This window comes from Pseudomonas sp. X10 (genome assembly GCF_054889225.1).
This window is the reverse complement of sequence record NZ_CM142677.1, coordinates 5,165,418-5,223,088: the sequence shown is the minus strand read 5'-3', so window position 1 is coordinate 5,223,088 and position 57,671 is coordinate 5,165,418. Positions and strand designations below refer to the sequence as shown.

At 63.6% G+C, this 57,671-nt stretch carries 45 protein-coding genes and 1 riboswitch (2 of these 46 cut by a window edge); of the genes, 27 read left to right on the top strand and 18 right to left on the bottom strand.

Annotation, left to right across the window (positions count from 1 at the left end; translation table 11 throughout):
* The 7 genes from ACYU03_RS23740 to putA form a co-directional block, all read right to left on the bottom strand.
* Positions 1-965, bottom strand: the 5' portion of a protein-coding gene (locus ACYU03_RS23740; protein WP_461887044.1) for a BaiN/RdsA family NAD(P)/FAD-dependent oxidoreductase. It extends 217 nt beyond the left edge of the window; the window shows 965 of its 1,182 coding nt (coding positions 1-965); the start codon lies at positions 963-965; the stop codon falls past the left edge of the window.
* A 108-nt stretch (positions 966-1,073) separates the two neighbouring features.
* Positions 1,074-2,411, bottom strand: coding sequence for an ATP-dependent RNA helicase DbpA (gene dbpA / locus ACYU03_RS23735; protein WP_461891537.1), 1,338 nt, complete (start codon positions 2,409-2,411; stop codon positions 1,074-1,076).
* A 105-nt stretch (positions 2,412-2,516) separates the two neighbouring features.
* Positions 2,517-3,944 carry a multidrug transporter subunit MdtD gene (mdtD, locus tag ACYU03_RS23730; protein ID WP_461887043.1) on the bottom strand — a complete coding sequence of 476 codons (1,428 nt, stop codon included), beginning with the start codon at positions 3,942-3,944 and terminating at the stop codon, positions 2,517-2,519.
* Positions 3,945-4,015: 71 nt separating this feature from the next.
* Positions 4,016-5,347, bottom strand: a complete 1,332-nt coding sequence (locus ACYU03_RS23725) for a TldD/PmbA family protein (protein WP_461887042.1) — start codon at positions 5,345-5,347, stop codon at positions 4,016-4,018.
* Positions 5,347-6,789, bottom strand: coding sequence for a TldD/PmbA family protein (locus ACYU03_RS23720; protein WP_461887041.1), 1,443 nt, complete (start codon positions 6,787-6,789; stop codon positions 5,347-5,349). Before ACYU03_RS23720 ends, ACYU03_RS23725 begins: the two co-directional genes overlap by 1 nt.
* Positions 6,790-6,821: 32 nt before the next feature.
* Positions 6,822-8,624: an acyl-CoA dehydrogenase gene (locus ACYU03_RS23715; RefSeq protein ID WP_461887040.1), complete on the bottom strand. Its 1,803-nt coding sequence runs from the start codon at positions 8,622-8,624 to the stop codon at positions 6,822-6,824.
* Between the two features lie 299 nt (positions 8,625-8,923).
* Positions 8,924-12,877 carry a trifunctional transcriptional regulator/proline dehydrogenase/L-glutamate gamma-semialdehyde dehydrogenase gene (gene putA / locus ACYU03_RS23710; protein WP_461887039.1) on the bottom strand — a complete coding sequence of 1,318 codons (3,954 nt, stop codon included), beginning with the start codon at positions 12,875-12,877 and terminating at the stop codon, positions 8,924-8,926.
* 351 nt (positions 12,878-13,228) lie between these two features.
* Between putA and putP the strand changes: the two genes are divergently transcribed.
* The 9 genes from putP to ACYU03_RS23665 all read left to right on the top strand — a co-directional run bounded on the left by putP (position 13,229) and on the right by ACYU03_RS23665 (position 23,999).
* On the top strand, positions 13,229-14,713 hold the full coding sequence (putP, locus tag ACYU03_RS23705; protein WP_461887038.1) for a sodium/proline symporter PutP: 1,485 nt from the start codon (positions 13,229-13,231) through the stop codon (positions 14,711-14,713).
* A 126-nt stretch (positions 14,714-14,839) separates the two neighbouring features.
* Positions 14,840-15,676 (top strand): 23S rRNA (adenine(2030)-N(6))-methyltransferase RlmJ, encoded by an 837-nt coding sequence (locus ACYU03_RS23700; protein WP_461887037.1) that lies wholly within the window; start codon positions 14,840-14,842, stop codon positions 15,674-15,676.
* Positions 15,677-15,839: 163 nt separating this feature from the next.
* Complete coding sequence (locus ACYU03_RS23695; protein WP_461887036.1) at positions 15,840-17,597, top strand: carbamoyltransferase family protein; 1,758 nt, start codon at positions 15,840-15,842, stop codon at positions 17,595-17,597.
* On the top strand, positions 17,581-18,711 hold the full coding sequence (locus tag ACYU03_RS23690; protein WP_461887035.1) for a glycosyltransferase: 1,131 nt from the start codon (positions 17,581-17,583) through the stop codon (positions 18,709-18,711). The genes ACYU03_RS23695 and ACYU03_RS23690 overlap by 17 nt, the downstream gene beginning before the upstream one ends.
* Positions 18,711-19,607 carry an antimicrobial resistance protein Mig-14 gene (locus tag ACYU03_RS23685; protein WP_461887034.1) on the top strand — a complete coding sequence of 299 codons (897 nt, stop codon included), beginning with the start codon at positions 18,711-18,713 and terminating at the stop codon, positions 19,605-19,607. The genes ACYU03_RS23690 and ACYU03_RS23685 overlap by 1 nt, the downstream gene beginning before the upstream one ends.
* Positions 19,604-21,013, top strand: coding sequence for a PIG-L deacetylase family protein (locus tag ACYU03_RS23680; RefSeq protein WP_461891536.1), 1,410 nt, complete (start codon positions 19,604-19,606; stop codon positions 21,011-21,013). Before ACYU03_RS23685 ends, ACYU03_RS23680 begins: the two co-directional genes overlap by 4 nt.
* Positions 21,014-21,061: 48 nt before the next feature.
* A complete protein-coding gene (locus ACYU03_RS23675; protein WP_461887033.1) occupies positions 21,062-22,018 on the top strand; it encodes a glycosyltransferase family protein in 957 nt (318 codons plus the stop codon).
* 66 nt (positions 22,019-22,084) lie between these two features.
* Complete coding sequence (locus tag ACYU03_RS23670; RefSeq protein WP_461887032.1) at positions 22,085-22,858, top strand: glycosyltransferase family 2 protein; 774 nt, start codon at positions 22,085-22,087, stop codon at positions 22,856-22,858.
* A 49-nt stretch (positions 22,859-22,907) separates the two neighbouring features.
* The gene (locus tag ACYU03_RS23665) at positions 22,908-23,999 is read left to right on the top strand and encodes a glycosyltransferase (RefSeq protein ID WP_461887031.1); all 1,092 of its coding nucleotides are present in this window, start codon (positions 22,908-22,910) and stop codon (positions 23,997-23,999) included.
* Between the two features lie 3 nt (positions 24,000-24,002).
* On the opposite strand, the gene ACYU03_RS23660 is transcribed toward ACYU03_RS23665, so the two are convergent.
* Positions 24,003-24,608 (bottom strand): BUD32 family EKC/KEOPS complex subunit, encoded by a 606-nt coding sequence (locus ACYU03_RS23660; protein WP_461887030.1) that lies wholly within the window; start codon positions 24,606-24,608, stop codon positions 24,003-24,005.
* A 102-nt stretch (positions 24,609-24,710) separates the two neighbouring features.
* On the opposite strand from ACYU03_RS23660, the gene ACYU03_RS23655 reads away from it, so the two are divergent.
* From ACYU03_RS23655 to hldE, 3 genes are all read left to right on the top strand, one after another.
* Positions 24,711-25,886 carry an O-antigen ligase family protein gene (locus ACYU03_RS23655; RefSeq protein WP_461887029.1) on the top strand — a complete coding sequence of 392 codons (1,176 nt, stop codon included), beginning with the start codon at positions 24,711-24,713 and terminating at the stop codon, positions 25,884-25,886.
* Positions 25,887-25,901: 15 nt separating this feature from the next.
* On the top strand, positions 25,902-27,710 hold the full coding sequence (gene msbA, locus ACYU03_RS23650) for a lipid A export permease/ATP-binding protein MsbA (protein ID WP_461891535.1): 1,809 nt from the start codon (positions 25,902-25,904) through the stop codon (positions 27,708-27,710).
* A 130-nt stretch (positions 27,711-27,840) separates the two neighbouring features.
* Positions 27,841-29,262, top strand: coding sequence for a bifunctional D-glycero-beta-D-manno-heptose-7-phosphate kinase/D-glycero-beta-D-manno-heptose 1-phosphate adenylyltransferase HldE (gene hldE, locus ACYU03_RS23645; RefSeq protein ID WP_461887028.1), 1,422 nt, complete (start codon positions 27,841-27,843; stop codon positions 29,260-29,262).
* Positions 29,263-29,452: 190 nt separating this feature from the next.
* On the opposite strand, the gene ACYU03_RS23640 is transcribed toward hldE, so the two are convergent.
* From ACYU03_RS23640 to ACYU03_RS23625, 4 genes are read right to left on the bottom strand one after another with little or no spacing between them, the layout of a single operon-like run.
* Positions 29,453-30,415, bottom strand: a complete 963-nt coding sequence (locus ACYU03_RS23640) for a metal ABC transporter ATPase (protein WP_461887027.1) — start codon at positions 30,413-30,415, stop codon at positions 29,453-29,455.
* A 38-nt stretch (positions 30,416-30,453) separates the two neighbouring features.
* Complete coding sequence (locus ACYU03_RS23635) at positions 30,454-31,266, bottom strand: aldo/keto reductase (RefSeq protein ID WP_461887026.1); 813 nt, start codon at positions 31,264-31,266, stop codon at positions 30,454-30,456.
* On the bottom strand, positions 31,263-32,438 hold the full coding sequence (locus tag ACYU03_RS23630) for an NAD(P)/FAD-dependent oxidoreductase (protein ID WP_461887025.1): 1,176 nt from the start codon (positions 32,436-32,438) through the stop codon (positions 31,263-31,265). The genes ACYU03_RS23635 and ACYU03_RS23630 overlap by 4 nt, the downstream gene beginning before the upstream one ends.
* Before the next feature lie 53 nt (positions 32,439-32,491).
* Complete coding sequence (locus ACYU03_RS23625) at positions 32,492-32,824, bottom strand: DMT family transporter (RefSeq protein WP_461887024.1); 333 nt, start codon at positions 32,822-32,824, stop codon at positions 32,492-32,494.
* A gap of 89 nt (positions 32,825-32,913) precedes the next feature.
* On the opposite strand from ACYU03_RS23625, the gene ACYU03_RS23620 reads away from it, so the two are divergent.
* Together ACYU03_RS23620 and waaA are read left to right on the top strand one after the other, a co-directional pair.
* The gene (locus ACYU03_RS23620; RefSeq protein ID WP_461887023.1) at positions 32,914-33,804 is read left to right on the top strand and encodes a LysR family transcriptional regulator; all 891 of its coding nucleotides are present in this window, start codon (positions 32,914-32,916) and stop codon (positions 33,802-33,804) included.
* A gap of 14 nt (positions 33,805-33,818) precedes the next feature.
* Positions 33,819-35,087 (top strand): lipid IV(A) 3-deoxy-D-manno-octulosonic acid transferase, encoded by a 1,269-nt coding sequence (gene waaA / locus ACYU03_RS23615; protein WP_461887022.1) that lies wholly within the window; start codon positions 33,819-33,821, stop codon positions 35,085-35,087.
* A 145-nt stretch (positions 35,088-35,232) separates the two neighbouring features.
* On the opposite strand, the gene ACYU03_RS23610 is transcribed toward waaA, so the two are convergent.
* Complete coding sequence (locus ACYU03_RS23610; protein WP_461887021.1) at positions 35,233-36,669, bottom strand: TolC family outer membrane protein; 1,437 nt, start codon at positions 36,667-36,669, stop codon at positions 35,233-35,235.
* Positions 36,670-36,829: 160 nt separating this feature from the next.
* Positions 36,830-36,936: riboswitch (TPP riboswitch) on the top strand.
* A gap of 155 nt (positions 36,937-37,091) precedes the next feature.
* Here ACYU03_RS23610 and thiC point away from each other — a divergent pair.
* Both thiC and cytX read left to right on the top strand, forming a co-directional pair.
* Complete coding sequence (gene thiC / locus ACYU03_RS23605; protein WP_461887020.1) at positions 37,092-38,978, top strand: phosphomethylpyrimidine synthase ThiC; 1,887 nt, start codon at positions 37,092-37,094, stop codon at positions 38,976-38,978.
* A 115-nt stretch (positions 38,979-39,093) separates the two neighbouring features.
* Positions 39,094-40,377 carry a putative hydroxymethylpyrimidine transporter CytX gene (gene cytX, locus ACYU03_RS23600; RefSeq protein ID WP_461887019.1) on the top strand — a complete coding sequence of 428 codons (1,284 nt, stop codon included), beginning with the start codon at positions 39,094-39,096 and terminating at the stop codon, positions 40,375-40,377.
* Here the strand turns inward: cytX and ACYU03_RS23595 are convergent.
* Positions 40,346-41,092: an RsiV family protein gene (locus tag ACYU03_RS23595; RefSeq protein WP_461887018.1), complete on the bottom strand. Its 747-nt coding sequence runs from the start codon at positions 41,090-41,092 to the stop codon at positions 40,346-40,348. The genes cytX and ACYU03_RS23595 overlap by 32 nt on opposite strands.
* Positions 41,093-41,277: 185 nt before the next feature.
* Here ACYU03_RS23595 and ACYU03_RS23590 point away from each other — a divergent pair, with 185 nt between their 5' ends.
* The 9 genes from ACYU03_RS23590 (at position 41,278) to ACYU03_RS23550 (ending at position 50,615) form a co-directional block, all read left to right on the top strand.
* Positions 41,278-41,895, top strand: coding sequence for an NUDIX domain-containing protein (locus ACYU03_RS23590; RefSeq protein WP_461887017.1), 618 nt, complete (start codon positions 41,278-41,280; stop codon positions 41,893-41,895).
* A complete protein-coding gene (locus tag ACYU03_RS23585; RefSeq protein WP_461887016.1) occupies positions 41,886-42,338 on the top strand; it encodes a DUF1249 domain-containing protein in 453 nt (150 codons plus the stop codon). Before ACYU03_RS23590 ends, ACYU03_RS23585 begins: the two co-directional genes overlap by 10 nt.
* 84 nt (positions 42,339-42,422) lie before the next feature.
* Positions 42,423-43,238, top strand: coding sequence for a 3',5'-cyclic-AMP phosphodiesterase (cpdA, locus tag ACYU03_RS23580; protein ID WP_461887015.1), 816 nt, complete (start codon positions 42,423-42,425; stop codon positions 43,236-43,238).
* Between the two features lie 178 nt (positions 43,239-43,416).
* Entirely contained in the window at positions 43,417-44,025 is a 609-nt protein-coding gene (locus tag ACYU03_RS23575) for a YqiA/YcfP family alpha/beta fold hydrolase (RefSeq protein WP_461887014.1), read from the top strand.
* 35 nt (positions 44,026-44,060) lie between these two features.
* Positions 44,061-45,965 (top strand): DNA topoisomerase IV subunit B, encoded by a 1,905-nt coding sequence (gene parE / locus ACYU03_RS23570; protein ID WP_461887013.1) that lies wholly within the window; start codon positions 44,061-44,063, stop codon positions 45,963-45,965.
* Positions 45,962-46,948, top strand: a complete 987-nt coding sequence (locus tag ACYU03_RS23565; RefSeq protein ID WP_461887011.1) for an esterase-like activity of phytase family protein — start codon at positions 45,962-45,964, stop codon at positions 46,946-46,948. The genes parE and ACYU03_RS23565 overlap by 4 nt, the downstream gene beginning before the upstream one ends.
* On the top strand, positions 46,945-47,463 hold the full coding sequence (locus ACYU03_RS23560) for a retropepsin-like aspartic protease family protein (RefSeq protein ID WP_461887010.1): 519 nt from the start codon (positions 46,945-46,947) through the stop codon (positions 47,461-47,463). The genes ACYU03_RS23565 and ACYU03_RS23560 overlap by 4 nt, the downstream gene beginning before the upstream one ends.
* A gap of 10 nt (positions 47,464-47,473) precedes the next feature.
* Positions 47,474-49,732 carry a DNA topoisomerase IV subunit A gene (gene parC, locus ACYU03_RS23555; protein ID WP_461887009.1) on the top strand — a complete coding sequence of 753 codons (2,259 nt, stop codon included), beginning with the start codon at positions 47,474-47,476 and terminating at the stop codon, positions 49,730-49,732.
* Between the two features lie 175 nt (positions 49,733-49,907).
* A complete protein-coding gene (locus tag ACYU03_RS23550; RefSeq protein ID WP_461887008.1) occupies positions 49,908-50,615 on the top strand; it encodes a PqiC family protein in 708 nt (235 codons plus the stop codon).
* A 347-nt stretch (positions 50,616-50,962) separates the two neighbouring features.
* Here the strand turns inward: ACYU03_RS23550 and ACYU03_RS23545 are convergent, their stop codons facing one another.
* Positions 50,963-52,453, bottom strand: coding sequence for a histidine kinase (locus ACYU03_RS23545; RefSeq protein ID WP_461887007.1), 1,491 nt, complete (start codon positions 52,451-52,453; stop codon positions 50,963-50,965).
* Between the two features lie 135 nt (positions 52,454-52,588).
* Between ACYU03_RS23545 and serB the strand changes: the two genes are divergently transcribed.
* Positions 52,589-53,803 carry a phosphoserine phosphatase SerB gene (gene serB, locus ACYU03_RS23540; RefSeq protein ID WP_461887006.1) on the top strand — a complete coding sequence of 405 codons (1,215 nt, stop codon included), beginning with the start codon at positions 52,589-52,591 and terminating at the stop codon, positions 53,801-53,803.
* 138 nt (positions 53,804-53,941) lie between these two features.
* Here serB and asd read toward each other — a convergent pair whose 3' ends face one another.
* From asd to ACYU03_RS23525, 3 genes are read right to left on the bottom strand one after another with little or no spacing between them, the layout of a single operon-like run.
* A complete protein-coding gene (asd, locus tag ACYU03_RS23535; RefSeq protein WP_461887005.1) occupies positions 53,942-54,805 on the bottom strand; it encodes an archaetidylserine decarboxylase in 864 nt (287 codons plus the stop codon).
* A complete protein-coding gene (locus tag ACYU03_RS23530; protein WP_461887004.1) occupies positions 54,802-55,626 on the bottom strand; it encodes a rhodanese-like domain-containing protein in 825 nt (274 codons plus the stop codon). Before ACYU03_RS23530 ends, asd begins: the two co-directional genes overlap by 4 nt.
* Before the next feature lie 45 nt (positions 55,627-55,671).
* Positions 55,672-57,207, bottom strand: coding sequence for an HDOD domain-containing protein (locus ACYU03_RS23525; RefSeq protein ID WP_461887003.1), 1,536 nt, complete (start codon positions 57,205-57,207; stop codon positions 55,672-55,674).
* A 130-nt stretch (positions 57,208-57,337) separates the two neighbouring features.
* Here ACYU03_RS23525 and motA point away from each other — a divergent pair, with 130 nt between their 5' ends.
* On the top strand, positions 57,338-57,671 hold the start of the coding sequence (gene motA, locus ACYU03_RS23520) for a flagellar motor stator protein MotA (RefSeq protein WP_461887002.1). Its footprint extends 518 nt past the window's final position; only the first 334 of its 852 coding nucleotides appear in the window; its start codon is at positions 57,338-57,340; its stop codon lies off the right edge, out of view.

The following is a 57,671-nucleotide window of genomic DNA, read 5'->3' as shown; positions in this document are numbered from 1 at the left end:
GCCGCCAGTTTTTCGGCGATCTGCACCAGCTCCGCCGGGGTGTATTGCTTCATCGGTTTTGATGCGAACCACTGTTCGGCCAGCAGGTTGGCCATCTTGCGGGTGAACAACTCTCCGAGCAGGGTCTTGAGTTCGCTGTTGGGACGCTCGGCCTGCTGCTGTTGCAGCCAGGCGAGGGCGTCGTGGTCGGGCAACAGGTTGATTACGACGCTGTCGCCGGCCTCCCAGAACGAGGAGATCTGCAGGATCGCCGGGCCGCTGAGGCCTCGGTGGGTGAACAGCAGGTTCTCGCGGAAGCTTGTGTCGTTGCAGCTGGCGATGCAGTCCAGCGACGTGCCGGACAGCTCGGTGCACAACGCCTTGAGCTGGGGGTCGGTGATAGTGAAGGGCACCAGGCCAGCACGGGTCGGCAGGACGTTATGGCCGAACTGGCGGGCGACCTGGTAGCCGAAACCGGTGGCGCCCAGGGTCGGGATCGACAGGCCGCCGGTGGCGATCACCAGCGACTGGCAGCGGAACTGTCCGGCGCTGGTTTCCAGCAGGTAGCCGTCCTCGGTCTTTTCGATCTGTTCGATGCGGGTGTTCATGCGCAGCTCGGCGCCGGCGCTGTCGCACTCGGCCAGGAGCATGTCGAGGATGTCGATGGACTTGTTGTCGCAGAACAGTTGGCCGAGTTTCTTCTCGTGGTAGGGCACGCCATGCTTGGCCACCAGCTCGATGAAGTCCCACTGGGTGTAGCGGGCCAGTGCCGACTTGCAGAAGTGCGGGTTCTGCGAGAGGAAGTTGGCCGGCTCGGTGTACATGTTGGTGAAGTTGCAGCGGCCTCCGCCGGACATGAGGATCTTCTTGCCCGGTTTGTTGGCGTGGTCGAGCAGCAGCACCCGACGGCCGCGGTAGGCGGCGGTCAGGGCGCACATCAGGCCGGCGGCACCAGCGCCGAGGATGATCACGTCGGTGGAGTGCACGTTAGTTTCCCAGTTGAATGAAAAGTCACCGTGCTCCCTGCGGGAGCGGCTTGCAGACCTCTGCTCCTGTGGGCGATGCAGGATCTCCCACAGGGATCTATGCGGCTCTTAAAGGATCCGGACTTTCAGTGAGCGGCCTTTGATCTTGCCGCTGTTCAGCCGCTGCATGGCCTGCTTGGCCAGTGCGCGTTCGACCGCTACGAAGGCCTGGAAGTCGAAGATGGAGATCTTGCCCACCTGCTTGCCAGGAATCCCCGCATCGCCGGTCAGAGCGCCGAGGATATCGCCCGGACGCAGTTTGTCCTTGCGCCCGGCCGCGATGCACAGGGTGCTCATCGGCGGCAGCAGCGGCTCGCCGCCCTTGCTCTTCAGGCTGTCCAACTGCTCCCAGCGCAGCGGGCGCTTCTGCAATTGCTCGATGGCCTGGGCGCGGTGGCCTTCGGCCGGCGCCACCAAGCTCACGGCCAAGCCTTTCTCTCCGGCGCGGCCGGTACGACCGACACGGTGCACGTGGATTTCGGCATCACGGGCCAGTTCGACGTTGATCACCATGTCCAGGGCATCGATGTCCAGGCCGCGGGCGGCCACGTCGGTGGCCACCAGCACCGAGCTGCTGCGGTTGGCGAACAGAGTCAGGACCTGGTCGCGGTCACGTTGCTCCAGGTCTCCATGCAGGGCCTGGGCAGCGATGCCCTTGGCTTGCAGGTGCTCGACCAGGTCCTGGCACTGTTGCTTGGTAAAGCAGAAGGCCACGCAGGATTGCGGGCGATAGTGGCCAAGCACGCGGGTCACGGCTTCCAGGCGCTGCTGCGGATCGATCTCGATAAAGAGCTGCTCGATCTGGCTGTCGGCGTGCAGGGCTTCGACCTTGACCTGCTGCGGCTGGCGCATGAAGGCCGCTGCCAGTTGCTCGATGCCGGCCGGGTAGGTGGCGGAAAACAGCAGGGTCTGGCGCCGTGCCGGGGTACGGCCGATGATGCTGGCGATGGCGTCGTAGAAGCCCATGTCGAGCATGCGGTCGGCTTCGTCCAGGACCAGGGTGTTGAGGCCGTCGAGGACCAGGGTGCCCTTGTCCAGGTGTTGCTGGATGCGCCCCGGGGTGCCGACGATGATGTGCGCACCATGTTCCAGCGAGGCTATCTGTGGGCCCAGGGACACACCGCCGCACAAGGTCAGGATCTTGATGTTGTCTTCAGCGCGGGCCAAGCGGCGTAGCTCCTTGGCGACCTGATCGGCCAGCTCGCGGGTCGGGCACAGCACCAGCGCCTGGCAACCGAAGTAGCGCGGGTTGATCGGGTTGAGCAGCCCGATGCCGAAGGCGGCGGTCTTACCGCTGCCGGTCTTGGCCTGGGCGATCAGGTCCTGGCCCTTGAGGATGACCGGCAGGCTCTGGGCTTGGATCGGGGTCATCTGGGCATAGCCGAGGGTGTCCAGGTTAGCCAGCATGGCGGCGGACAGCGGCAAGGTGGCGAAGGCGGTGGCGTTGGTGGTCACGAGGCGGGCCTGCAAAGCAAAAATGCTGTGCAGTGTACCAGCCTCGTGGCCATCCCCCTAAGGTTCCATCTCCGGTTCCAGACGACGGGCACGCCTCCCGTCTGTCGGTGCCAGTTGCAGGAAGATCGCGGCCGCCAGCATGGCCATCAGACCGATGGTCAGGAAGGTCAGCTGGAAGGCGCCAAGCGTAGTTTCCACGCCCTCGGCGCTGCCGGCGCCGGTGAAACCGCCCAGCAGGGCGCCAGCGCAGGCCACGCCCAGGCTCAGCGACAGCTGCGCGACCACCGACAGCAAGCTGTTGCCGCTGCTGGCGCTGGCATCGTCGAGGTCGATCAGGGTCACGGTGTTCATGGCGGTGAACTGCAGCGAGTTTACCGCGCCGAGCAAGGCCAACTGCACCAGCAGCACCGCGTAGGGCGTCTGCTCGTCGACCAGCCCCAGGCTGGCCAGGAGCACACCGAGCAGCAGGGTATTGCTGGTCAGGATGATGCGATAGCCGAAGCGCTCGATCAGTGGCCGGGCAATGGATTTGGCGACCATCGCCGCAGCGGCCAGGGGGATCATGCTCATGCCGGCTTGGGACGGCGAGTAACCCAGCGCCACCTGCAGCAGCAGGGGTACCAGGAAGGGCAGGGCGCCGCTGCCCAGGCGGGAAAACAGGTTGCCGAGGATGCCCACGGAGAAAGTACGGGTGCGGAACAACCCTGGCGAGAAGAGCGGATTCTCGACCCGGCCGGCACGCAGCCAATAGGCCGCCAGGCAAGCCATGCCGGCGAACAGCAAGAGCATCACCCGCAGGTGCGGCAGGTGCAGTTCACCCAGGCCTTCCATCGCAATGGTGATCAGCACCATCGCCGCGCCGAACAGCACGAAGCCAACGCCATCGAATTGCGTGCGCTCGGCGCCGCGCAGGTCGGGGATGAACTTCCATACCGCGTAGCAGCCCAGCGCGCCGACCGGCAGGTTGAGCAGGAAGATCCAGTGCCAGCTGAGGATTTCCACCAGCCAGCCACCCAGGGTCGGGCCCAGCAGTGGGCCGAGCAGGCCAGGGATGGTGATGAAGCTCATGATCCGCACCAGTTCCGAGCGCGGGTACGCGCGCAGCACCACCAGGCGCCCCACCGGCAACATCAACGCGCCGCCCAGCCCCTGAATGACCCGCGCGCCCACCAGCATCCCCAGGCTGTTGGCCAGCGCGCAGAGCAGCGAGCCGAGGCTGAACAGCAGGATGGCGCTGAAGAAGATGCGCTTGGTGCCGAAGCGGTCGGCGATCCAGCCGGAGGCGGGGATCAGCAGGGCTACGGTGAGCATGTAGGCGATGATCACGCCCTGCATGCGCAGCGGGTTCTCGGCCAGGTCAAGGGCCATGGCTGGCAAGGCGGTGTTGAGGATGGTGCCGTCCAGCGATTGCATGAAGAAAGCGATGGCCACCACCCAAGGGATCCAGCGAGCGGTGACGGGGTCCAACGGGGAGCGTTCGGGCATGTGAACCTCTATTTCCCGGATTGCGCATCCCTACGGCAGCGGGCTTGCCCGCTGCCGTAGGTTCAGTGGCGTTACAGCGTCAAGGTCAGGGCTTTGACCAACGCACCCGGCAAATGACTCGATCCAGTCTGGCGCTGGCCATAGGTGCTGGTCGAAAGGATCAACTCGCGCTCTCGGGTCAGGCCCTCCAGTTGGCTGCCGAGCAGGTTGTACAGGCTGTCGTCGAACCTCATGGTGCTGACCGGTGCCTGGAGCTTGCCGTCTTCGACCCAGAAGGTGGCGAAGCGGGTCAGGCCGGTCATGCGGGCCGCAGGCAGGTCCGAGTAGTTCAGGTACCAGAGATTGCTGATGTACAGGCCGGTGCCAAGATGGGCCAGGATCTGGTCGCTGGCCAAGTCGCCTGGGGCCAGGCTCAGGGCACAAGGTGATTCGTAGCTGTCGGCACCGTTGGCCTGCAAGGCGAACTCAGCGGCGCTGCGGGCGCTGATCAGGCGTTCAAGGGCCCGCCCTTCGCCGATCAGGCGCAGGTCGCTGCGTGGCGAGCCCTCATCGGAAAACGCCGGGCTCAGCGAGCCGCTGACCTGCTCGCTGAAGCTGACCAGTGGGCTGAGCTGGGCGTCGCTGCTGTACAGCCGTTGCAGGGGGCTGTTGCCGGTGGCCAGGGACTGGGCGGAGAAGCCGCCCCAGCACAGCAGGCCAGCAATTTCATCCAGCGCGGCGGGGGCCAGGTAGGCGCGGTAGCGGCCGGGGCTCAGGACCCGGAGCGGCCGCCCCAGGTACTCCAGCTGTTCTCGCGCCTGTTGTAGGCGGGCGGCGAAGGCCTCGCTACTCCAGGCCTGGCCGGCATAGTTGGCCTTGACCGCCTGGCCGTTGGCGTGGAACAGGCTCCAGTCGAAGTTAAAGCTGTTGGCCTGGTGCCAACCGAAGGCGCCAAAGGACGTGGCGAAGCCACGGCAGACCGGCCCGGCGGCGTAGATGCCGACCAAGTCCAGGGCACCTGCACCCTGCTCGACCTGGGCTAGCACCTCGCTGCATTCAGGCAGCGGCTGCTCCTGCAGGCTGTGGCTTTGCCACGGGCTTTCGTCCAGTTTCAGGTACGGGTCGGCGGCCAGCAGCGGTAAGGTCTGGCGCAGTTGCGCCAGGGCTTCGCGCAAGCGGTCCCGGTCGACTTGAGGGTCGTCGCCCAGGGTGAAGTGCAGCTCGGCTTGACGACCGTCGCGCACCAGCTTGAGGAGCGCGCTGGCCTGGCTGACGCTGCCGGCCTGGCGGACCCGGGCATGGTTGAAACGGATGAACTGCGAATGCTCGGCGCTGTAGCCGAGGGTGAATGCCTCCTCGGCCTGGAGCGCGCCGCTCAGGTCGCTGACCAGGTCCTGGAAACGTTGCAAGGGCGTGCTTGCCATCAGGCGTCTCCTCCGAATACATCGATCTGGCTGAACACGCAGGCGGGCGAGGCGTGACCGACGCTTACCACCTGGTTGGGCTCGCCCTTGCCGCAATTGGGCGTACCCAGTACCTGGAGCGTGCTGCGGTCGCCCACTGCGCTGAGGTTGCGCCAGAACTGCGCGGAGATGCCACGGTAGTTGGGGTTCTTGACCACGCCCTTGAGCTCGCCGTTCTCGATCAACTGGCCCCACTCGCAACCGAACTGGAACTTGTTGCGCGCGTCGTCGATGGACCAGGAGCGGTTGGTGCGCATCAGGATGCCATGCTCGATGCCGCCGATGAGTTGTTCCAGCGAGCGGTCGCCTGGCTCGATGTTGAGGTTGGCCATGCGGTCGATCGGTGCCCGGTTCCAACTGCAGGCACGGCTGTTGGCCACGCCATCCAGTCCCGAGCGGTACTGTGACAAGGCTCCCCCGAGCGGGCGCAGCAGCAGGCCGTCGCGGATCAGGAACTGCTTGTGCGCCGGGGTGCCGTCGTCATCGTGGCTGTAGCTGGCCAACTCTTCGTTGATGGTCGGGTCGAAGGTCACGTTGAGCAGTGGCGAGCCGTACTGCAACTGGCCGAAATCACTGGCTTTGACGAAGCTGGTGCCGGCGTAGTTGCGTTCGTCGCCAAGGATGCGGTCCATCTCCAGCGGGTGGCCGATGGACTCATGGATTTGCAGGATCATCTGGTCTGGCATCAGCAGCAGGTCACGCACGCCGTTGGGGGTGTTGGGCGCCAGCAGCAGTTGCAAGGCCTGGTCGGCCACATGGGCGCCTGCGCCGACCAGGCCGCAACGCTCGATGACTTCCAGGCCGCCTTGCTGGCCGAAGTTCTCCCGGCCCAGGCTGCGGGTCTGGCTGTCCTGGCCATCGCTGGCGGTGGCGCTGAAACCGGGGAAGAGAAAGCGCTGGGCATGACGCAGTTCGGCGCCGGCGGTGTTCAGGTAGGTCTGCTCGACTAGGCTGATGCCCAGGCTCGCTTGCCAGTTCACCAAGCGGCTGTCCCGGGGCACGCTGGCCGATTCGACGGCGAGCAGGGCCAGGCAGTCGGCCAGGGGCGGCAGGGGTTGGTCGAGGTTGGGCGAGCAGTAGTCGTGCCGATCGCTTGCCACGGGCTGTTCGCTGAGGTCGAGCAGGGCGTGGGTGGCGATCTGCCGGGCGAGAGTCTCGGCTTGCTCCAGCGCGCGCTGCAGGCCGGCCTGGGAGAGGTCGGCAGTGGCGGCGTAGGCCTCGATGCCCTGGATGCGCACGGTCAGCATCGCGCCCTGGTCATGGCTGAAGAACGGTGGCTCGGCGACGTTGCGACGAACCGACAAGGATTGGATGGACTGTTTGACGTGCCGTAGAGAGAAGAAATCGGCCGTGCTACGCAGCGCCGAGAAGCGCTGGCGCAGCAGGGCGCTGGAATCGAACATGCAGGAACCTCCGTGTGCGCGGTGGTTCCCCCTCAGAACCACTCGTCGTGCATGCCCAGGCAGGTGTCGTCGCGGGCCTCGAGCAATGCCAGCTCATTATGGCAGCCTGGCACTTCCCAGGTCAGGAAATAACGCGCGGCCTGGAGCTTGCCCCGGTAGAAATCGCTATCCGCCGGGTTGCCCGTTGCCAGGCCCTGCTCGGCGCGAACGGCCTGCTCCAGCCAGCGCCAGCCGATCACGCAATGACCGAAGGCCTTCAGGTACAGCGCCGAGTTGGCCAGGGCGCTGCTGACCTTGCCTTGGGCCAGGTCACCAAGCAGCCCGAGGGTGACGCTCTGCAGGCGGACGAGCAACTGTTCGAGCGGCTGGCGCAGGGCGTCGAGGCTGGGGTACTGGCTGGCGCGTTCGCCGGTTGCGGCCATCAAGCGCACCAACTGTTTGAGCCCGGCGCCGCCGTTCTGCGCCAGCTTGCGCCCGAGCAGGTCCAGCGACTGGATGCCATGGGTGCCTTCGTGGATCGGGTTCAGGCGGTTGTCGCGGTAGTACTGCTCCACCGGATACTCGCGGGTGTAGCCGTGGCCGCCGAGGACCTGGACTGCCAGTTCGTTGGCCTTGAGGCAGAACTCGGAGGGCCACGATTTGACGACCGGCGTCAGCAGGTCCAGCAGTTCCTGGGCCTGGCGGCGCTGTTCCTCGCTGCTAGCAGTCTGGGTATCGTCGAACAGCCGCGCCGCGTACAGGCCTAGGTCGAACGCGCCTTCGACATAGGCCTTCTGCGCCAGCAGCATGCGCTTCACATCGCTGTGGGCAATGATCGGCACGGCGGCACTGGCCGGGTCCTTGTTGTCTGGCAGGCGGCCTTGGGGGCGCTGGCGCGCGTAGTCGAGTGAGTAGAGGTAGCCGGCGTAGCCGAGCATCACCGCGCCCATGCCAACGCCGATACGCGCTTCGTTCATCATCTGGAACATGCAGGCCAGGCCCTGGTGCGGCTGGCCGACCAGATAGCCGACGCACTGGCCGTCGTCGCCGAAGTTCAGCGCCGTGGAAGTGGTACCGCGCCAGCCCATCTTGTGGAACAGCCCGGCCAGCAGCACGTCGTTGCGCTCGCCACGGCTGCCATCCGGCTTGACCAGGTATTTGGGCACGATGAACAGCGAGATGCCCTTCACCCCAGGTGGGGCGTCCGGCAGTTTGGCCAGGACCATGTGCACGATGTTCTCTGACAGCTCGTGGTCGCCGCCGGAGATGAAGATCTTGTTGCCCTTGATGCGGTAGGTGCCGTCGCCGGCGGGCTCGGCACGGGTGCGGATATCCACCAGCGACGAACCGGCGTGCGGTTCGGTCAGGGCCATGGTGCCGAAATAGCGGCCTTCGATCATCGGCTGCAGGAACAGGCGTTTCTGCTCATCGCTGCCGAAACTCTCGATCAGGTTCGCCGCGCCCATGGTCAGGAACGGGTAGGCCGTAGTGCCGGCATTGGCTGCTTGGAAGTGGGCGAAGCAGGCCTGGGACACCAGGCTCGGCAACTGCATGCCACCGACCTCGAAGTCGCGGTTGGCGTTTAGGAAACCGGCCTCCAAAAAGGCGTCGACCGCCGGCTTGACCTCCGGGATCAGCACAGCACGGCCGTCCTCGAAGCGCGGCTCCTGCTCATCACCCTTGCGGTTGTGCGGGGCGAAGTACTTCTCGGCGATGGTGCGGGCGGTGGCCAGGGCGGCGTCGAAGGTTTCGCGGCTGTGCTCGGCGAAACGTTCGCGCTGGGTCAGGGCTTCGGCGTCGAGCACTTCGTAGAGCTCGAAGGCGAGATTGCGGCTGCTGAGCAGGGTCTCGGACATGGCTGTGCTCCAGTTCGGGGTTGGGCCGAGTCTAGAGAGGCGGGTAGGTCAAGCACAGTGAAATAGGCGAGCGTGATACGTCGTCAGAAAGCCAAGACACCCGGGGCCCTGTTCTACTAGCCATAAAAAAGGAGAGCAAAGCTCAATGCTGTTTACTTAAGCTGGAGTGCCTTCAGGTGGGGCTGCTACGCAGCCCATCGCGACACAAGGCCGCTCCCACAGAGGGCTCCCACAGACGTCTTAAGTGAACAGCATTAGAGCAAAGCTCTCCTTTTCCAGTGGCTACCGCCAGTAACGACTTAACCGATAGTCATCAGGCTAGCGTTGCCCCCTGCGGCAGCGGTGTTGACACTCAGCGCGCGTTCGATCACCAGGCGCTCCAGGGCAATGTTGGTGTCGCCAGCTGACAGCCCGTGGACGCCGACGATAGCGCCAGCACGCTTGGCTACCTGCTCGCAGACGCCACGCAACTGGTCGGAGTCGCCGTGGTGCAGAACTGCGTCGAACGTCACTTCATCCTTGTGCCAGTCGGCCACCAGCTTGATCTTGGCCTGGATATCCTTCGGCAGGCGGGCGCGCAGGGCTTTGCCCGGTTCGCCGTCGATCCACACCGCCGAGCTGCCCACGGCCAGTACCGCGGCTAGCTGGGTCAGCAGGTCGGTTTCGCTGTCGGCCAAGCACAGTACGTGCTCGCGCGGCAGGATGGTGTAGCTGTTACGCTCACCGGTCGGGCCTGGCAGCAGACGGCTGATACCGCTTTGCGACTGCAGGGCGAATTGCTCGCACTGGGTGGCCAGGTCTGCCAGTTGGTTGCTGGTTGCCCAGGCCTGGAGGCTTTGCAGCGGCTTGAGCAAGCTGTCGCGCAGGGCGTTGTCGCCCTTGGCTTCGCCGTCTGTACGCTGGAAGTGCTGCTCGATGGCATTGGCCGGACGGGTCGACAGCAGGCGGTACAGATACAGCGGGCCACCGGCTTTCGGGCCGGTGCCCGAGAGGCCTTCGCCGCCGAATGGCTGTACGCCGACCACGGCGCCGACGATGTTGCGGTTGACGTAGACGTTACCGGCATTGACGTTGTCCACCACCTTGGCGATGGTTTCGTCGATGCGGGTGTGTACGCCGAGGGTCAGGCCGTAGCCGGAGGCGTTGATCTGCTCGATCAGTTGGTCGAGGTTCTTGCGGTTGTAGCGCACCACGTGCAGTACCGGGCCGAAGATCTCGCGCTTGAGCTCGTCGAAGCTTTCCAGCTCGATCAGGGTCGGCATGACGAAGGTGCCTCGCTTGCATTCCTCTGCATCGGCAATGGCCACCTGGTAGACCGCACGGCCTTTCTCGCGCATGCCCTGGATGTGCTTCTCGATACCGGCCTTGGCCTCGGCGTCGATCACCGGGCCGATGTCCACGGCCAGGCGCTCGGGGTTGCCCAGGCGGTTCTGGGCCATGGCGCCCTTGAGCATTTCGACGACGCGGTCGGCGGAGTCTTCCTGCAGGCACAGCACGCGCAGGGCCGAGCAGCGCTGGCCGGCGCTGTCGAAGGCGGAGGAGACCACGTCGATCACCACCTGCTCGGTCAGTGCCGAGGAGTCGACGATCATCGCGTTCTGGCCGCCGGTTTCGGCGATCAGTGGGATCGGTCGGCCCTGTGCGTCCAGGCGGCCAGCGATATTGCGCTGCAGCAGGCGTGCTACTTCGGTGGAGCCAGTGAACATCACGCCTTTGACGCGGTCGTCACCCACCAGGCGGGCGCCGACGGTCTCGCCGCGGCCCGGCAGCAACTGCAGGACGCCTTCAGGGATGCCGGCCTCGAGCAGCAAGCGCACGGCCTGTGCAGCGATCAGCGGGGTCTGTTCGGCAGGCTTGGCCAGTACCGGGTTGCCGGCAGCCAGGGCAGCGGCAACTTGGCCGCTGAAAATGGCCAGTGGGAAGTTCCACGGGCTGATGCAGACGACCGGGCCCAGCGGGCGGTGGGCGTCGTTGCTGAAGTCGTTGCGCGCCTGTACCGCGTAGTAGCGCAGGAAGTCTACTGCCTCGCGCACTTCGGCGATGGCGTTGGCGAAGGTCTTGCCGGCCTCACGGACCAGCAGGCCCATCAGCGGCTGGATCTCCGCTTCCATCAGGTCAGCGGTGCGTTCGAGGATGGCCGCGCGCTCGGCGGGAGGCGTGGCCTGCCAGATCGGTGCGGCATTGAGCGCGCACTGGATGGCATTGTCGACATCGGCGACCGTGGCTTCCTGGACCTGGCCGACCACGTCGCGGTGATCCGACGGGTTCAGGACGGCTGCCGGGGCTTCCTCGCTGGCCGCGCAGCCGAGCAACGGGGTTGCCTTCCAGTCATTGTGCGCGGTGGCCAGTAGGGCGCAGGACAGGGACGCCAGACGGTGTTCGTTGGACATGTCGATGCCGGCCGAGTTGGCCCGCTCGTTGCCATAGAGGTCGCGTGGCAGTGGGATGCGCGGGTGCGGCAGGCCAGCGCTGCCTTCTTGGGTGGCCATGCGCTCGATGCTGGCGACCGGGTCGGCGACCAGTTCCTGGATGGAGATCGAGTGGTCGGCGATACGGTTGACGAACGAGGTGTTGGCGCCGTTTTCCAGCAGGCGACGCACCAGGTAGGCCAGCAGGGTCTCGTGGGTGCCGACCGGTGCATAGACGCGGCACGGACGGTTCAGCTTACCTTCGGAAACCTTGCCCACCACTTGTTCGTACAGCGGTTCGCCCATGCCGTGCAGGCACTGGAACTCGTACTGGCCGGGGTAATAGTTCTGGCCGGCGATGTGGTAGATGGCCGACAGGGTGTGGGCGTTGTGGGTAGCGAACTGCGGGTAGATCGCTTCCGGCACCGACAGCAGCTTGCGTGCGCAGGCGATGTAGGAAACGTCGGTGTACACCTTGCGGGTATAGACCGGGTAGCCTTCCAGGCCTTCGACCTGGGCTCGCTTGATCTCGCTGTCCCAGTAGGCGCCCTTGACCAGGCGGATCATCAGGCGGTGACGGCTGCGGCGGGCCAGGTCGATGACGTAGTCGATGACATAAGGGCAGCGCTTCTGGTAGGCCTGGATAACGAAGCCGATGCCGTTCCAGCCGGCCAGTTGCGGCTCGAAGCACAGACGCTCGAGCAGGTCCAGCGACAGCTCCAGGCGGTCGGCCTCCTCGGCGTCGATATTCAGGCCGATGTCGTATTGCTTGGCCAGCAGGGTCAGCGACAGCAGGCGCGGGTACAGCTCTTCCATCACGCGCTCGTACTGGGCGCGGCTGTAGCGTGGGTGCAGCGCGGAGAGCTTGATCGAGATGCCCGGGCCTTCATAGATGCCGCGGCCGTGGGAGGCCTTGCCGATCGAATGGATGGCCTGTTCGTAGGACGCCAGGTACTTCTGTGCGTCATGTTCGGTCAGTGCGGCTTCACCGAGCATGTCGTAGGAATAGCGGAAGCCTTTGGCTTCGAAGCGGCTGGCGTTGGCCAGGGCTTCGGCGATGGTCTCGCCGGTGACGAACTGCTCGCCCATCAGGCGCATGGCCATGTCGACGCCCTTGCGGATCATCGGCTCGCCACTCTTGCCGATGATGCGGCTGAGTGAGGAGGTGAGGCCGGATTCGTTATGGGTCGAGACTAGCTTGCCGGTCAGCAGCAGGCCCCAGGTCGCGGCGTTGACGAACAGCGACGGGCTGTTGCCCAGGTGCGGCTGCCAGTTGCCGGTGCTGATCTTGTCGCGGATCAGGGCGTCGCGCGTGCCTTTGTCTGGGATGCGCAGCAGGGCTTCGGCCAGGCACATCAGTGCCACGCCTTCCTGGGATGACAGGGAAAACTCCTGCAACAGGCCCTGGACGATGCCAGCGCGGCCGCCGGCGCTCTTCTGGTTGCGCAGTTTCTCGGCGATGCCAGCGGCCAGTTTGTTGGTAGCTTCGGCCATGGGGGCCGAAAGGCGTGCCTGCTCCAGCAGCATCGGCACCACTTCCTGCTCGGGGCGGCGGTAGGCGGCGGTGATCGCCGAACGCAGGACCGACTGCGGCAGGATGCTTTCGGCGAACTCGAGGAAGCATTGGTGGCTATGGTCGGCCTGGACTTCGCCAGCGTCGTCGGCGGAGTTGCTGGGTTGACCGCTGAGTTCGGTCAGGGTGGCGCCACCCTCGAGCTTCTCCAGGTAATTGAAGATCGCTTGCTTGATCAACCAGTGCGGCGTGCGGTCGATGGACTGCGCAGCGGCTTTGAGTCGCTCACGGGTCGGGTCGTCGAGTTTGACCCCAAGGGTGGTCGTCGCCATTTCTTATCCTCATTATTGCCACGGGCGTGGCGTAAGCTGGCGCCAAGATTAGCTGTCGGACAATTCGGGTGCAACCTAGTGCAACCCACTTTTTTCATGAAACAGGCGCAACTCGTCTGGTAGGGAAACCCGCCCGCGGCAAATGGTTGTTCGCGGTGCGTTTTTTTATGAAAAAAGCGCTTTTTGCTCCCAAAAGGAGCAAAAAAGCAATTGTTGTACGAAAAATCTGACGAGGTGCAACTTCGGACGAAAAATGGTTGCACCTAGTTCGCGTTGTTGCATAGGATGCGCCGCCTGGGTGCAACCTTTTCTGGGTTGCTGCTACATAAAAACAAACGCCAGGGCACAACAATGGGTGCAAGTAATCCAATCACGATCACCTTCGTGATCTACATCGCGGCAATGGTACTGATCGGCTTCGTGGCCTATCGCTCCACCAAGAACCTTTCCGACTACATCCTTGGCGGACGTAGCCTGGGCAGTGTGGTCACCGCGCTTTCGGCCGGTGCTTCGGACATGAGCGGCTGGTTGCTGATGGGCCTGCCGGGCGCCATCTACATGTCGGGCCTTTCGGAGGCCTGGATCGCCATCGGCCTGACCATCGGGGCCTACCTGAACTGGGTCTTCGTCGCCGGCCGCCTGCGTGTGCAGACCGAGCACAACGGTGACGCGCTGACGCTGCCGGACTACTTCACCAGCCGTTTCGAAGACAAGAGCGGCCTGCTGCGGATCATCTCTGCCATCGTCATCCTGGTGTTCTTCACCATTTATTGCGCTTCCGGCATCGTCGCCGGCGCCCGCTTGTTCGAAAGCACCTTCGGCATGTCCTACGAGACCGCATTGTGGGCTGGCGCCGCGGCAACCATCGCCTACACCTTCGTCGGTGGCTTCCTGGCGGTGAGCTGGACCGACACCGTGCAGGCCTCGCTGATGATCTTCGCGCTGATCCTGACGCCGGTCATCGTGCTGATCGCCACTGGCGGTTTCGACACCACCCTCCTCGCCATCGAGGCGCAGAACCCGGCGAACTTCGACATGCTCAAAGGCGCCACCTTCATCGGCATCATCTCGCTGATGGGTTGGGGCCTGGGCTACTTCGGCCAGCCGCACATCCTGGCACGCTTCATGGCCGCCGACTCGGTGAAGTCGATCGCCAATGCCCGCCGCATCTCTATGACCTGGATGATCCTGTGCCTGGCCGGCACCTGCGCCGTTGGCTTCTTCGGTATCGCCTACTTCTCGGCCAACCCTGACCTGGCCGGCCCTGTCACCGAGAACCACGAGCGGGTGTTCATCGAACTGGCGAAGATTCTCTTCAACCCATGGGTTGCCGGTGTGCTGTTGTCGGCCATCCTGGCAGCGGTCATGAGTACCTTGAGTTGCCAGTTGCTGGTTTGCTCCAGCGCCCTGACCGAGGACTTCTACAAGGCCTTCCTGCGCAAGAACGCCTCCCAGGTAGAGCTGGTATGGGTCGGCCGCCTGATGGTGCTGGCTGTCGCACTGATCGCCATCGCCTTGGCCGCCAATCCGGAAAACCGCGTGCTGGGCTTGGTAGCCTACGCTTGGGCTGGCTTCGGTGCAGCCTTTGGCCCCGTCGTGCTGATCTCGGTACTGTGGAAGGGCATGACCCGTAACGGCGCGCTGGCCGGTATCGTAGTCGGCGCGGTAACCGTGATCCTGTGGAAGCAGTTTGACACCTTGGGTCTGTACGAAATCATCCCGGGTTTCCTCTTCGCTAGCCTGGCGATCATCGTGGTCAGCAAGCTGGGCCGTCCAACCACTGACATGGTTTCGCGCTTCGAAAGCGCAGACGCGGCTTACCACGCCGGCAAGTGATGTATCGCTGAGCCTTGCCTGAAACGGCCCGCGTCTCTCTGAGGCGCGGGCCGTTGTCGTTTCGGCAGGCATCACCTGACGGCCGCGGCGCGACAGGGTAAACTTCCCGGCCTTGCAGGAGTTGCCATGAACTATCGTCACGCCTTCCACGCCGGCAACCACGCCGACGTCTTCAAACACCTTGTGCTGACCCGGCTGATCGCCCTGATGTCACGCAAGGAGCAGCCATTCGCCTACCTCGACACGCATGCCGGGCTGGGCCTGTACGACCTGCAGGGCGACCAGGCGACGCGCACCGGTGAGTACCTGGATGGCGTCGCTCGGCTCTGGGGGCGCGATGATCTGCCGGCGATCACCGCCGACTACCTGCGCATCATCAAGCGCCTCAATCCCGAGGGGGAGTTGCGCTACTACCCGGGCTCGCCGGAGCTGGCGCGGCGCCTGATGCGTCAGCAGGACCGCGTACTGCTTAACGAGAAGCATCCCGAGGATGGGCGTCTGCTCAAGGAGAACATGAAGAAGGATCCGCGGGTGGCGGTACACCTGGGCGAGGGCTGGCATGTTCCACGGGCGCTCTTGCCGGTGCAGGAAAAGCGCGCGGTGATGCTGATCGATCCGCCATTCGAGCAGGCCGACGAGCTCAAGCGTTGCAGTCAGGCCGTGAAAGAGGCGGTCGGTCGTATGCGCCAGACCGTCGCGGCCATCTGGTACCCAATCAAGGATCAGCGCCAATTGGTGCGTTTCTACCAGGACCTGACCAGCACCGGCGCGCCAAAACTGCTACGGGTGGAACTGTATGTGCACCCCCAGGACAGCCCCCAGGGGCTCAATGGCTCCGGCCTGGCCATCGCCAACCCGCCGTGGGGCCTGGAAGACGAGCTGCGCGAGTTGCTGCCGTGGTTGTCCCAGGTGCTGGCCCAGACCCAGGGCAGCTGGCGCATGGATTGGTTGATCGCCGAGTAACGGCGCCCTGCCTGGCTGTAGCGGGCAAACCCGCTACAGGGGGAGCGGCTCGTCTCCCCGCAGCCATCACGCCCGCCCCGCTTTGCGTTATAATCCCGCTCTTTCGCTGCCGTCCGCCCAATGGGGCCGAGGCGCATTTTTACCGAATGAAGAGGCTAGACCCTTGGCATTGACGATTCTTGGCCTGTCCGGCGCCCTTAGCCATGATCCTTCCGCGGCCCTGTACATCGACGGCAAACTGATTGCCGCCGCTGAAGAAGAGCGCTTCGTGCGTGACAAGCACGCGAAGAACCGCATGCCCTACGAATCGGCGAAGTTCTGTCTGGAGCAGGCCGGCATCAAGCCGTCGGACGTCGACGTGGTGGCCATTCCCTTCGCACCGATCAGCCTGTTCGGCAAGGCCCGCTGGCACTACGCCAAGCGTTACTGGTACGCCCCGGACCGCGCCCTTGACGCGATCCTGATGGGCAACCGCCGCTACAAGCGCTACCGCAAGAAGATCGTCTGGTGCCTGGAGCAACTGGGCTTCGATCCGAAGAAGATAAAGATCGAGCCGGTCGAGCACCATCTGGCGCACGCTTCCAGCGCCTACCACTGCTCGGGCTTCAAGGAAAAGACTGCGATCCTCGGCATCGACGGCAAGGGCGAGTACGCCACCACCTTCTTTGGCTATGGCGAGAACGGCAAGATCCACAAGATCAAGGAGTTCTTCGATCCAGACTCTCTGGGCGGCCTGTATGGCGCGATCACTGAGTTCCTCGGCTTCGAGATGCTCGACGGCGAATTCAAGGTCATGGGCATGGCGCCTTACGGCGATGCGAGCAAGTACGACTTCTCGCGCCTGGCCAGTTTCGAGAACGGTGAACTGGTGATCAACACCGAGTACGCCAACGTCATCGGCCTGCGCCGTTACAAGGAGAAGGGCAAGGGGTTCTACTTCTCGCCCAAGCTGATCGAGTGGCTGGGCCCCAAGCGTGAAGGCGACATCGCTGACGAGCCTTACATCCATTACGCAGCGAGCATGCAGGCGCTGTTCGAGAAGCTGGCCTTGCAGATGATCGACCACTACCTGGGCGATATCCTCAAGGAGACCGGCAAGCTGGCCTTTGCCGGCGGCTGCGCGCTGAACGTCAAGCTGAACCAGAAGATCATTGCTCGTCCCGATCTCAAGGAGCTGTTCGTCCAGCCGGCTTCCGGCGACGCCGGCACCGCGGTCGGTGCGGCAGCCTACGTTTCCCATGCCCGCGGTGTGCCGGTGGAGAAGATGGAGCACGTCTACCTCGGCCCGTCCTATTCCAACGAGGATGTGATCGCCGCCTGTGCCCGTCATCCGAGCCAACCGAAATGGCGCAAGATCGACGACATGCCGCAGCGCATCGCTAAGATCATGGTCGACGGCAATCCGGTGGCCTGGTTCCAGGGCCGCATGGAGTTCGGCCCGCGTGCCCTGGGTGGTCGTTCGATCATCGGTTGCCCGAGCGTGCCGGGTGTGGCCGACCGTATCAACGAACAGATCAAGTTCCGTGAGCGCTGGAGGCCGTTCTGCCCGTCGATGCTCGACACCGTCGGCCCGCAGATGATCAAGGTCGACCACCCGGCGCCATTCATGACCTTCACCTTCGAAGTCGCCGAAGAGTGGAAGACCCGTGTGCCGGAAGTGGTCCACGAAGACGGCACCTCGCGTGCCCAAGTGCTCAAGCGCGAATACAACCCGCGCTACTACGACATGATGAAGGCGCTGGAAGACCTGACTGGCAACGGCGTGTCGCTGAACACCTCGCTGAACCGCCGTGGCGAGCCGATGATCTGCTCGCCGACCGACGCGCTGAACATGTTCTTCGGTTCCGACCTGCAGTACCTGATCATGGAAGACATCCTGGTCGTCAAGGATGGCGCGGAGCTGTATGACCAGCCGCTCTGAACCGCGCATCCTGCAGTTCTGCCACGGCTATGACGGGCCTTTTCTCGATTGCGCCCGTCAGTACGCCAGCCTGTTCGCAGGCAGCGGGTACAAGGTCACCACGGTGTTCCTCACCGGCGCCGCGGACTCGCAGGTGGCGGCTGGCTGCTCCTCGGATGAGGTGTTGTTCCTGGAGTTCAGTTCCAAGGCCGTGCGCGGCCTGAAGCTGGGGGCGATCCGCGCCTTGCGGCGGATCGCCGCCGAGCGCCATTTCAGTTTCTGCATCGCCCACCGCTTCAAGCCGATCTATATCGCGCTGCTCGGCACTGGCTTGCCGGTGATCGGCGTGCACCATGCCTTCGGCGATTATGAGCGGCCGGGTCGCCGTCTGTTCGCCAATCTGTTCCGCAAGCGCCTGAGCCTGCTCGGGGTGTCGGACGCGGTGCGTGATGACATGCGCCGGTGCTTGCCGCAGTGGCCCGCCGAGCGCATCCAGACCCTGTACAACCGTATCGATGTCAGCGCCCTGCAGGCCAGCCTGGTGCCACGGGACGAGGCACGTGTGGCGTTGGGCCTTGAGCCTCAGGCGTGGATCGTCGGCAACGTCGGCCGCCTGCATCCGGACAAGGACCAGGCCACTCTGTTGCGTGGTTTCGCCCAGGCGCTACCAGGGCTGCCGGCTGGCGCCCGCCTGGCGTTGCTGGGCAAGGGGCGGTTGGAAGGTTCGCTCAAGTCCCTCGCCGCTGAACTGGGCATCGCCGGGCAGGTGGACTTTCTCGGCCAGGTGCCGGATGCCCGCCGTTACTTCCAGGCCTTCGACGTGTTTGCCTTGAGCTCCGACCACGAGCCGTTCGGCATGGTCTTGCTGGAGGCGATGGTCGCGGGCGTGCCGGTGCTGGCCACTGCTTGTGGTGGTGCCCGCGAAGTGGTCGAGGGTGTCGGTGTGCTCTTTCCGCTGGGAGATGCCGGACAGCTGGCCCAGGGCCTGCAGCACATGGCCGCGCTAGACGGGGTCCAGCGCGAAGCCTGTGCCGCGCACATGCTGCAGCGGCTGCATGAGCGTTTCTCCGACCAGGCCGTGCGCGATGCCTTCTGGCAGTTGCCGCAGGTGCGTGCGCTGGTGGCGGAGGCTTGATGCTCAATCATCTTCAAGGCTGGCGCGAGCGTGGCTGGACAGCCATCGACGCGAGCGCCTACGCCGAGGCCTGGCAGCGTTTTGGCGGCAGTGTCGCGACCCATCCGTTAGTGGTCGAGCAGTTGGCTGACCTTGCGCAGATCCCGGTGCGCTACCTGGGCTGGCAGCAGGGCGGCGAGCTCAAGGCCGCGATCCCGACCTGGGGGCGTTACCTGGCGTTGTCCAAGGACGTGCTCAAGCGCCACGGCAAGAAAGGCCTGTTCGACCTCGGTAATGCCGAGTTGATCTTGCCGGCTGCCGCCGATGCGGGCGCGCCGCTGCGCCATGCCGGGCGTTACCTGTCGGAGCTGAACCAGGGGCGTTTCGAGGGCCTCAAGGCTCAGAGTGAGCAATTGGCAATGGCCCGGGCCCATGAGGACCTGTCCAAGAAATTCCGCTACAACCAGCGCCGCGAGTTGCGCCTGCTGGAAGAGGCGGGCGGGCAGGTGCGCCCGGTCAGTGACTTTTCCGCCGCCGAGATGGCGGCCATGTACTGCGACCTGTTCCAGCGTCGTTGGGGCTTCCCAGCCACTGGTGCGGCGCGTATGGCCGAGGTGTTGGAGCGCCTGCGCGAGCTGCTGATTGGCTCGGTGCTGTTCCTTGATGGAGCGCCCATTGCCATTCAGTTGGTGTATCGGGTCGAGGCACCGGAGTGGATCAGCGTCGAGTACGTCAACGGTGGTGTCGACCCGGAGACCAAGGCTTTCAGTCCAGGCAGCGTGCTCAGCTTCCTCAATACCCAAGCAGCTTGGGAGGACGCGCGCGCGCGCAACAAACCATTGCGGTTCTCCTTCGGTCGTGCCGATCGCGAATACAAGGACCGTTGGTGCAACCCCGTTCCGGTGTTCCAGGTGTGAGCCGCAAGCAGCAGTTGCTCAAGCGCCATCGGCGCAACAAGCGCTTGGGCCTGTTGCTGGGCCTGATGCTGTTGCTCGTACTGGGTGTCGCGGTGCAGTGGTGGCTGCCGCTGCTGTTGCTACCTCTGCTCTGGGCTGCTCATGAGGCCTGGTTCGCCGATCATCTGTTCTATGCGCCGGGCGAGGACTATCAATACCGTTTCGGTGACGAGGCGCGGGCTGTGCCGCTCGTCCTGCATGACGGTACCTTGCAGACCAGTACGCCGCTGTCGCTCGAAGGCGATGAAACCCTGGTCCTGGAGATTGGGGTGAAGAGCGGCTGGCTGGGGCGTTTCATCGACCCGGTCGTCGAACTGATCAGTGACCAGGCCAGCGACCGGCAAACATTCGAACGCGGTGTTTCTGGTACGCGCTTTCTCAATCTCACTGGCTTGGCCGCACCGTTGATAGCAGGGCGCTTGCGCGTGCGTGGGCGCCATTGCCGGCTGCTGGGGGAGCCTCGCCTGTGGATCGCCCCCGGCGTCGCGCTGGGCCAGCGCCGGGTCATGGTGATCGCACCCCATGCCGACGACGCTGAGTTGGCGGCCTACGGGCTCTACAGCCAGGCCGAAGAGACTTGGGTGGTGACCCTGACCGCTGGCGAGATCGAGGCCGAACATTACCAGCGGATGGGCATGGACAAGGTCGAGGCTGCCCGCCTGAAAGGCCGCCTGCGGGCCTGGGACAGCATCGCCGTACCGCGTTGGGCCGGGGTGCCGGAGTCGCGTTGCGTGCAACTGGGCTACTTCTGTCTGCAATTGCCGGCCATGCTGGCAGCGCCTGACCAGCCCGTGCCCTCGCGCGAAGCGGACATGACAGACATCCGCCCCTTCCGCTGTTTCAATCCCTTCCCGTTGCCGGGCGACGCCAACGGTGCGCCAACCTGGAACAACCTGCTGGCAGACCTGCGTGCCTTGCTGGTGCAGGCGCGGCCGCATGTCCTGGTGATGCCGCACCCCCAGCTCGACCCGCACCCGGACCATATCTGTGCTCATACCGCTGTGCTCGAAGCCTTGCAGGGGCTGGAATGGCAACCTGAAACCCTGCTGTGCTACGCCAACCACCTGCATGACAACGACCGCTGGCCGATGGGTGACAGTGGCGATGGCGTGGCCCTGCCACCACAGATGAGTGACGAGGACGCTTGGGCTCCCTGCAGCCTGGTACTGGCCCTGCCGACCCAACGTGACAAGGCGATGGCCCTGGGCATGATGCACGACCTGCAGCCGCCTGCACCCTTCAAGCGCCGCTTGCGCCGCTGGCTGCAGCGCTGGCTGGCCGGTCGTCGTCCATCGCCTTATGGAGAGAACGAATTCTTCCGCAAGGCGGTGCGTCGGCATGAACTGTTCTGGCGTCGTGAACTCTGATCGCGATGAATGTTTGAGCGCAGCGGCGCCAAGTGCCCAAGGAAAGCAATGAAAGTCCTATTTCTGGTGCAGAAGGAACAACGGGCGATTCTCGACCGCCTCTACGATGGCGTCGCAGCCCATTGCGACTGCGACCTGCGCTGGCTGAGCAGTGAAGACCAGCGCAACCTGCGCCGCTACTTCAAGCGCGAAGTCGATGTCGAGCAGTATGATCGGATCGTCTTCTTCCTGCGCTTCAAGCAGGAGATCCGGCAGGCCAGCTTCATCCGCACGGTGCCCAACCTGGTCATCCTCGAGCATGACGCTTACCAGAACTACATCCCGTGCAAGTACACCGGCAAGTTCAGTGCGCACTATCGAAAGCTGCCTTGGGCGAGGGTAATCAGTTCAGGCTATATGGTCAGCGAGCGGCTGCGTCAGGAAGGCTTCGACGCGGTATTCGTACCCAAGGGATATGACGAGCAACTGCTCAGTGACCAAGGTCGTGAGCGGGATATCGAACTGGCATTCGTGGGCAGCACCAAGAGTGTGGCCTACAGTGGCCGCAAGGCTTTGCTCGATGAGCTGGGCCAGGTGGAAAACCTGGTGGTCACCCGTACCAAGTCGGGTGAGGACTACTGCAACACGCTCAACCGCATCCGCTTCTTCGTCAGTGCCGATGTCGGCATGGGCGAATACATGATCAAGAACTTCGAAGCCATGGCCTGTGGTTGCGTGCTTCTGGCCTATGACCAGGGCGAAGAGGAAAACCGCGCACTGGGGTTGCAGGACATGCACAACGTGGTCCTGTACAACAGCATTCCCCAGCTCCAGGAGAAGCTCCAGGTGCTGCGCGCAGACCCGGCAATGGCTGAACGCATTGCTGCCAATGGTCGAGAGCTGGCAGTCACACGCTTCAGTTTTGCCCAGGTGGGTCGTAGCATCGTCGAGTACATGCAGCCCCCTCTGCGGCCGCGCCCTGCGCTGACCGCCTGGCAACGCTTGCGTTTGAGGCTAGGGTTATGACCGACAAAACGCCTGTCCCAAGGACGGGGCTTGAAAGGCTTAAGGCTATGAAGCGGAGGGATCCCGGTGCGCTTCTCTGAAACCAGTGATATCACCTTGGTGGTGACCAGTTGTGGGCGTTTTGATCTGCTCAAGGAAACGTTGGAAAGTTTCGACCGCTTCAACACCGCGCCCGTTCGCGAGGTCTTCATTACTGAGGACTCCGGCGATGAGGCGGTGCATGGGGCTGTGCCGGAACACTGGAAGCCTTATTGCAGGGTGTTCGTCAACAACCCGAAGCTTGGTCAACTGGCTTCGATCGACTTGGCCTATGGGCAGGTCAAGACGCCGTACATCTTCCACTGTGAAGATGACTGGAGATTCTACCGGCCCGGGTTCGTCGAGGATTCGCGGGCAATCCTGGAGGTCAGCCCGCACTTGTTGCAGGTCTGGCTACGTAGCTATGCCCATGATCTGGCGGTTCATAGCCCCTACATTCATTTGGGCGAGCGCCAGGTCATCGCGGGTGTCCCCTGCTACGCCGTACTGTCGGAAAAAGCCGATTGGCAGAGCTTCTCTCTGAACCCGGGGCTGCGTCGTCTGAGCGATTATCAGCGTTGTGCTCCATTTGCAGCCTATGCTGGGGAGAAGGCGCTATCCCGACGCTATTCAGAGTTAAACCTGACGGCGGTCAGCCTTGAGGGCGACGCTGTGCTGCACACTGGATTTGGTAATCACGTGACGGTGCCCGAGGAGCGTCAGCGCAAGGCTCGCCGGCGTCAACGTGACAAGATGAAATTGCTGCTTGTGCTGTTGGCGGGAGTAGCCCTTGGTGTAGGTGTTGGCTTTTTTGCAAGTTGAATACAGGCAGGCTATTGGTCAAACAGCTGGGAACAGGGGAGAACTCCCCATGAATATCGTCAACGTTATGTGGGCCGGTGGCGCCGCCTACTGGTCTGTCCACAAGGTCCATCAACAAATTCTTTCCCAGGCTGGTGAAAACATTTCTGTGACCAATTGGTTGCTGCAGGGGCAGAACGTCTGTTGCGCGCTCGGCAATACGCGTGAATGGCATTTGTCCCAACGCCTGCTCAAGGGGCGCCACCTATGGCGTCTGCTCCGGCCCTGGTTGCGCGCGCGGCTGTGTGCAGCTCTGCAGCAGGCTAATGCCCATACCTTGCTGCTCGATGGCCTGGGTGTCGCACGTTTGATGCTGCCAGTGCTGCGAACCATGCCTGAGCTGCGGGCAACGATACTGTTTCACGGTTCAACACGCTTGCATGCCACCGATCTCGACCTGCTGCGCTCCATACCGGCGCAGCGCCTGACGATCGCAGCGGTTTCCTCTACCCTCGCTCATGCCCTGGAGCAGGACATAGGCCGGCCGGTTCAGGCCTTGCGCATTGCCCTGGACCCCTATGCCTTTCAACAGAAACTCAAGCCGGCCAGTGAGGCCCGGCAGGCGCTCGGTCTGTCTGACGATATTGGCCGGGTGATGGGGGCGGTGGGGCGTCTGGTGGAGAGCAAGGGGTTCGATCTCCTGCTGGATGCCTTCGCCAGGGCCGCTGCCCGGCAGCCGGACTTGAGCCTGGTCATTCTGGGTGAAGGTGAATTGCGACAGCATCTGCAGGCTCGGATCGAATCGCTTGGGCTGGCGGAGCGTGTATTTCTGCTTGGCCACCGGGAAGACCTGGCGCAACTGTACCGGGCCTTCGACTGCCTGCTCGTACCCTCGCGCTCCGAGGGGCTCGGGCTGGTGGTGCAGGAGGCGGTGCTTGCCGACGTGCCAGTACTGTGCAGCGACCTGCCGGTATTCCATGAGCAGTTGGGGGATGTGCCGTGTTACCTGCCGATCGATGATGTCGAGGCCTGGGCCTCGGCTATCGAGCAATGCCAGGCGCTTCCAGCCGCGGAACTGGCTGCAGCGCAACGTCGCTCGCTCGCTCCTGAGCGGGGCTGGGAAGCCTTCTGCCAGCGTTCGGCGAGCCTGTTGGGGCGTTAGGGCTCAGCGGCCCAGCAGCGCCTGTTCGAGCTCGGCGAGGGGGAACTGATCGCCGAGCTGTTCCCGGCCAATGTAACGGGCAAAGTGCTGTACGTTGCGTCGTACCATCCGGGGCGACAGCGGCGGTCGCATGAAGCGCATGTCGGCCACGTCGATCAGCCCCATTTGCTGTTCGGGTGTAACGACCACGTTGCCCAGGTGCAATGAACGGAAATAAATCCCCGAACGGTGCAGGTGGCGGATCAGCTCGATCAGCTCGGGCAGGCGTTCCTTCCAACTGAAGCCTGGCGTTCGCGACAATTGCAGCAGGGTCTGGCCGGGCAGCGGGCGGTAGAGCACGGCTGTCTTGCCGGGCGCCTCGAGCTTGTGGTGGCTGATCACTTCGAGTGTCGGAATGCCCAGCTGCGCCAAGCGCATGGCATTGTCGATGAAGCGTTGTGAGTACGGACGAAGCAACGCAGATGAAATCAGACGCTTGCGACGAAAAACCTTGAGGATATTTCCGTCCTTGAGCAGGTAGACTTTGGCGCCGTAGCTATCTGCTTCAAGAACCTTGGCGCCGAGTGTCAGCTGATCGAAGTCGACCTGGGAGAGCCGGGAGCATTGCATGAGTAGGGCCTTGTCTTCTGGGCAAGCAAAATGACCGGCAATAATGCCGAAAACTATACGAATACACCATGACGGTATCCGTTTGATTGACTGGGGGAAGGGATGTTGTATGAAAGACGCTGGGCGCAAGTCTGGCTGGCCTTTGGTTTTGTCTGGTTTCTTGGGGCTATTGCTCTGGCGCCGAGCAACAAGATTTACCAGCAAGGGCTGATACTCTTCCTCTGGCTACCGACGCTGGTGCTGGCATGGTCAGCCCGGCAGGTGTTCATCGATGCCTGGCGGCGTCAGCCTGCTTTATGGTTGAGCGTGGCACTGTTGCTGGGCTGGAGCGCATTGACCCTGGCTTGGTCCTCCACTGAGGAAGGGCCGCGCGAGGGCAAGCGCCTGCTGTACATCCTGCTGTTCCTCCTGGCCTTTCCGCTTTTGGCGCAGCTTGGCGCCGTGCAGACCCGGCGGCTGCTCTGGCTGGGCGGTATCGCCCTAGGTGTGGCGGCACTGATTTCGATCATTCACTACTATGGCGTGCTCGCATTTCCCCTGAGTGCCCGCCTGGAGGGGATAGGCGAGATTTCCCACCCGATCCTGGGGGCCTACGTCATTGGCGTAGCGATCATCTGGCTGTTGCACGACTGGCCTCGGCAACGTGGGCTTTTCGTCCCTTGGGCCCTGGCCCTGGCCTGCCTGGGGCTTTTCGTGGTGATGAGCCAGAGCCGTGGTGCCGCCCTGGCGCTGGTGATCACTCTTCTGCTGACTCCGCTGTGGTGCCGGGACTGGCGTAGCTGCCTGGTCGCCGGGGGGGCGCTGGTGGCCACCGGGGTGGCGTTCCTGCTGATGTATGACCTGATCATGCTGCGTGGCTCGTCGTACCGGCCGGAAATCTTCCAGTCGTCCCTGCACATGATTGCCCAGCATCCATGGGGCGGCCTGGGGCTCGGTGCTTTCTACCGTGTCGAGGCGGTGGGCAAGGTGTTCGACCACACTCACAACATGTTCACCCATGTCACCATCGAACTAGGCCTGCCCGGTATGCTGCTCTGGCTGTCTGTCTGGTTATGTGCTCTGCGCGAGATCTGGCGTGCACGTGCCACGGCTTTCGGCAAGGCCCTGTTGGGCGTTTGGGTGTACTCGACCCTGGCCATGCAGTTCGATGCCGCCAGCCTGACCGGAACCCCGCGTGCTGAGTGGTTCGTCAGTTGGCTGCCGGTCGGGCTGGCCCTCATGTTGGCCTGGAGGCCTGCCGAGGACCAAGGCTGTGGTAAAATTTCCGGTTCCACCTGAATAGCGAGCTCGATGATGGCTGAAACACCGCTAGCGGCGGAGCAGAACTCCAGCCTGAAGATCTACTTCCGGCTGCTGAGCTATGTGAAACCCTATGTAGGCATTTTCCTGCTCAGTATCCTGGGCTTCGTGATCTTTGCCTCGACCCAGCCGATGTTGGCCGGGATCCTCAAGTACTTCGTCGATGGCCTGAGCAACCCGCAGGCTGTGCTATTTCCCGATGTGCCTTACCTGCGCGACCTGCAACTGCTGCAGGCAGTGCCGCTGCTGATCATCCTGATCGCCGCCTGGCAAGGGCTTGGGTCTTTCCTGGGCAACTACTTCCTGGCCAAGGTTTCCCTGAGCCTGGTGCACGACCTGCGCGTTGAATTGTTCAACAAGCTGCTGGTCCTGCCCAATCGCTACTTCGACAACCACAACTCCGGTCACCTGATCTCGAGGATTACCTTCAACGTCACCATGGTCACCGGTGCTGCCACCGATGCGATCAAGGTGGTGATCCGTGAAGGCCTGACCGTGGTCTTCCTGTTTGCCTACCTGCTGTGGATGAACTGGAAGCTGACGTTGGTGATGGTCGCCATCCTGCCGGTCATCGCCTTGATGGTCAGTACTGCCAGCAAGAAATTCCGCAAGCAGAGCAAGAAGATCCAGGTGGCCATGGGCGACGTGACTCATGTCGCCTCCGAGACCATCCAGGGCTACCGCGTGGTGCGCAGCTTTGGTGGCGAGCAGTACGAGGAGCGCCGCTTCTATAACGCTAGTCAGAGCAACACCGACAAGCAGCTGCGCATGACCAAGACCGGCGCAGTCTACACCCCGATGCTGCAACTGGTGATCTACAGCGCCATGGCGGCGTTGATGTTCCTGGTGCTGTTCCTGCGCGGCGATGCCTCCGCCGGTGACCTGGTGGCCTACATTACCGCTGCTGGCCTATTGCCCAAGCCGATTCGCCAGTTATCGGAAGTCAGCTCGACCATCCAGAAAGGCTTGGCCGGTGCCGAGAGCATCTTCGAGCAACTGGACGAAAAACCGGAAGTCGACAAGGGCACGGTGGAAAAGGACCGGGTCGAAGGCCGCCTAGAAGTCCGCAATCTCAGCTTCACGTACCCCGGCACCGAGCGCCAGGTGCTGTCTGATATCAGTTTCACAGCGGAGCCTGGCCAGATGATCGCCCTGGTAGGCCGCTCGGGCAGCGGCAAGTCGACGCTGGCCGGGTTGATCCCGCGCTTTTATCACCATGACCAGGGGCAGATCTTGCTCGATGGCGTGGAAATCGAGCAGTACCGCCTGCGCAACCTGCGGCGCCATGTTGCCCAGGTGACCCAGCACGTCACCCTGTTCAACGACACCGTGGCCAACAACATCGCCTATGGTGACCTGGCCGGCGCCCCGCGCGAGGCAATCGAGGCCGCTGCGGCGGACGCCTATGCCAAGGACTTCGTCGACCAGTTGCCCAAGGGCTTCGATACCGAAGTCGGGGAAAACGGCGTGCTGCTGTCCGGTGGCCAGCGCCAGCGCCTGGCGATTGCGCGGGCTCTGCTGAAGAACGCGCCGTTGTTGATCCTGGACGAGGCGACTTCAGCCCTGGATACCGAGTCGGAGCGTCATATCCAGGCCGCCTTGGACCATGTGATGGAAGGCCGCACGACCCTGGTGATCGCCCACCGCCTGTCGACCATCGAGAAAGCCGACATGATCCTGGTGATGGACCAGGGTCGTCTGGTGGAGCGCGGCACCCATGCCGAGCTGCTCGAGGCTAATGGCCATTATGCCAAGCTGCATGCCATGGGCCTGGACGAGCCGGCCAAGGCCGACATCACCTGAGTCCATGCGAACCGGGGCCTTGATGGCCCCGATTGTTTCCCGGGATGACTGTCGGCCACCGTGGCAATAAAGCCGTCGCTTGGCCTGTGCTAATATCCTGCCCCTGTTAAATTTTCCATATGGGTTGCCCATGAAGTTGTCCATGCCGCGTTTCGATCAAGCCCCGGTTCTGGTGGTCGGCGATGTCATGCTCGACCGCTACTGGCATGGCGGTACGTCCCGGATCTCGCCTGAAGCGCCAGTGCCGGTGGTCAGGGTCGAACAGATCGAGGATCGTCCCGGCGGTGCGGCCAACGTCGCCTTGAACATCGCCGCGCTGGGAGCGCCGGCAGCGTTGGTCGGCGTTACCGGCCAGGATGAAGCCGCCGAGAGCCTGGCCAACAGCCTGCACGCCGCCGGTGTGCGCTCGGTGTTCCAGCGCATCGCGCATCAGCCGACCATCGTCAAGCTGCGGGTCATGAGCCGACACCAGCAACTGCTGCGCATCGATTTCGAAGAACCCTTCGCCACCGACCCACTGTCCCTGGGGGCCGAGGTCGATACCTTGCTCGATGGAGTCAAGGTGCTGGTCCTCTCGGACTATGGCAAAGGTGCCCTGAGGAACCATCAGGGCCTGATTCAGGCCGCCCGTGCCAAAGGCATTCCGGTGCTGGCCGATCCCAAGGGCAAGGACTTTTCGGTCTACCGTGGCGCCAGCCTGATCACTCCGAACCTCAACGAGTTCGAGACCATCGTCGGCCGCTGCGCCGATGAGGCTGAGCTGGTGGCCAAGGGCCTGGAGCTGATGCAGGATCTGGAGCTGGGTGCCTTGCTGGTGACCCGGGGCGAACATGGCATGACCTTGCTGCGCCCTGGCCATCCGGCCTTGCACCTGCCAGCACGGGCCCGCGAAGTCTTCGATGTTACGGGGGCCGGTGATACCGTGATTTCCACCCTGGCTGCGGCTATCGCTGCTGGCGAAGAACTGCCCCATGCGGTCGGCCTGGCCAACCTGGCTGCGGGCATCGTGGTCGGCAAACTGGGTACCGCGGCAATCAGCGCCCCCGAGCTTCGCCGGGCGATCCAGCGTGAGGAAGGCTCGGAGCGTGGCGTGCTCAGCCTCGACCAGCTGCTGCTGGCGATCGACGATGCGCGTGCGCATAACGAGAAGATCGTTTTCACCAATGGTTGCTTCGACATCCTCCATGCCGGCCATGTGACCTACCTGGAGCAGGCGCGTGCCCAAGGTGACCGCCTGATCGTCGCGGTCAACGACGACGCCTCGGTCAGCCGTCTGAAAGGACCGGGCCGCCCGATCAACAGTGTTGACCGGCGCATGGCCGTTCTTGCTGGCCTTGGTGCGGTGGACTGGGTCATCAGCTTCCCTGAAGGCACGCCGGAGAACCTGCTGAGCCAGGTCAAGCCCGATGTGCTGGTCAAGGGTGGCGACTATGGCATCGACCAGGTGGTCGGCGCCGATATCGTCAAGGCCTATGGCGGTACTGTGAAGGTGTTGGGGCTGGTCGAGAATAGCTCGACCACGGCCATTGTCGAGAAGATCCGCAAGCACTGAGTTGCCGGGGCAAGTGATGCCTGTGCCGCCCAATCGCAGGCTTCGCCAGCACCCACAGTTCAGCATCGACCGCAGGAATCGAGGTATGTACAGATACTGTGGGGTTGGCTTGTCGGGGCGTCGAACCGCTGCGATTGGGCCGCAAGCGGCCCCGACTTGCCAGCGACTCGAGGGCAAAGCCCTCGTCCGATTACTTGTGCAGTGATGTACGCGCCAACTTCAGCAATTCCCGGGCCTTGCCGGTCAGGCGCCGCAGCCTGGTCTCCGGTTTCGGCTGGGCCAGCCCTTGCTGCCTCAGCCAATCCTTCCAGCGAATTCGCTCTTCCCTGACCACCCATCCTTCCTGTTGGGCGAAGCTCTCGGCCAGGTACAGGCCACGGGTGCTGGCCGGAACCAGCGTGCCCTTCCTCAGGGTGTAGAGTTCGGGCAATGGCCGACCATCTTCCAATGGCATCAGGTACAGGTCCGGGCGCTTGCGGTTGAGCCGGGCGACCAGTTGATCGCCCTCCAGGCGCTCATCAACGTGGAACAGGCTTAGGGACTTGGCTTCCTTGGGCACCTGCAGGCGCAGGTCGTAGATCAGCTGCAGGGAGGCTGTCGGCAGGTGCACATAGGCCTGGGGGCGCTCTAGCAGGGTGAGGTTGCCGCAGTGCACTGGGCGTGCGGCACCGGACTGTGGAGTGAGGATAAAAGGCATGGCTTCGCGGTAGTGCAGGGCGGCAGCATAGGGAGCTGGGAGCCAAGTGTCGTTGAAGCGTCCCCCCAGCCAGCCCTCGGGGGTTTCCAGCAAGCATTCCTCCGCCACTTCCTGGATGGCCGTGTGCAGCGGCAGGTTCAGTTCCTGGGCTGGCACATAACCGGATATCAGCTTGAGTACCACATCACCGCGATCCTGCCGTCGTTGGCGCACCAGCACCCAGTAGTCGCGGTGTTGCCAGTGCAGGGTCAGGCGTACCGAGACCCCTAGGTTGGCCAGTTCGACAACGAAGTGCTGCGTGTCGGCCAGTTGGATTGCCTTGCGCCGCTGCAGGGTCTGGGCGAAGTTCAGTGGCATGCCGATGCTCTGGTAGCTCAGTCCATCGGGGGTGGCTTCGACATGCAGAGGCAGGGTTTTGAAGTTACTCGGGTTCTTGCGGATCAGCGTTCGCGGCACGAGGCTCCTCCTTGCGTTGGGGCGGCCGCGTTCGCGGCTCAGTGCTGGCCCAGGATGCGGGCTACCGTGGCCACGTTGTGGGCCAGGTGCAACGGATTGATGGTGCCGACAATAGCACTGCTGACTCCGGGGTGGGCAAACAGCAGTTCGAAGCTGGCCTGTACCGGGTCGACCCCGGGCGCCAGGCAGATATGCCCGCTGGCCAGGGCTTTCTTCACCAGGATGGCCTTGCCATGTTCGGCGGCATAGTCCAGCACCGGGCGCTCCGCCTGCTCATTGAGGTTGTAGGTGACCATGGCGCAGTCCCCTTGCTCCAAGGCTTTCAGACCTCCGGCGGCGGTCTTGCCGGAGAAGCCGAAACCGCGGATCTTGCCTTCCTGCTTGAGCGCAGCGAGGGTCGCGTAGACCTCTTCCTGTTCGAGGATCGCCAGATCGTTGCCGTCGGAGTGGACCAGCACCAGGTCGATGCAATCGGTCTCCAGGCGCTTGAGACTGCGCTCCACCGACAGGCGGGTATGGTCGGCACTGAAGTCGAACCTGGAGTGGCCGTCGTCGAACTCTTCACCCACCTTGCTGACGATCACCCACTCATCGCGTTGGCCACGTAGCAGAGGGCCCAGGCGTTCTTCACTACGGCCATAGGCTGGCGCGGTGTCGATCAGGTTGATGCCCAGCTCGCGGGCCTGGGCCAGCAATAGATGGGCCTCGTCGTCGCCGGGAATGGTGAAGCCGGTGGGGTACTTTACGCCCTGGTCACGTCCGAGCTTGACCGTGCCCAAACCCAGCGGCGAGACCTTGAGACCGGTGCTGCCCAGAGGGCGATGGAAATCGTGCAGGGTTGGCAGGCTCATGGCAGCAATTGCTCCCAGGCCGGGACGCCGATGGGCGGGCGTGGCAGGTCGGAGAGGTCAGCTTGGGCGACCGGGCGGATACCGTCGCGCTCCAGTGCTGCCAGCACGCGGTCGGCGAAATCCGGCGCCAGCGCCAGCTTGGTCGGCCAGCCCACCAGCAGGCGTTGTTGTTCGGCAAGGAAGGCATTGTCGGGGCGTACCAGGCCCGATTGGGCTGGTTCGGCGCGGTCGATACGCACGGTGGCCCAGCGGACCTGACTGAGGTCGAGCCAAGGCAGCAGGCTGGCGACTTCCTTCTGCGCTGCGGCAATCTGCGCGGCCGGTTCGCGGGCCACGCCCTCGGCTTCGGCCAGGTCGCCGCCAAGGTACCAGACCCACTGGCCATCGTTGGCCGGATGGGTTGTCACGGTGATGCGTGGCTTGGGCCCGCCACCCAGGCAGTGGGCATACAGCGGTTTCAGGCTCGGGCCCTTGGCCATGACCATGTGCAGCGGCCGGAGTTGCATGGCTGGCTGGCTCAGCCCTAGCTCATGGAGCAGATCGGCCGTGCCGGCACCTGCACTGAGGACGATACGCTGGGCGCGAATCTCGCGGCCATCGACGTTCAGGCCAACCAGCTCGCCGCCCTCGCGTAGCGGTTCGATCCGCTCGCCGGCCAGCAGGCTGTCGCCAGCCAGTGCGGCCAGGCTGTGCAGCAGGCTGGGAACGTCGATGACCAGTTCCGCCAGGCGATAGACCTTGCCCTTGAAGGCGCGGTCCTGCAGGGCAGGGGGTAACTGGTCACCCTTGACCTGGTCGACCCGGCCACGCACCGCCTTGCTGGCGAAGAAACTGGTGAGGTTGCCCGCCAGGGTACCGGGCGACCACAGGTAATGGGCATCGGAAAGCAGGCGCACATCGCGCAGGTCCAGCTCACCTGTGCCGGCAATCGCCTCGCGCCAGCGCCGAGGCATGTCGGCGATGGCTTCCGAGGCACCGGTCAGGGCGCCATGCAGGGCGTACTTGGCGCCGCCATGGATGATGCCCTGGGATTTGATGGTCTGCTCGCCACCGAGGCTGGCGCGTTCCACCAAGACCGTCGAATAGCCCAGCCGGCGTAACCGGGCGTTGAGCCAGAGGCCTGCGACCCCGGCGCCGACGATCAGGACGTCAGTGGAAATGGCAGATGGCATGCATGGACCTCACAAGCTGGGACAGACACCCAGTATACAGGCTGTGAGGCGAATCAATGGCCGGCGGTTTTCGAGAACACCTGGATCACGACCACGCCTCCGACGATCATGGCCATGCCGAGCATGGCCGGAGTGTCCAGCTTCTGCCCATAGATGATCAAAGCCGCCACACTGATCAGGACGATGCCCAGGCCTGACCAGATGGCATAGGCAATGCCCACGGGAATGCTGCGCACCACCAGGGTCAGCATCCAGAACGCCACGGTATAGCCGCAGACCATCAGCAGCAGCGGTAGTGGCGTGCTCAGGCCTTTGACCGCTTTCATCGAGGCAGTGGCGACGACTTCGGCGCAGATGGCGATGGCCAGGTAGGTGTAGGCGTTCATGGGGGATGGTCCTCGGTTGCTAGGCAGGCATTTTAGGCATTACCTGGATGGGGTAAAGTCATTACCTATCTTTAATGGAGATAGGTTGCATGGCGGAGCATTGGAATCTGGAGCAACTGCGCCTCTTTGTGCGGGTGGCCGAGTTACGTTCGTTCTCGGCTGTCGCTCGCGAGCAGCGCAAAGCGCAGTCAGCAGTGAGCAGCGCCATCGCCCTGCTGGAGGCGGACCTGGGCGTCACCCTGTTCGAGCGCAGCAGTGGCCGTCAGCCCCGCCTGACCGAAAAGGGCGCCGCCTTGCTGGAAGATGCCCGCGAACTGCTGCGCCAGTGCGAGCGCCTGGACGGTCGGGCGCTGGCGCTGATGCGTGGGCAGGAGGCCTTGCTGCGGGTGGCCCAGGATGAAGCCATGCCTTATCAGCCAGTGATCGACAGCCTTGATGAGCTGGCCACCCGCTTCCCTTTGCTCGAAGTGCAACTGGCCAGCGGCGCTCAAGGCGATGTGGCGCGCAAATTGGTAGAACGTCGCGCTGACCTGGGGCTGTTCTTCCACCATGAGCGCATGCCCGCGTCCTTGGAGCGCCGGGCCCTGGGCAGCGTGGAAATGGTCACGGTTTGCGCCGTGGATCATCCACTGGCCGGCGAGCCGCGGGTCACCCGCCAGCAACTGGCCCGCTACCGTCAGTTATTGATCACACCGCAGCAGAGCGACTACCCGGGCGGCGAAGCGATCAGTCCGCAGATCTGGCGCGCGGACAGTTTCTACGCCATGGCCGAATTGTTGATGCGTGGCCTGGGCTGGGCCTGGTTGCCGCGGCATGTGGTGCAGTACCCGACGTACCAGACGCAGATGGTCGAGTTGCCCAGCGAGTGGCGACCGCCGGCCCTGGTGGTGGAGCTGGCCTGGCGCCGCGACGAACCTTTGGGCCCTGCGGCACAATGGCTGGCCGAGCGCTTCGCTGTGCACTTGAGAGCCATAGGCTAGTACACTGCACCACCATGAATAGACCCCTCTATACCCTGCTGTTTCACCTGGGCCTGCCGCTGGTTGCGCTGCGCCTGTTCCTGCGTGCGCGCAAGGCTCCAGCCTACGGCCAGCGGATTGCCGAGCGCTTCGCCTTCAAGCTGCCATCGATGCAACAGGGCGGTATCTGGGTTCATGCTGTGTCGGTGGGCGAAAGTATCGCTGCTGCGCCCATGGTGCGGGCCCTGCTGCAGGCGTACCCAGATTTGCCGATCACCATTACCTGCATGACCCCGACCGGTTCGGAGCGAATCCGCGCCCTGTTCGGCAACGAGCCGCGTATCCAGCACTGCTACCTACCCTATGATCTGCCATGGGCATCCGGCCGTTTCCTCGACCATATCCGTCCACGCCTGGGCATCATCATGGAAACCGAGCTGTGGCCCAACCATATCCACCAGTGCGTCAAGCGCGGCATCCCGGTGGCCCTGGCCAATGCCCGGCTGTCTGAGCGCTCCGCCCGGGGCTATGCACGTTTCGCCGGGCTGACCCGGCCAATGCTTGCCGAGATGAGCCTGATCGCCGTGCAGACCGAGGCTGAGGCCGAGCGCTTCCGCAACCTGGGCGCACGTCCCGAGAGCGTGCAGGTGACAGGCTCGATCAAATTCGACCTGAAGATCGACGAACAACTTCTGCCTCGCGCCCGGCAATTGCGCGAGCAGTGGGGCGCTGTGCAGCGCCCGGTGTGGATCGCGGCGAGCACCCATGAAGGCGAGGACGCGGTGATCCTGGCTGCCCATCAGCAACTGCTCCAGAGCCATGGCGATGCCTTGCTGATCCTGGTGCCTCGGCATCCGGAGCGTTTCGATTCGGTGCATGCGCAGTGCCGTGAGCAATTCGCCACGGTGCGGCGCTCCTCCGGCGCGGCAGTCGAGGCGCAAACCCAGGTGCTGCTTGGCGACACCATGGGCGAGTTGCTGTTCCTCTATGCGCTGGCCGACATTGCCTTCGTCGGTGGCAGCCTGGTGCCCAACGGCGGGCACAACCTGCTGGAGCCGGCGGCCTTGTCATTGCCGGTGATCAGTGGGCCGCACCTGTTCAACTTCCTGGAGATCGCTGCGATGCTGCGCGAGGCGGGCGCCTTACAGGAGGTCGACGATGCCGAAGGCCTGGCCACGGCGGTGCGCCGGTTGATCGAACTGCCCCAGGATGCCCAGCGCATGGGGGAGGCGGGCAGGGCGGTGATGCAGGCCAACCAGGGGGCGTTGCAGCGCTTGCTGGATGGGCTGGGGCGCTTGATCTAGAGCGAGTAGGAGCCAGCGGTCGAGGGCAACGCCCTCGCCTTGCTGACTTGCTGCCTGCACTGGCCCATCACGGACCAGTCTGGCGCCGAATCGGCGTACCGGTAGAGCGGCGATCACACGCCTCAGGTGAGTGATTGGCGGTCCTTCACGGCCGCCGCTCGAAGTTCTTCGCCGCCGCTTCCGCCAGGTCCGGTGGCAGGAAGTCCTTGTCCGGGTTGTAGTCGGCCTTCAGGTAGCGACCCAGATCCTGCAGGTCCTGGGGGCTCAGGGTGCCGGCAGCTTGCTTCAGGCGCAGGTTGTCGAGGATGTAGTCGTAGCGGCTGTTGTTGTAGTCGCGAACCGAGGTGTACAGCTGGCGCTGTGCATCCAGCACGTCGACGATGTTGCGGGTGCCGACCTGGTAGCCGATCTCGGTGGCTTCCAAGGCACTCTGGTTGGAAATGATCGACTGTTTGCGCGCCTGCACTTGCTCTACATCGGTGTTCACCGCGCGGTGCAGGTTACGGGTGTTTTCCACCACCTGGCGGCGTAGGCTTTCGCGCTGTTGCTCGGTCTGGTTCAGGCGCTGGTAGGCCTCGCGGACCTGGGAGCTGGTCAGGCCGCCGCTGTAGATCGGGATGTTCAACTGCAGGCCGATACTGGTCTGCTCCACATCGCCACTGTAGCGTACGCCGGGCTGCGGCGCGGGGTTGGTGAAGCCAAGGTTGTCATTGTCGCCCCGCTGGTAGCGGGCCACTGCATCGAGGGTCGGGGCGTGGCCGGCCTTGCGTTGGCGCAGGGTCTCCTCGGCTGCAGTGACAGCGTGGTTGGTGGCCAGCAGGTTGAGGTTCTGGCGTGCGGCGGTCTCGACCCAGGCCTTGGCGTCGTTGGGCGTCGGCACCTGCACGGGCAAGGTGTGAACTACGCCTTGCAGCGAGCCGTACTCGCGGTTGGTCAGTGTCACCAGCGCTTCGAAGGCATCCTGCACCTGGCGCTCGGCGATGATCCGGTTGGCGCGGGCGGTGTCGTAGCTGGCCTGTGACTGCAGTACGTCGGTCTTGTCCGAGAGGCCGACATCGAAGCGTTCGTTGGATTGGTCGAGCTGGCGCTTGAAGGCCGCTTCTTCGGCCTTGGTCGAGGCCAGATTGTCCTGGGCGCGGAGCACTGCGAAGTAGCTCTCGGCGCTCTGCAGGATCAGGTTCTGCTCGGTCGCCGACAGTTCAAGGGCCGCTTGCTCGTTGACCGCTTCGGCCGCTTGCAACTGGAACCAGCGGTCGGCGCGGAAGATCGGCTGGGACAGGGTGGCGCTCCAGGCACTGCCGCTGCGGTTGGAGGTGATCGACGGTTCATCGAGCTTGGTGCGAGTGTTCATCATCTCGGCGCCGGCCGACAGATTCGGCAGCAGACCTGCGCGGGCTTGCGGGACGACTTCGCGGCGTGCGCCGTAATCGGCGCGGGCTGCGGCCAGGTCGGCGTTGTTGCCGACCGCTTCCTGATAGACGCTGACCAGGTCGGTCTTCACTGTCGTGGGCACATCCACTGCCCAGGCCACTCCATTGGAAGCACAAGACACGGCAATGGCCAGTGAGAGTTTGCGCAGCATAGGCAATCCTTGAACGAGTAAGAGAATTTCTGAACTGATGAGTATCGCGCGACAGGCAGTGTAGTGGTGCCGGCACCCGGCAACAATCCACCCTTTGCGCCATTCATCATCCCTGTGCTTGCACGCTTGGCTTTGATGACCACTCCAGTCTAGACTGGGCGCGTTCTTGTCGGGGTGCCTTGAAGCAAAGGCTGAGATCGGAAAGTTCCGGATCCCGTTGAACCTGATCAGGTTAGCGCCTGCGTAGGGAACAAGATTTCTCGCTTTCCCGGCGAGTCTCTTGTGCCAGGTCCGGGAATGTCGAACAGCTCGCAAGCTCAAGGCACACCGCGTATCCGGCACTGCACCATCACTGGTGTGTCCGCGTCTTTCAGGTTCTCCCCCGACATTCCACTGCTAGGAAGCCGTCTGGAGAGCCTGTGATGAGTAAACAAGAAAAAACGATCAACCTGAGCGAGTCCGCCCAGGTCGACCAGCAGTCCGTGCAACCCTTCACCCGTTCGCGCAAGGTTTATGTCGAAGGTTCGCGCCCTGACATCCGTGTGCCGATGCGCGAGATCAGCCTGGACGACACTCCCACCGACTTCGGCGGTGAAGCCAATGCCCCTGTGCTGGTTTACGACACTTCCGGCCCTTACACCGACCCTGAGGTCATCATCGACGTGCGTAAAGGCCTGGGCGATGTGCGCTCGGCCTGGATCGACGCCCGCGGCGACACCGAACGCCTGGCCGGCCTGAGCTCGAACTTCGGCCAGCAGCGGCTGAACGACGCCGAGCTGACCAAGCTGCGCTTCGCCCACGTACGTAACCCGCGCCGGGCCAAGACCGGTGCCAACGTCAGCCAGATGCACTATGCGCGCAAGGGCATCATCACCGCTGAGATGGAATACGTCGCCATCCGCGAGAACATGAAGCTGCAGGAAGCCCGCGCCGCCGGCTTGCTTGACCAGCAGCACCCAGGCCACAGTTTCGGCGCCAGCATCCCGAAGGAAATTACCCCCGAGTTCGTCCGCGAGGAAATCGCCCGCGGCCGCGCGATCATCCCGGCGAACATCAACCACACCGAGCTTGAGCCGATGATCATCGGCCGCAACTTCCTAGTGAAGATCAACGGCAACATCGGCAACAGCGCCTTGGGTTCCTCCATCGAGGAAGAGGTGGCCAAGCTGACCTGGGGTATCCGCTGGGGCTCGGACACGGTCATGGACCTGTCCACTGGCAAGCACATCCACGAGACCCGCGAGTGGATCATCCGCAACTCGCCGGTACCGATCGGCACCGTGCCGATCTACCAGGCCCTGGAGAAGGTTGGTGGCGTTGCCGAGGACCTGACCTGGGAGCTGTTCCGCGACACCCTGATCGAACAGGCCGAGCAGGGTGTGGACTACTTCACTATCCACGCCGGGGTGCTGCTGCGCTACGTGCCGCTGACCGCCAAGCGGGTCACCGGCATCGTCAGCCGTGGCGGCTCGATCATGGCCAAGTGGTGTCTTGCGCATCACAAGGAGAACTTCCTCTATACCCACTTCGAGGAAATCTGCGAAATCATGAAGGCCTACGACGTCAGCTTCTCGCTGGGCGATGGCCTGCGTCCCGGCTCGATCGCCGACGCGAATGACGAGGCGCAGTTCGGTGAGCTGGAAACCCTTGGCGAGTTGACCAAGATCGCCTGGAAGCATGATGTGCAGTGCATGATCGAAGGCCCGGGCCACGTGCCGATGCAATTGATCAAGGAGAACATGGACAAGCAGCTGGAGTGCTGCGACGAGGCGCCGTTCTATACCCTCGGCCCGCTGACCACCGACATCGCTCCAGGCTACGACCACATTACCTCCGGGATCGGTGCGGCGATGATCGGCTGGTTCGGTTGCGCCATGCTTTGCTATGTGACGCCGAAGGAGCACCTTGGCCTGCCGAACAAGGACGACGTCAAGACCGGCATCATCACCTACAAGATTGCCGCCCATGCCGCCGACCTCGCCAAAGGCCATCCTGGCGCGCAGATCCGTGACAACGCGTTGTCCAAGGCGCGTTTCGAGTTCCGCTGGGAAGACCAGTTCAACCTCGGCCTGGATCCGGACACCGCGCGGGCCTTCCACGACGAGACCCTGCCCAAGGAGTCGGCCAAGGTCGCGCACTTCTGCTCCATGTGCGGGCCGAAGTTCTGCTCGATGAAGATCACCCAGGAAGTGCGTGAGTACGCCGCCAACCAGCGCATCGCGGCGGTGGACGTGGCGGTCGAGGATGGCATGCGTGAGCAGGCCGAGCGGTTCCGCCAGGAAGGCAGCCAGTTGTACCAGAAGGTTTGATCCAGAGGCCAATGGCCGCATCGCGGGCAAGCCCGCTTCTACAGGCCCAGTGAACCTGTAGGGGCGGGCTTGCCCGCGATAGGGTTTCCCCAATAATCCTGTCGAGCACTGCACCGTGACCACACCCAGTCATTTCTCCCCAAATCATCCGGTCCCCGCCAGCCAACGCCTGTTTGGCGCCCGTGACCTGTTCGTCCTGTGGTTTTCCCTAGGTACCGGCCTGATGGTCCTGCAGGTCGGGGGCATGCTCGCCCCTGGCCTGGGCCTGGCCGGCGCTTTGCTGGCGATCTTCCTAGGTACTGCCGTTGGCGTGTTGTTGCTGGCGGCGGCCGGAGTGATCGGCAGCGACACTGGCCTGTCGGCGATGGGTACCTTGCGTCTGACCCTGGGGGGACATGGCGTGCGTTTACCGGCGCTGCTCAACCTGCTGCAACTGATCGGTTGGGGGTCGTTCGAGATCATCGTCATGCGTGATGCGGCCAGCTTGCTGGGCGCCCGTGCGTTTGGCGAGGGCAGTCTGTGGACCAGCCCGTTGCTGTGGACCCTGTGCTTCGGTGCCTTGGCAACCCTGCTGGCGATCTGCGGCCCGCTGACCTTCGTGCGCAAGGTCTTGCGCAAATGGGGGATCTGGCTACTGCTCGGCGCCTGCTTGTGGCTGACCTGGAACCTGTTCGCCAAGGCCGATCTGGCGGCGCTCTGGGCTCGCACTGGGGATGGCTCGCTGTCACTGGCGGTCGGTTTCGACATCGCCATCGCCATGCCGTTGTCCTGGTTGCCGCTGATCGCCGACTATTCGCGCTTCGCCCGAGGGGCTGGCCGGGTGTTCGCTGGTACAGCACTGGGTTATTTCATCGGTAACTGCTGGCTGATGAGCCTGGGTGTGGCCTATACCCTGGCTTTCGCGCCGAGCGGCGAAGTCAATGCGCTATTGCTGGCGTTGGCCGGTGCTGGCCTGGGCATCCCGCTGCTGCTGATTCTGCTGGACGAGTCGGAGAACGCTTTCGCCGACATTCACTCGGCGGCCGTATCCACTGGCTTGCTGGTGCGTATCAAGGTCGAGCATCTGGCCCTGGCCATCGGCGCGCTCTGCACCCTGATCGCTTGCCTGGCGCCGCTGGCGCAGTACGAGAACTTCCTGCTGCTGATCGGCTCGCTGTTCGCACCGCTGTTCGGTGTGGTGCTGATGGACCATTTCGTCATCCGTCGGCGGCGTCTGCCGGCGACGGTCAACGGCCTGCACTGGGGGGCGTTGCTGGCCTGGGCGGTAGGTGTCGTCGCCTACCACTTGTTAGCCAACTATGCCTCCGATGTGGGGGCAACCCTGCCGGCGCTGTTGCTGGCAGGGGTGTTGCACGGGCTGTTCTGCCTTAGCCGCGGCCGGGAAACAGCTCCGGCTTGATCACGCCATTGAGGCGCGGGTAGGGGATCTTCAGCTCGATGTGGCCCATGGAGTAGGGCGCGATGGCATAGACCTCGTACTTGAGCACCACCGCGCCATAGGTGAGGGCGACATGCGGGGTCTGGCGGAAGGGCCAGGTCTTGACGAACTCGGGGTCCTTGTCCATGCCGGTGCTGATCAGCCAGGCGCGGTGGGACTCCTCGGCGGTCTTCCAGAAGGTCGCCTCCTGTCCGGGCACCAGCATGTCCTGCAGGGTCAGTACCTTGTCCAGCTTGCGTGAATAGTTGATGAAGCCGCGGCCAGGCATGCCGTGGGCGCCGCCACTGTCCAGGTAACTGGACAGCTCGACGATCACCAGGCCGTCATGCTGCTCGCGTACCTTAGCTTGCAGGTAGCTGCTGTTGCGCTTATCGGCGGTGCGCAGGTATTGCTCTTCATAGGCCTTGAGCGAGGCGGGCGGGGTGCCGCGCTGGTTATCCTCGGTCAGTTGCAGCAGGCGTTTTTCGACGATGGCGTCGAGCTTGGGCAGCGCCGGGAAATGGACGGTGTCGATGTTCACCAGTGGGCAGTCGCTTTCGCTGCAGTCGGGCTTGATGTGCTCCCAGGCTTCGCGCTTGACCTCCATCGGCGCGCGCAGGTTGGGTTGGAACAGGCTCTGGCAGGCGCCCAGGGCCAGTGCCAGCACGGCCACGGAAGTCACTTTGGCGAACGTCATGATGATCCTTGTAAGGCAAAGGTTGTCGGGCTTGGACCGTCGGCGGGGCCTTCAGTTCGCCACTAAGCTGAACAGAGCAGCGGTGGCCTATCCTCGCAGCCCCAACGGTATCTTTAAAGGGGTGAAACGCAACGATACGCAGAGTAGGATGGCGCGATGCGGCGAATGAGGTAACGAGGATTCCCATGTCAGATACGTTGAATTCAGTGCCCAAGGCGGTCGAGATCGTCGAGCGGGCCAACTGCTTCGAGGGCTTCTACAGGCTCGACAAGGTGCGCCTGCGCCATGAACTGTTCGCCGGTGGTATGGGGCGCGAGATCAGCCGTGAACTCTTCGTGCGCCATGATGCGGTGTGCGTGCTGCCTTATGATGCCCAGCGCGACGAGGTGGTGTTGATCGAGCAGTTCCGTGTCGGTGCCCTGGACAAGGTCGCCAACCCATGGCTGATCGAACTGGTGGCCGGGTTGATCGACAAGGACGAGCAGCCGGAAGAAGTTGCGCACCGCGAGGCGGAGGAGGAAGCTGGTCTTACGTTCAGTGCGCTATGGCCGATGACCCGCTATTTCCCATCGCCAGGTGGCAGCGACGAGTTCGTCCACCTGTTCCTGGGCCGTTGCAGCAGCGTCGGCGCCGGCGGGCTGCACGGGCTGGAAGAGGAGGGCGAGGACATTCGCGTCAAGGTATGGCCTTTCGAGGATGCCCTACAAGCGGTACGTGACGGCAGGATTGCCAATGCGGCCACCATCATCGCTCTGCAGTGGCTCGCATTGAATCGTTCGGAAGTCAGGGGGCTGTGGTCGTGAATCTCTTGCGCGAGCGCTACCGGGTCGACCTGGCCGGGCTGCAGGCAGCCTGCGAGGCCAACTACGCCCGGCTGATGCGCCTGCTGCCGGACATGCGCGCCACCCAGAGTTCACGGCGTATCGGCATGACCCAGGGCGACCAGATGCTCGGCGTGCTGGTGCTTGACGTGTTGTTGGCCTGCCCCTACACCACCACCTTGCGCGTGCGCCAGGAGCACAGCCTGCCCTGGCTACCGGTGCCGCAACTGGAAGTGCAGGTGTACCACGATGCGCGCATGGCCGAAGTGGTCAGCGCCGAGCACACCCGACGCCTGCACAGTATCTACCCTTACCCGAATGCCGCCATGCATCAGCCGGACGAGAAGGCCCAGCTCAACCTGTTCCTCGGTGAATGGTTGAGTCACTGCCTGGCTTGTGGGCATGAACTGGCGGTCGTGCGCTGAAAGATGAACCGGGCCGGTTTCGAGTGTTTGCTCGAAACCGGCTTGCCGCCATAATCGTGCTGAATCCGTTCGAGGAGACGGCCGTTGCCGCAGCCAACCCACTTCCAAGACCCGGCACCCGTGCATGTGGTGCAACTTTCCGACAGCCACCTGTTCGCCGAGGTGGGCGGTGCCCTGCTGGGAATGAATACCCGTGACAGCCTGCAACGGGTGGTCGCCCAGATCCGCCGCGAACAGCCGTGCATCGACTTGCTGCTGGCCACGGGCGATCTGTCCCAGGATGGCAGCGAGGCCTCCTATGACTGCTTCCGTCAACTGACCGATCCGCTCGGCGCCCCGGCGCGATGGCTTTCGGGCAACCATGACGAGACGCAAGTGATGGCGCGGGTGACCCAGGGTAGCGAGCTACGCCGGACGGTCACCGACATAGGCCAGTGGCGCATTGTCATGCTCGACTCGGCGGTGAGCGGCGCGACCCACGGCTGGCTGGACGATGAACAGCTCAAGCGGCTCGATGATGCCCTGAGCGATGCGCCGCAACGCCACTGCCTGGTGTGCTTCCATCACCAACCGGTGCCGATCGGTTGCGCCTGGATGGCGCCGATCGGCCTACGTAACGCCGACGCCTTGTTCGACGTATTGAAAGGCTACCCTCAGGTGCGCGCGCTGCTGTGGGGGCACATCCACCAGGAGTGGGACCAGCACCGCGATGGCCTGCGCCTGTTGGCCTCGCCATCCACCTGCATCCAGTTCGCCCCGGGCAGCGATGACTTCAAGGTCAGCGAAGAGAAGCCTGGCTACCGCTGGCTGCGCCTGCATGCCGACGGACGGCTGGAGACGGGGGTGTCGCGGGTCGAGGACTTCGAGGTGCGGCTGGATTTCGACAGCGGTGGTTACTGAGGTGGTGCCGCTATGCGGCCCAGCGCGACACAAGGCTGCTCCTGCACGGGCTGCGCAGCAGGCCGTCGCGAATGTGTTGCGAAAAGCCCGAAGCTGCGCCAATGCCCCTCGAACAGGCTACACTGCGCGTCCTTGCGCCCGCTTCAATGGGTGCGCAACCGCAGTTTCCGGGGGCAGCATGTCGGGTTCGATCCTCTATATCCATGGTTTCAACAGTTCGCCGCTGTCGCGCAAGGCCCAGCAACTGAGTGCCGTGATGCAACAGCTGGGTCTGACGGATCAACTGCGGGTCCCGGCCTTGCACCATCATCCGCGCCAGGCCGTCGCCCAACTGGAGGCCGCCATCGCCGAACTGGATACGCCCTTGCTGGTCGGCAGTTCGCTTGGCGGCTACTATGCCACCCATCTGGCCGAGCGCCACGGCCTCAAGGCCCTGCTGATCAACCCGGCGGTCAACCCGCACCGGCTGTTCGATGGCTTCCTTGGCACCCAGCAGAACCTGTATACCGGTGAAGCCTGGGAGCTGACCCTGGACCATGTACAGGCCCTGGCCGAGTTGGAAGTCGCACCGCCGCAGGATGCCGGCCGCTATCAAGTGTGGTTGCAGACAGCCGATGAAACCCTGGATTATCGCCAGGCCGAGCGCTTCTACCGCGCCTGCGCTCTGCGTATCCAGGCGGGCGGCGATCACGGCTTCCAGGGATTTGCCGAGCGCCTGCCGGCCCTTTTGAGTTTTGCCGGTATTGCCCGCGGGCAGTATTCAGCGCTCGATTTTTCTGTATTTTGATTTTTTGCATTCACTACGACTGACGACGAGAACCCATGGCCAATCCCAGCGCTAGCGCCTATAACGCAGACGCCATCGAAGTCCTCTCCGGCCTCGACCCGGTCCGCAAGCGGCCGGGCATGTACACCGACACCAGCCGGCCGAACCACCTGGCCCAGGAAGTGATCGACAACAGTGTCGACGAAGCCCTGGCCGGTCATGCTCGTTCGGTGCAGGTGATCCTGCACGCCGACCACTCGCTGGAGGTCTGCGACGACGGCCGCGGCATGCCGGTGGACATCCACCCGGAAGAGGGTGTATCCGGGGTCGAGCTGATCCTCACCAAACTGCATGCTGGCGGCAAGTTCTCCAACAAGAACTACCAGTTCTCCGGCGGCCTCCACGGCGTTGGCATTTCCGTGGTCAACGCCCTTTCGAGCCAGGTGCGCGTGCGGGTCAAGCGCGATGGCAACGAATACCAGATGACCTTTGCCGACGGCTTCAAGTCCAGTGAGCTGGAAGTGGTCGGCACGGTCGGTAGGCGCAACACCGGGACCAGCGTCTATTTCGCGCCGGATCCGAAATATTTCGATTCGCCGAAGTTTTCCATCAGCCGCCTCAAGCATGTGCTCAAGGCCAAGGCGGTGCTGTGCCCTGGGCTGTTGGTCAGCTTCGAGGACAAGGCCAGCGGTGAGAAGGTCGAATGGCACTATGAAGACGGCCTGCGCTCCTATCTGGTCGACTCGGTCAGCGAGTTTCTGCGCCTCCCCGACGAGCCGTTCTGCGGCAGCCTGGCGGGCAACAAGGAAGCTGTCGATTGGGCCCTGCTGTGGCTGCCGGAAGGCGGTGACAGCGTCCAGGAAAGCTACGTCAACCTGATTCCCACGGCCCAGGGCGGCACCCACGTCAATGGCCTGCGCCAGGGCCTGCTCGACGCCATGCGCGAGTTCTGCGAGTTCCGTAACCTGTTGCCGCGTGGTGTCAAGCTGGCTCCCGAGGACGTCTGGGAGCGGATCACCTTCGTCCTCTCGATGAAGATGCAGGAGCCACAATTCTCCGGGCAGACCAAGGAGCGTCTGTCCTCGCGCGAGGCGGCGGCCTTCGTTTCCGGTGTGGTCAAGGACGCTTTCAGCCTATGGCTCAACGCCCACCCCGAGTTGGGCATGCAACTGGCGGAGCTGGCCATCAGCAATGCCGGTCGGCGCCTGAAGGCGAGCAAGAAGGTCGAACGCAAGCGCATCACCCAGGGCCCGGCCTTGCCTGGCAAGCTGGCCGATTGCGCTGGCCAGGATCCGGCGCGTGCCGAGCTGTTCTTGGTCGAGGGCGACTCGGCCGGTGGCTCGGCCAAGCAGGCGCGAGACAAGGAATACCAGGCGATCCTGCCGCTGCGCGGAAAGATCCTCAACACCTGGGAGGTCGATGGCGGCGAGGTACTGGCCAGCCAGGAAGTGCACAACATCGCCGTAGCCATAGGCGTGGACCCGGGCGCCAGCGACCTCAGCCAACTGCGCTACGGCAAGATCTGCATTCTTGCCGACGCCGACTCCGACGGTTTGCACATCGCCACCTTGCTCTGCGCCCTTTTCGTCCAGCACTTCCGTCCGCTGGTCGAGGCCGGGCATGTCTACGTGGCCATGCCGCCGCTGTACCGCATCGACCTGGGCAAGGAAATCTACTACGCCCTGGACGAGGCCGAACGCGACGGCATCCTCGACCGTCTGGTGGCCGAGAAGAAGCGTGGCAAGCCACAGGTCACCCGCTTCAAGGGCCTGGGTGAGATGAACCCGCCCCAGTTGCGCGAGACCACGATGGACCCGAATACCCGTCGGCTGGTCCAGCTGACCCTGGACAACGTGCAGGAAACCCGCGAGATCATGGACATGCTCCTGGCCAAGAAACGCGCAGGTGACCGTAAGAACTGGCTGGAAACCAAGGGCAACCTCGCCGAGGTCCTGGCTTGATCCGTCTGGTACTGGCAGCCTGTCTTGCGCTTTTTGCCGTTCCAGCCCTGGCGGGCAGTTGGCCTGAGCTGAAGTTGACCGCCGAGCACCCGGTCGACGGCATGCGCGGCGGTAACTTGTCCGGCATGACCATGTGCCGAGGCGCGTTGTGGGTGGTGTCCGACCGGGATGACGACCGGATCTATCGCCTGGACCAGCAGAATCCGGAGTGGCGTGCTCAGCCGATGACCTTCGCGGCTCCGCCGGTGCCGGAAAGCGGGCTGCCCTGGGGCTTGCGTTCGCGCAACTGGGCGGCCTCCTACCTGCGTGGCGGCGAGCTGGATTTCGAAGGTATTACCTGTGATGGAGCAGGCAATTTCTATCTGGTCAGTGAGGCCCATGCTGCCGTACTGGCGGTCCCGCTCAAAGGCGAGCCGGGCTGGTTGAAGATCGACCCGGCAATGATCCGCCAGGCTCGCGCCAGCGGCATGCTCCTGCATTTCAACGCGTTGTTCGAAGGCGTGGCGATCAACCCGGCCGGTGACCGTCTGTGGCTGGCCGCGGAGCGCGAGCGGCGGGGCCTGGTGTCGGTCAAACGTCAGCAGTCGGTTTGGAACTGCGCTGGCAGTTGTGTGCTGCTCAGCGAGGCCGGCGTCGAGATGCAGCCGCCACAGATGCCGAGAGCCCGTCCGCTGCCGAGGGATTTTTCCGACTTGGCGCTGTTCGACGGCAAGCTGTTTACCCTGGAGCGTAATGCCTACCGTATCTGTCGGCGTGATGCCAACAGCGGCAAGGTGGAGCGTTGCTGGTCGTTCGCCGCCGATGCACTGGTCGAGCCGCGCCGTTATTCACAACCCTTCGGCCTGGCCGAGGCCTTGGTGATCGACGCCAAAGGCGCCTGGATCGGCCTGGACAACAACGGCGCCACCCGCGAGGACGGCGATGCGCGTCCGATGGTCTGGCGTTTCGCTGCGCCGCAGGGCGGCTGGAATGCCAAGCCATGAGCCAGCCGCCGGGAAAGCGCATGGGCAGGGTCCTGCTGATCGTGGCCTGGGCGGCTGCGTTGTTCCTGGCTACGCGTTTTTTCGGGCAGTGGGAGGAGCGCCAGCAGAATCCCAATGCTGTGGTGCAATCGCAGCACGGCGAGGGCTTCGTCGAAGTGCAACTGGTGAGCAATGGCCAAGGCCACTTCGTGGCGAACGGGGCGATCAATGGCCAGGTGGTGCGTTTCATGCTCGATACTGGGGCCACCGACGTGGCGATTCCCGAGCGGTTGGCGCGGGAGCTGGACCTGGCGCGGGGCGCGCCGGTGATGCTGAGCACCGCCAACGGCCGTACCCAGGGCTACCGCACTCGGCTGGACAGCCTGCAGTTGGGCGATATCCACCTGCGCGACGTGCGCGCCCTAGTGGTTCCGGGGCTGGATGGCGAACAGGTGCTGCTGGGCATGAGCGCCTTGAAACAACTTGAATTTACCCAGCGCAGCGGCACCTTGCTGTTGCGCCAGAACCTGAAATGACGAGGCCCGCATGAGCGACTCACTCGAACTCAGTCTCGACGGCGTCGAACGCCGCTCCTTGGCTGACTTCACCGAACAGGCCTACCTCAACTACTCCATGTACGTGATCATGGACCGGGCCCTGCCGCACATCGGCGATGGCCTGAAACCGGTGCAGCGTCGCATCGTCTATGCCATGAGCGAGTTGGGGCTGGATGCCGACTCCAAGCACAAGAAGTCCGCGCGTACCGTCGGTGACGTGCTCGGCAAGTTCCACCCGCACGGTGATTCGGCCTGCTACGAGGCCATGGTGCTGATGGCGCAGCCGTTCAGCTACCGCTACACCCTGGTCGACGGTCAGGGCAACTGGGGTGCGCCAGACGATCCGAAGTCCTTCGCTGCCATGCGTTATACCGAGGCGCGCCTGTCGCGGTACTCCGAGGTGCTGCTCAGCGAGCTGGGCCAGGGTACCGCAGACTGGGTCCCGAACTTCGACGGCACCTTGCAGGAGCCGGCGGTGTTGCCGGCGCGCCTGCCGAACATCCTGCTCAATGGCACCACCGGCATCGCTGTGGGCATGGCAACCGACGTGCCGCCGCACAACCTGCGTGAGGTCGCCAGTGCCTGCGTGCGCTTGCTCGATGAGCCCAAGGCCACGGTCGAGCAACTGTGCGAGCATATCCAGGGGCCGGACTACCCGACCGAAGCCGAGATCATCACGCCGCGCGCTGAGTTGCAGAAGATCTACGAAAGCGGCCGTGGCTCGATCCGCATGCGTGCGGTCTATCGCATCGAGGACGGCGACATCGTGGTCACCGCCTTGCCGCATCAGGTCTCCGGCGCCAAGGTGCTGGAGCAGATCGCCGCACAGATGCAGGCCAAGAAGCTGCCGATGGTGGCTGACCTGCGCGACGAGTCCGACCACGAGAACCCGTGCCGCATCGTCATCATCCCGCGCTCCAACCGGGTCGATGCCGACGAGTTGATGCAGCACCTGTTCGCCACCACCGACCTTGAGAGCACCTACCGGGTCAACGTCAACATCATCGGCCTGGATGGCCGCCCGCAGTTGAAGAACCTGCGGACCCTGCTGGTCGAGTGGCTGCAGTACCGGACCGAAACCGTCCGCCGTCGCCTGAGGTTCCGCTTGGACAAGGTCGAGCGCCGGCTGCACCTGCTCGACGGCTTGTTGGTCGCGTTTCTCAACCTGGATGAAGTGATCCACATCATCCGTACCGAAGACCAGCCCAAGGCCGCTTTGATCGCCCGCTTCGACCTGACCGAGATCCAGGCCGACTACATCCTCGAGACCCGCCTGCGTCAATTGGCGCGCCTGGAAGAGATGAAGATCCGGGGTGAGCAGGAAGAGCTGCTCAAGGAACAGGCCAAGCTCCAGGCTCTGCTGGGCAGCGAAGCCAAGTTGCGCAAGCTGGTGCGTACCGAGCTGCTCAAGGATGCGGAAACCTATGGCGACGACCGGCGTTCGCCGATCGTCGAGCGGGCCGAGGCCAAAGCCCTGTCGGAACACGAACTGATGCCGACCGAACCGGTTACCGTGGTCCTGTCGGAGAAGGGCTGGGTGCGCTGCGCCAAAGGGCATGACATCGATGCCACGGGCCTGTCCTACAAGGCAGGCGATGGCTTCAAGGCCGCCGCTGCGGGACGTTCCAACCAGTTCGCCGTGTTCATCGATTCCACCGGGCGTAGCTATTCGCTGGCCGCCCACAGCCTTCCGTCGGCCCGCGGCCAAGGCGAGCCGCTGACCGGCCGTCTGACGCCGCCGCCAGGAGCAGGCTTCGAATGCGTGCTGCTGCCGGAGGATGAAGCGCTCTATGTGGTCGCTTCCGACGCCGGCTACGGCTTCGTGGTCAAGGGTGATGACCTGCAGGCCAAGAACAAGGCCGGCAAGGCCTTGCTCAGCCTGCCCAATGGCGCGAAGGTCATTGCCCCACGGGCTGTGGCCGACCGGGAGCAGGACTGGCTGGCGGCCGTCACCAGCGAGGGCCGCTTGCTGGTGTTCAAGGTCAGCGACCTGCCGCAACTGGGCAAGGGCAAAGGCAATAAGATCATCGGTATTCCGGGTGACCGGGTTGCTAGCCGGGAAGAATTTGTTACTGATCTTGCCGTGATCAGCGAGGGAGCGACCCTTGTATTGCAAGCAGGCAAGCGTACCCTGTCACTCAAGTCAGACGACCTGGAGCACTACAAGGGGGAGCGTGGACGGCGTGGCAACAAGCTGCCGCGTGGCTTCCAGCGTGTCGATGGCTTGATGGTGGAAGGTCCGGCATAACCCTGGATGCTGCCTGGGACGGCAATTTCAGCGTCGTTCCAGGCAGAAACACTGGAGTCGGGCGGTTATTTCGCGGATGATAGGGCCCTTGCGGTGCTAGCGTAGCTGTGTGCCCGGATGAATCTATTTGAGTATCACTGCGGTTTGCCTTGTGGCAGCCGCCTGGATGGGATGAATGAAATTTCTGCGCCTTCCATTTATTCTGCTGATGACTGGCGTACTGGGTCTGGCTGGCTGCAGCATGCACCAACCTGTAGCCCTGTACCAGCTCGACAGCGGTGAGCCCGAACTGCCCACGCAGGCGACGGGTATGGCGGTCGTGCTCGGCCCGGTGTCGGTGGCCGACTACCTGCAACGCGAAACCTTCCTGCAGCGCCAGCCTGATGGCAGCCTGACGGCGGCGACTGATGGCCGCTGGGCCGGCAGCCTGTCCTCGGACATCGATCAGTTGCTGGTCCGCCAGCTCGCCTGGCGCCTGGACAGCCAGCGTGTGGTCCTGGCGCCGGCCAGCACCGGTTTCAACCCGGATGTGCAAGTGCTGTTGTCGATCACTCGCCTGGATTCCGGCACCAACCAGCCGGCTGTCCTTGATGCCCAGTGGCGCCTGCTCGACCGCCGCGGCCACGTGCGTGACAACCGTATCGTGCATTTGGAGCAACCGCACGAGGGCAGCGAAGCCTCCCAGGTCCAGGCCCAGGGGCAATTGCTGCAAAAGCTCGCCGAGCAGCTCAGCACAGCCGTCAAGCCGTTGGCCAACCAGCCGGCTATCGCTGACGAGCCGCCGAAGAAGTCCTCCCGCGTCCAGGTGCGCAAGGAGCCGGAGAAGCCGAAGATCCCGATGGCCTCACCGATCCGTACCGATATGGAAGTGTTCCGCTTCTGACAGCAGACACAAAAAAGCCCGCAGTGATATGCGTAATGCTGTTCACTTAAGACATCTGTCGTGTGGTTTGGGGACGCTGCGCGTCCATCGCGACACAAGGCCGCTCCCACAAGAGGCTTGCCGATACATAAATGCGTGGCTTGCAAGCCCTCTGTAGGAGCGGCCTTGTGTCGCGATGGGCTGTGTAGCAGCCCCACCTGAAGGCACTCCAGCTTAAGTGAACATCACTGCGGGCTTTTTTGTGTCTGCTGTCAGAAGCGAGCTTGCCCGCGATAGCGGCGGATCGGTCAGCGGTGCTGCACCCGCTGGCGTACTCTTGGCTACAGCATCATCCTTCTGTATCGCTGTCAGGCCCGACGCTCGTCCATCCGTGCCAGTTGGCGTTCCAACATTGACGGATAGGGCTCCATCAGTCGTTCTACACAGCAAGCGCCCTCGGGGCTTGCGATCGGACGGATACGGGCGCGTTGGCGGATCAGGGCATCGTCGCTAATCTTTCGCTCGACCAGCAGTAGATTGCGGCTGTGCTGGGACAGGGCCAGGGCGTCCTGGGCCTTTTCAGTCAGCAGCAGGTCGATCTGGTTCAGGCCATGGAGATCCTCACCCAGGGCTAGGCCCAGCTGCAGTTGCAGGGTGATGCCGCTGTCCGCTACTTCAATCTGCAAGGCGTGGCCCAGGGCGCGCAGCAGCTCGCCGCAGCAGATGGCATTAGTCAGGTAGTCCTCGCCACTGTCATGGCTGTGGAACAGCAGCAATGTGCTGCCGTCGTTGAGCGTATGCATTTCACCGTCATACAGCGAGGCGGCCTGGTCCAGGCAGTCGCGGTAGCGTTCCAGCAGTTCGGTCAGGCGCGCGCGAGGCAGGCGGCGCAGTTGCTCCTGGGAGCCGAGCTGCACGGCCAGCACGGCGCTGGCCTGCGGTTCATCCGATACCTTGGGCACCTGCTTGGCCGGGCTGTCTTCTTCCTCTTCATCGAGTAGGCCGGCAAAGGCTTCGTCCTCATCCTCAGCGCTGGCTTTCGGCTCGGCCTTGTCCGGGCCGGAGACTGCAGGCGCTTCGTCGAAGTCCGGATCATGCAGATTGCGGACTTCGAAGTGGGTTTCTTCTTCGTCCTCGTGCTCTTCCTCCTCCGGCTCAGGTGGCGGTGGAGGAGCGAGACGAGTGTGCAACTGGCGAGCCAAGTCGCCGATCTCGTCCTGGCGGTCGACTGCCGGGGTGTAGGGGTGCGGGTCACGCAGCCACACGCGCAGTTGTAGCAGGGGAGTGGAGATGAAGCGGCCCAGGCGCAAGCTCAGGGTCAGCGCCAAGGCCAGCAGGATGGCTGCCAGGATGCCCATGCTCTGCAGGCTGATGGTCATCGGCTGGAGGAACTGGTTCATGTCCAGGCTGATGCGTAGCTGCCCGGCGGTCACGTCCTGAAAGGTGATTTTGGTCTGGTACAGGCCTTCGGTCTCACCCAGCAGGCTGTTTTTCGGGCGCTGGCCGGCTTCGGCGAGGATACGGTTGTCGACGCTGTAGATGGCTGCGTGGGCCACCAGTGGATTCTTCACCAGGTTGCCCAGCAGCACGTTGAGGCTGAGGATGTCGTTGGACACCAGCAACTCGGTCGCCGAGGTGGCGGTCTGGGTGGTCAGGCTCTGGCCAAGGGCATCGGCCTGGTCATGCATGGCCTGCTTGAACTGCAATCCCATGACGCAGGCATAGATCACCAGCGCCAGGGCCACCAGGAAAATATTGTGGCTGGCGATGCGCAGTGCCAGGGGAATGCGACGCTGGCGCAGGGCACGGAAGATCAGCAGGAAGAAGTTATCAGTCTTGACGGGCGTGGGCCGGTTCACAGAGCGCGGCTCTTTATGGCGGAAAAGGTGCTGCGCAGTATAGCGAGCGGTGTTTGGTCGGCAAAGTATCGACTGCACCCGATGAGCATCGAAAATCGGTAGAATGCGCTTTTTTTCATCGAGTCGGAGCCCGTCTTGCGCGAAATCGTCCTGATCAACATCACCGGTGAAGACCGTCCAGGTCTCACCGCGGCCATCACCGGCGTCCTGGTCCAGGGCGGTGCCAACATCCTCGACATCGGCCAGGCGGTCATGCACGGCGTCTTGTCGCTCGGCATCCTGGTGGATATTCCTGACACCGAGGCGGCCTCGAGGGTGCTGCAGGATATCCAGGCAAAGGCTCACGAACTCGGGCAGCAGGCGCGTTTCACCCCGATTTCTGAGGTCGACTACCAGCATTGGGTCGACAGCCAGGGCGAAGCCCGGCATATCGTTACGCTGCTCAGCCGCAAGGTCACCGCCGAGCAACTGCAACGGGTCAGCGCGATCATCGCCCAGTATGGCTTGAATATCGAGCATATCGACCGCCTGTCCGCGCGCGTGGCCCTGGATGCCCCGCTGGAAAAGGGCAAGGGCTGCATCGAGTTTTCCGTGCGTGGCGAGCCGAGCGATGCCCAGGCATTGCGCGCTGACTTCCTGGCCCTGGCCCAGGAGCTGAACATCGATATCGCCTTTCAACAGGACAACCTGTTCCGCCGTAACCGCCGCCTGGCAGTGTTCGACATGGACTCGACGCTGATCGAGGCCGAAGTGATCGACGAACTGGCCAAGGCGGCCGGGGTCGGCGAGCAGGTAGCCGCGATCACCGAGCGGGCCATGCGTGGCGAACTGGACTTCCGCGCCAGCTTCAAGGAGCGTATGGCGCTGCTCAAGGGCCTGGATGTGCGCGTGCTGGATGAGATCGGCGCATCCCTGCGTCTGACCGAGGGTGCCGAGAACCTGTTCGCTGAGCTCAAGCGCCTGGGTTACAAGACGGCCATTCTATCTGGCGGCTTCTCCTATTTCGCCAAGCAAGTCCAGGCTCGCCTGGGCATCGACTATGTGTTCGCCAACGAACTGGAAGTGGTGGATGGCAAGGTGACCGGCGTGGCGGTCGAACCGATTGTCGACGCTCAGCGCAAGGCTGACCTGCTCACCGAGCTTGCGCGCAAGGAAGGCCTGCAGTTGGAGCAGACCATTGCCGTTGGCGACGGCGCCAATGACCTGCCGATGTTGGCGCTGGCGGGCCTGGGCGTGGCCTTCCGTGCCAAGCCGCTGGTAAAACAGTCGGCCAAGCAGGCCATTTCGACCCTGGGGCTGGACGGTGTGTTGTACCTGCTGGGCATGCGCGACCGAGATGGGCGTGCCTGACGGGGTATGAAGGGCCACCTGCCGGTCCCGAGTAGCGCGGGACCGGCCAGGACCCTACAACGCTAATCCCCCGGCTGCCCATAAAAAGAAGGCCCTGCATGACAGGATTCATGCAGGGCCTTTTCTATGCGTTGCGGTTCAGCTCTGAACAGGCAATGCCAATTGCTGGCCCATGCTCACGGCAGATCCGGCGCCCAGGGTCTCGGCCCATTTCACTTGCTCTGGACCGAACAGCACGATGGCGGTCGAGCCCAGCTTGAAACGACCCAATTCGGCGCCTTTCTCCAGGTGGATCGGTGCGCGGCTGGCGTCATCGTAGCGGAACGTTTTGAGCTCACGCTTTGGTGGCGTCACCAGGCCGGCCCAGACGGTTTCGATGGAGGCCACGATCATCGCTCCGACCAGCACCACGGCCATCGGGCCGCGCTCGGTGTCGAACAGGCAGACCACACGCTCGTTCCGGGCGAACAACTCGGGGACATTCTCCGCCGTGGTCTGGTTGACCGAGAACAGGCGGCCTGGCACGTAGATCATCTCGCGCAGTGTGCCGGCCAGCGGCATGTGCACGCGGTGGTAGTCCTTCGGCGACAGGTAGATGGTGGCGAACTCGCCTCCCATGAACGGTGCGGCATTGGCTGGATCGCCGCCGAGCAGCTCCAGAGCGCTGAAGCTGTGGCCCTTGGCCTGGAAGATGCGGCCGTGCTCGATGGGACCGAGCTGGCTGACTGCGCCGTCGGCGGGGCAGAGGATCGCGCCTGGGGTTTCATCGAGGGGGCGCGCGCCAGGCTTGAGGGCGCGGGTGAAGAAAGCGTTGAAGTGCTCGTAGGCGGTCACGTCCTCGACCAGGGCTTGGGACATGTCCACTTGGTAGCGCTTGGCGAACCAGGCGGTGAAGGCGTTCTTGAGCCAGCGTACGCGGCACTCGGCGATGCAGCCGGCCAGCCGTGACAGAAGGTGATGCGGCAGCAGGTACTGGCTGATGATGAACAAGCGGGATTTCATTGTGTGTCCTTAGACGTCTCTACAGGCGTGTCCGGGTGGTTGCCCCATTCGCCCCAGGAGCCGGCGTATGCCTTGACTCGTGGATAACCGAGGGACTTGGCCACCAGGTAGGTGAAGCCGGAGCGGTGGTGGGTCTGGCAGTGGGTGACCACTTCCTTGTCCTGGGTGATGCCCAGCTGTTCGAGGATCTCGGGCATGTCCTGGCGGATGCGCAAGTTGTCGTTGAGGTCCATGCCGGCGGTCCATTCGAAGTTGACCGCGCCCGGAATGTGTCCACCCTTGGCGGCCAGGACCTTCTCGCCGCGGTACTCGCCCGGGCTGCGTGCATCCCAGATCACCAGGTCGGCGGCGCCCAGCCGGCTCTGCAGGTACTCGCGGGTGGCGGTAGGCTCGTCATGCAGTTGCAGGCTGACCGGGCCTCCGGCACTGGGTGGCACCTCTGTGGACAGCTTGTCGGCCGGCCAGGCCTGGATGCCACCATTGAGGTAGTGGTAGTGCTTGTGGCCGATGACATCGAGCATCCAGATGAAGCGGCCTGCCCAGCCGCCGCCTTCATCGTCATAGACCACGTAGACCGCGTCGCTGCGATGGCCCAGCTCACCGAACAGCTTTTCCAGGTCGGCACGGCTCGGCAACAGGCCGGGTGCCGGCGGCTGGCCCAGCTGGGTGCGCTTGGGATCGACGAAGCGGGCACCGGGCACATGGCCACTGCCATAGCGGTTGGCGCTGGTCAGGTCGATCAGGATCAGCTGCGGCGAATCCAAGCGAGGCAGCAGGTCGGCCGGCTCGATCACCAGGGGCAAACCAGAAAAGTCAGTCATCCACAGTCTCCAGGGTGGAACAGAGGGGCGATTGTAGCGCATGGCTCAGGCGTTGCGGTTGCCGAAGGCAGCCAGGGCGCGCTCGATACATTGCACGGTCTTGCCAAAGGCTTGCAGGCTGATGTCGGCCAGTGGCTTGCCATCCTGGTCGGCGATCACGAGCATCAGTACCTGGCCATTCACGGCCACCGAGCGCAGCAGCAGGTGTTGGCTCTTGAACAGGGCGCGCAGCGGCGCGGGCATCAGGTTCGAGAACTGGGTGTGATTCTCCGGCGTCAGGCGCAGTTGCGCGGCTTGGCTCATGAGGCGCTGCAACAGCTTGCTCTCTTCGATGGGCAGGTTTAGCGCCTCGACTTCCTTGGGCAGGCCGGCGCTTTGCTGCGTGCGCAGGCTGTTGTTGCCCTTGTCGAGCATCAGCAGCAGGACCCGTCGCATGCCGCAGGACATCAGGGCTCGCTTGGCATGGGTGCTCAAGTGGATGGTGTTGCCGAACGGGCTGGGGTGGGCCAGCAGTTCGCCGCACAGCTTGCGCCAGGTGCCCAGGTCCTGTGACGACGGGGGTGGCGGTGGCAGCATGTCTGGATGCGGGCGCCGTTGCTGCCATGGCCAGATCAGGGCTTCGGCAGGGTGGTACAGGGCCTCGCCTGCATGCTGGCGGGCACTGGCTGCCGCCTGCTGGTGCACCTGCTGCTGTACGTCGTCCAGGGAGGTTTGCAGGTAGAGGCTGGTCAGCAGTTGCCAGCGCAGCAGATGTGGATGGTCCCAGCCGACCTGGGCTGCCAGGGCCAGGCCGTTGGCCAGCAGTACGGTGTTGGCCGGTTGGTTGAACCAGCGTCGTAACCCGGGCTCCTCATCCAGGCGCTGCTGCTGATGCAGGCTGTTTTGGTCGCGGGCGATGCTCAGGGCTTTGGCCAGTTCTTCGCGCTCGTCCAGCAGCAGCCGGTACCCCTGGGTTACCCACTCTGGCAGACGCCAATATTCGGCCATGGCCCGGCACAGTTGCATGAGGCGCACGCCGAACAGCTCCTGTTCGACCGGCCCGGCTTCTTCGCTTTTGTGAATCACCCGCAGCTCCCACGTGTCGAGCAGCTTCGGATGGGTGACAGCCAGCGGCCAGAGCGGAGCGAGAAACAACAGGCTGCCCCAGTGGATTTCCTGCCACAAGCGTGCCAGGCGGCCGGCGAACAAGCCACTGGCCTGTTGGCTGGCGTGCTGGCTGATCAACTGGAACTGACGCAGGACTGGCGGGATATCCTCGGTCGGCACGGCGGGCAGGCGCCCGAGCAGTTTGCCGGTACGGGCGAGGCCAAGGCGGTTGAGGGCAGTCTCCAGGCTCTCAGCCGGTTCCGCCTGGCTTGCATTGGCCGGGTGGTTGGCTTCGCGCATGACGCTGAGCACCAGCGCGGGGCTGCCTTGCATCAGTTCGGCGATGTCGCGCAGAGACCGTCGACTGTCGTTGATGGCGGTCAGCACACGGTCGTGGCTGGTCTTCGGAACCGGCAAGCGGACGCCATCGAGAAGTTTCACCCAGGCGTCGAGAGTAGGAGGGATCCGAGTAGGGAACTGGGTGTCAAGTGGCATTGTGATATCGGCTCAAACTGGCTTTTCGCTTTGGCTGGCTATAGTCTGGCGCAGTCCTGCCGATAAGTAGAAGAAGAGTTTACACGCTTCCGCCCCCGACCCTGACCACGACTGTAAGTGCTTTGAATCTATGGCTAAAATTATCGGCATCATTGTCGTATTCGCGAGCGTCCTCGGCGGATATGTACTGTCCCACGGTAAAATCGCGGCTCTGATCCAGCCTTTCGAAGTGCTGATCATTGGCGGTGCGGCTTTTGGTGCCTTCCTCCAGGCCAACCCTGGTTACATGACCATGCATGTAATCAAGAAGTCGCTGAAGATGTTCAGCACCCGCTTTACCCATACCTTCTACCTGGAAGTACTAGGCCTGGTCTACGAGATCCTCAACAAGAGCCGCCGCGAAGGCATGATGGCCATCGAGGGCGATATCGAAGACCCCGCGGCCAGCCCGATCTTCGCCAAGT

Bases quoted from the DNA above. Each gene is read 5' to 3' on its own strand.
- dbpA (WP_461891537.1), bottom strand. From the start codon at position 2,411: ATGCTGGCTAACCTGGACACCCTCGGCTATGCCCAGATGACCCCGATC.
- mdtD (WP_461887043.1), bottom strand. From the start codon at position 3,944: ATGCCCGAACGCTCCCCGTTGGACCCCGTCACCGCTCGCTGGATCCCT.
- ACYU03_RS23725 (WP_461887042.1), bottom strand. From the start codon at position 5,347: ATGGCAAGCACGCCCTTGCAACGTTTCCAGGACCTGGTCAGCGACCTG.
- ACYU03_RS23720 (WP_461887041.1), bottom strand. From the start codon at position 6,789: ATGTTCGATTCCAGCGCCCTGCTGCGCCAGCGCTTCTCGGCGCTGCGT.
- ACYU03_RS23715 (WP_461887040.1), bottom strand. From the start codon at position 8,624: ATGTCCGAGACCCTGCTCAGCAGCCGCAATCTCGCCTTCGAGCTCTAC.
- putA (WP_461887039.1), bottom strand. From the start codon at position 12,877: ATGGCGACGACCACCCTTGGGGTCAAACTCGACGACCCGACCCGTGAG.
- putP (WP_461887038.1), top strand. From the start codon at position 13,229: ATGGGTGCAAGTAATCCAATCACGATCACCTTCGTGATCTACATCGCG.
- ACYU03_RS23700 (WP_461887037.1), top strand. From the start codon at position 14,840: ATGAACTATCGTCACGCCTTCCACGCCGGCAACCACGCCGACGTCTTC.
- ACYU03_RS23690 (WP_461887035.1), top strand. From the start codon at position 17,581: ATGACCAGCCGCTCTGAACCGCGCATCCTGCAGTTCTGCCACGGCTAT.
- ACYU03_RS23685 (WP_461887034.1), top strand. From the start codon at position 18,711: ATGCTCAATCATCTTCAAGGCTGGCGCGAGCGTGGCTGGACAGCCATC.
- ACYU03_RS23675 (WP_461887033.1), top strand. From the start codon at position 21,062: ATGAAAGTCCTATTTCTGGTGCAGAAGGAACAACGGGCGATTCTCGAC.
- ACYU03_RS23665 (WP_461887031.1), top strand. From the start codon at position 22,908: ATGAATATCGTCAACGTTATGTGGGCCGGTGGCGCCGCCTACTGGTCT.
- ACYU03_RS23660 (WP_461887030.1), bottom strand. From the start codon at position 24,608: ATGCAATGCTCCCGGCTCTCCCAGGTCGACTTCGATCAGCTGACACTC.
- ACYU03_RS23655 (WP_461887029.1), top strand. From the start codon at position 24,711: ATGTTGTATGAAAGACGCTGGGCGCAAGTCTGGCTGGCCTTTGGTTTT.
- msbA (WP_461891535.1), top strand. From the start codon at position 25,902: ATGGCTGAAACACCGCTAGCGGCGGAGCAGAACTCCAGCCTGAAGATC.
- hldE (WP_461887028.1), top strand. From the start codon at position 27,841: ATGAAGTTGTCCATGCCGCGTTTCGATCAAGCCCCGGTTCTGGTGGTC.
- ACYU03_RS23635 (WP_461887026.1), bottom strand. From the start codon at position 31,266: ATGAGCCTGCCAACCCTGCACGATTTCCATCGCCCTCTGGGCAGCACC.
- ACYU03_RS23630 (WP_461887025.1), bottom strand. From the start codon at position 32,438: ATGCCATCTGCCATTTCCACTGACGTCCTGATCGTCGGCGCCGGGGTC.
- ACYU03_RS23625 (WP_461887024.1), bottom strand. From the start codon at position 32,824: ATGAACGCCTACACCTACCTGGCCATCGCCATCTGCGCCGAAGTCGTC.
- ACYU03_RS23620 (WP_461887023.1), top strand. From the start codon at position 32,914: ATGGCGGAGCATTGGAATCTGGAGCAACTGCGCCTCTTTGTGCGGGTG.
- waaA (WP_461887022.1), top strand. From the start codon at position 33,819: ATGAATAGACCCCTCTATACCCTGCTGTTTCACCTGGGCCTGCCGCTG.
- ACYU03_RS23610 (WP_461887021.1), bottom strand. From the start codon at position 36,669: ATGCTGCGCAAACTCTCACTGGCCATTGCCGTGTCTTGTGCTTCCAAT.
- thiC (WP_461887020.1), top strand. From the start codon at position 37,092: ATGAGTAAACAAGAAAAAACGATCAACCTGAGCGAGTCCGCCCAGGTC.
- ACYU03_RS23595 (WP_461887018.1), bottom strand. From the start codon at position 41,092: ATGACGTTCGCCAAAGTGACTTCCGTGGCCGTGCTGGCACTGGCCCTG.
- ACYU03_RS23590 (WP_461887017.1), top strand. From the start codon at position 41,278: ATGTCAGATACGTTGAATTCAGTGCCCAAGGCGGTCGAGATCGTCGAG.
- ACYU03_RS23575 (WP_461887014.1), top strand. From the start codon at position 43,417: ATGTCGGGTTCGATCCTCTATATCCATGGTTTCAACAGTTCGCCGCTG.
- parE (WP_461887013.1), top strand. From the start codon at position 44,061: ATGGCCAATCCCAGCGCTAGCGCCTATAACGCAGACGCCATCGAAGTC.
- ACYU03_RS23560 (WP_461887010.1), top strand. From the start codon at position 46,945: ATGAGCCAGCCGCCGGGAAAGCGCATGGGCAGGGTCCTGCTGATCGTG.
- parC (WP_461887009.1), top strand. From the start codon at position 47,474: ATGAGCGACTCACTCGAACTCAGTCTCGACGGCGTCGAACGCCGCTCC.
- ACYU03_RS23550 (WP_461887008.1), top strand. From the start codon at position 49,908: ATGAAATTTCTGCGCCTTCCATTTATTCTGCTGATGACTGGCGTACTG.
- asd (WP_461887005.1), bottom strand. From the start codon at position 54,805: ATGAAATCCCGCTTGTTCATCATCAGCCAGTACCTGCTGCCGCATCAC.
- ACYU03_RS23530 (WP_461887004.1), bottom strand. From the start codon at position 55,626: ATGACTGACTTTTCTGGTTTGCCCCTGGTGATCGAGCCGGCCGACCTG.
- ACYU03_RS23525 (WP_461887003.1), bottom strand. From the start codon at position 57,207: ATGCCACTTGACACCCAGTTCCCTACTCGGATCCCTCCTACTCTCGAC.